The 57,671-nt window shown below is 43.5% G+C and carries 37 protein-coding genes and 2 pseudogenes; 8 read left to right on the top strand and 31 right to left on the bottom strand.

The features are described from left to right. The first annotated feature begins 305 nt into the window (after positions 1-305). From BM195_RS07205 to BM195_RS07200, 3 genes are all read left to right on the top strand, one after another. Positions 306-2,213, top strand: coding sequence for a Xaa-Pro dipeptidyl-peptidase (locus BM195_RS07205; protein ID WP_244535696.1), 1,908 nt, complete (start codon positions 306-308; stop codon positions 2,211-2,213). A gap of 417 nt (positions 2,214-2,630) precedes the next feature. Continuing rightward, complete coding sequence (locus tag BM195_RS18285; RefSeq protein ID WP_170848186.1) at positions 2,631-2,792, top strand: hypothetical protein; 162 nt, start codon at positions 2,631-2,633, stop codon at positions 2,790-2,792. A gap of 1 nt (position 2,793) precedes the next feature. Then, positions 2,794-3,618 carry a zinc ribbon domain-containing protein gene (locus BM195_RS07200; protein ID WP_090235838.1) on the top strand — a complete coding sequence of 275 codons (825 nt, stop codon included), beginning with the start codon at positions 2,794-2,796 and terminating at the stop codon, positions 3,616-3,618. Positions 3,619-3,760: 142 nt separating this feature from the next. Here the strand turns inward: BM195_RS07200 and BM195_RS07195 are convergent, their stop codons facing one another. The 18 genes from BM195_RS07195 to BM195_RS07110 form a co-directional block, all read right to left on the bottom strand. Continuing rightward, positions 3,761-5,986, bottom strand: a complete 2,226-nt coding sequence (locus BM195_RS07195) for a M14 family metallopeptidase (RefSeq protein WP_090235835.1) — start codon at positions 5,984-5,986, stop codon at positions 3,761-3,763. Between the two features lie 265 nt (positions 5,987-6,251). Next, complete coding sequence (locus tag BM195_RS07190; RefSeq protein WP_244535695.1) at positions 6,252-7,658, bottom strand: FIMAH domain-containing protein; 1,407 nt, start codon at positions 7,656-7,658, stop codon at positions 6,252-6,254. Between the two features lie 215 nt (positions 7,659-7,873). Then, the gene (locus BM195_RS07185) at positions 7,874-9,910 is read right to left on the bottom strand and encodes a serine hydrolase (RefSeq protein WP_170848185.1); all 2,037 of its coding nucleotides are present in this window, start codon (positions 9,908-9,910) and stop codon (positions 7,874-7,876) included. Positions 9,911-10,015: 105 nt separating this feature from the next. Then, positions 10,016-12,697 carry a M14 family zinc carboxypeptidase gene (locus BM195_RS07180; RefSeq protein ID WP_170848184.1) on the bottom strand — a complete coding sequence of 894 codons (2,682 nt, stop codon included), beginning with the start codon at positions 12,695-12,697 and terminating at the stop codon, positions 10,016-10,018. 72 nt (positions 12,698-12,769) lie between these two features. Further along, positions 12,770-15,577, bottom strand: a complete 2,808-nt coding sequence (locus BM195_RS07175; RefSeq protein ID WP_090235825.1) for a gamma-glutamyltransferase — start codon at positions 15,575-15,577, stop codon at positions 12,770-12,772. Between the two features lie 119 nt (positions 15,578-15,696). Next, positions 15,697-18,567, bottom strand: a complete 2,871-nt coding sequence (locus tag BM195_RS07170) for an N-acyl-D-amino-acid deacylase family protein (RefSeq protein WP_170848183.1) — start codon at positions 18,565-18,567, stop codon at positions 15,697-15,699. 125 nt (positions 18,568-18,692) lie between these two features. Further along, positions 18,693-20,654 (bottom strand): gamma-glutamyltransferase, encoded by a 1,962-nt coding sequence (gene ggt, locus BM195_RS07165; RefSeq protein ID WP_425283900.1) that lies wholly within the window; start codon positions 20,652-20,654, stop codon positions 18,693-18,695. Between the two features lie 205 nt (positions 20,655-20,859). Beyond that, the gene (locus BM195_RS07160) at positions 20,860-23,391 is read right to left on the bottom strand and encodes an FIMAH domain-containing protein (RefSeq protein ID WP_090235820.1); all 2,532 of its coding nucleotides are present in this window, start codon (positions 23,389-23,391) and stop codon (positions 20,860-20,862) included. A gap of 195 nt (positions 23,392-23,586) precedes the next feature. Next, complete coding sequence (locus BM195_RS07155; protein WP_090235816.1) at positions 23,587-26,487, bottom strand: glycoside hydrolase family 3 N-terminal domain-containing protein; 2,901 nt, start codon at positions 26,485-26,487, stop codon at positions 23,587-23,589. Between the two features lie 387 nt (positions 26,488-26,874). Beyond that, complete coding sequence (locus BM195_RS07150; RefSeq protein WP_090235812.1) at positions 26,875-27,462, bottom strand: CalY family protein; 588 nt, start codon at positions 27,460-27,462, stop codon at positions 26,875-26,877. Between the two features lie 92 nt (positions 27,463-27,554). Beyond that, positions 27,555-28,121, bottom strand: a complete 567-nt coding sequence (gene sipW / locus BM195_RS07145; protein WP_090235810.1) for a signal peptidase I SipW — start codon at positions 28,119-28,121, stop codon at positions 27,555-27,557. Next, entirely contained in the window at positions 28,090-28,623 is a 534-nt protein-coding gene (locus BM195_RS07140) for a SipW-dependent-type signal peptide-containing protein (RefSeq protein WP_090235807.1), read from the bottom strand. Before BM195_RS07140 ends, sipW begins: the two co-directional genes overlap by 32 nt. Before the next feature lie 523 nt (positions 28,624-29,146). After that, complete coding sequence (locus BM195_RS07135) at positions 29,147-30,910, bottom strand: L-lactate permease (protein ID WP_090235804.1); 1,764 nt, start codon at positions 30,908-30,910, stop codon at positions 29,147-29,149. Positions 30,911-30,995: 85 nt separating this feature from the next. After that, complete coding sequence (locus BM195_RS07130; RefSeq protein ID WP_244535693.1) at positions 30,996-31,778, bottom strand: fumarylacetoacetate hydrolase family protein; 783 nt, start codon at positions 31,776-31,778, stop codon at positions 30,996-30,998. 58 nt (positions 31,779-31,836) lie between these two features. After that, positions 31,837-33,294, bottom strand: a complete 1,458-nt coding sequence (locus BM195_RS07125) for an FAD-linked oxidase C-terminal domain-containing protein (RefSeq protein ID WP_170848182.1) — start codon at positions 33,292-33,294, stop codon at positions 31,837-31,839. Positions 33,295-33,321: 27 nt separating this feature from the next. Then, entirely contained in the window at positions 33,322-34,692 is a 1,371-nt protein-coding gene (locus BM195_RS07120) for a (Fe-S)-binding protein (RefSeq protein WP_425283899.1), read from the bottom strand. A 1-nt stretch (position 34,693) separates the two neighbouring features. Beyond that, positions 34,694-36,145 (bottom strand): FAD-binding oxidoreductase, encoded by a 1,452-nt coding sequence (locus tag BM195_RS18515; protein ID WP_244535692.1) that lies wholly within the window; start codon positions 36,143-36,145, stop codon positions 34,694-34,696. Positions 36,146-36,662: 517 nt separating this feature from the next. Then, positions 36,663-38,858, bottom strand: coding sequence for a malate synthase G (locus tag BM195_RS07110; protein ID WP_090235803.1), 2,196 nt, complete (start codon positions 38,856-38,858; stop codon positions 36,663-36,665). 343 nt (positions 38,859-39,201) lie between these two features. Here BM195_RS07110 and BM195_RS07105 point away from each other — a divergent pair, with 343 nt between their 5' ends. After that, a complete protein-coding gene (locus BM195_RS07105) occupies positions 39,202-40,086 on the top strand; it encodes a LysR family transcriptional regulator (RefSeq protein WP_090235800.1) in 885 nt (294 codons plus the stop codon). A gap of 49 nt (positions 40,087-40,135) precedes the next feature. Here BM195_RS07105 and BM195_RS07100 read toward each other — a convergent pair whose 3' ends face one another. From BM195_RS07100 to BM195_RS07090, 3 genes are all read right to left on the bottom strand, one after another. Continuing rightward, positions 40,136-40,351 carry a DUF2922 domain-containing protein gene (locus BM195_RS07100; RefSeq protein ID WP_090235794.1) on the bottom strand — a complete coding sequence of 72 codons (216 nt, stop codon included), beginning with the start codon at positions 40,349-40,351 and terminating at the stop codon, positions 40,136-40,138. Positions 40,352-40,462: 111 nt separating this feature from the next. After that, entirely contained in the window at positions 40,463-40,693 is a 231-nt protein-coding gene (locus tag BM195_RS07095) for a DUF1659 domain-containing protein (RefSeq protein ID WP_090235791.1), read from the bottom strand. Positions 40,694-41,140: 447 nt separating this feature from the next. Further along, a complete protein-coding gene (locus BM195_RS07090) occupies positions 41,141-42,454 on the bottom strand; it encodes a nucleotide sugar dehydrogenase (protein WP_090235788.1) in 1,314 nt (437 codons plus the stop codon). Positions 42,455-42,646: 192 nt separating this feature from the next. On the opposite strand from BM195_RS07090, the gene BM195_RS07085 reads away from it, so the two are divergent. From BM195_RS07085 to BM195_RS07075, 3 genes are all read left to right on the top strand, one after another. Then, positions 42,647-43,645 (top strand): LCP family protein, encoded by a 999-nt coding sequence (locus tag BM195_RS07085; protein WP_090235784.1) that lies wholly within the window; start codon positions 42,647-42,649, stop codon positions 43,643-43,645. 123 nt (positions 43,646-43,768) lie between these two features. Continuing rightward, positions 43,769-44,158, top strand: coding sequence for a glycerol-3-phosphate cytidylyltransferase (gene tagD / locus BM195_RS07080; protein ID WP_090235777.1), 390 nt, complete (start codon positions 43,769-43,771; stop codon positions 44,156-44,158). Positions 44,159-44,309: 151 nt separating this feature from the next. Further along, complete coding sequence (locus BM195_RS07075) at positions 44,310-45,323, top strand: LCP family protein (RefSeq protein WP_090235769.1); 1,014 nt, start codon at positions 44,310-44,312, stop codon at positions 45,321-45,323. A gap of 55 nt (positions 45,324-45,378) precedes the next feature. Here BM195_RS07075 and BM195_RS07070 read toward each other — a convergent pair whose 3' ends face one another. Then, complete coding sequence (locus tag BM195_RS07070) at positions 45,379-46,455, bottom strand: glycosyltransferase family 4 protein (protein WP_090235765.1); 1,077 nt, start codon at positions 46,453-46,455, stop codon at positions 45,379-45,381. A gap of 167 nt (positions 46,456-46,622) precedes the next feature. On the opposite strand from BM195_RS07070, the gene BM195_RS07065 reads away from it, so the two are divergent. Further along, a complete protein-coding gene (locus BM195_RS07065) occupies positions 46,623-47,342 on the top strand; it encodes a GntR family transcriptional regulator (protein ID WP_090235761.1) in 720 nt (239 codons plus the stop codon). A gap of 81 nt (positions 47,343-47,423) precedes the next feature. Here BM195_RS07065 and BM195_RS07060 read toward each other — a convergent pair whose 3' ends face one another. The 9 genes and pseudogenes from BM195_RS07060 to BM195_RS07020 form a co-directional block, all read right to left on the bottom strand. After that, positions 47,424-48,485 carry an Ldh family oxidoreductase gene (locus BM195_RS07060; RefSeq protein WP_090235760.1) on the bottom strand — a complete coding sequence of 354 codons (1,062 nt, stop codon included), beginning with the start codon at positions 48,483-48,485 and terminating at the stop codon, positions 47,424-47,426. Between the two features lie 68 nt (positions 48,486-48,553). Next, complete coding sequence (locus BM195_RS07055) at positions 48,554-49,507, bottom strand: hydroxyacid dehydrogenase (RefSeq protein WP_090235758.1); 954 nt, start codon at positions 49,505-49,507, stop codon at positions 48,554-48,556. Positions 49,508-49,624: 117 nt separating this feature from the next. Next, positions 49,625-50,083: a tripartite tricarboxylate transporter TctB family protein gene (locus BM195_RS07050; protein ID WP_090235755.1), complete on the bottom strand. Its 459-nt coding sequence runs from the start codon at positions 50,081-50,083 to the stop codon at positions 49,625-49,627. 2 nt (positions 50,084-50,085) lie between these two features. After that, positions 50,086-51,603, bottom strand: a complete 1,518-nt coding sequence (locus BM195_RS07045; RefSeq protein WP_090235752.1) for a tripartite tricarboxylate transporter permease — start codon at positions 51,601-51,603, stop codon at positions 50,086-50,088. Positions 51,604-51,743: 140 nt separating this feature from the next. Further along, entirely contained in the window at positions 51,744-52,721 is a 978-nt protein-coding gene (locus BM195_RS07040; RefSeq protein ID WP_090235748.1) for a tripartite tricarboxylate transporter substrate binding protein, read from the bottom strand. Positions 52,722-52,808: 87 nt separating this feature from the next. Further along, positions 52,809-53,201, bottom strand: a complete 393-nt coding sequence (gene panD, locus BM195_RS07035; protein ID WP_090235746.1) for an aspartate 1-decarboxylase — start codon at positions 53,199-53,201, stop codon at positions 52,809-52,811. A 431-nt stretch (positions 53,202-53,632) separates the two neighbouring features. Then, positions 53,633-53,935: pseudogene (locus BM195_RS07030) on the bottom strand (ATP-binding protein). Positions 53,936-54,335: 400 nt separating this feature from the next. Further along, a pseudogene (locus BM195_RS19120) lies at positions 54,336-55,574 on the bottom strand (IS110 family RNA-guided transposase). 768 nt (positions 55,575-56,342) lie between these two features. Then, positions 56,343-57,671: peptidoglycan-binding protein (locus tag BM195_RS07020; RefSeq protein WP_170848181.1), on the bottom strand; the 1,329-nt coding region annotated here is incomplete at its 5' end.

Here is a 57,671-nt window from a genome sequence, read left to right as displayed (position 1 = left end):
ATATTGTAAACAGTTTTTATCAAGAGGAATTTCTCCATTCTTATAATGTTAAGTATTTATATGATGGCAGACCTTATAGAAAATATAGAAACATATGCTTTTACACTATATTCCCCAGACCTATCCAACCTATCCAAAAAAGCGTCGCCAAGGACACTTCTCATATCATCCCTTTCAAAGTTCAAACTTATTACTTTTTTACTAATATAACTTCTTTTTATTCAGAAAATTAGTGCAAAAATCTCTTTCTATTTTCTCTAGTACACGTTACGATAAACCTAGATTGATAGATTAGGAGGGATTATTTGTTTAAAAAAGGCACATACAGAATATTGCCGATTATGGTGATGCTTTTGCTGTCAATGATATTTGCCGGACCGTCGCTGGCCGAAGCCAATTCAGCAGCAGACTCTTCTGTATTGAACACTGGCTATCAGCTGGACAGCGGTGTGACAGAGCCAATCTATTCCTATGAAGATGCGATTAAAGAAACGATTTATGTTGAATCTTCACTGGACAGCGATAATGATGGTGAACCTGATCGCATTGCAGCTGACATCATTCGCCCCGAGGAAACAGAAGGCGATCTCCAGGTTCCTGTCATCATGGATGCAAGCCCCTATTATGAAAGTATTGGACGGGGCAACGAATCTGAGTTAAAAGACCCCGATGGTGATGGCATCAATGAAAAATTCCCGCTATTCTACGATAACTATTTTGTACCAAGGGGCTATGCCGTTGTACTAGTCGAGATGGTTGGTACTAACAACTCCGACGGATGCCCAACAACCGGTGGCTACGAAGAAACGGAAAGTGCCAAAACTGTTATCGAATGGCTGAACGGTAAAGGAACAGCCTGGAACGAAAACGGTGAAGAGATTGAAGCTGACTGGACGACAGGTAAAACAGGCATGATTGGAAAATCATATGACGGCACGATCGCCAATGGTGTTGCCGCCACAGGGGTAGAGGGTCTGGAAACAATCGTCCCAATCGGCGCCATTAGCAGCTGGTATGACTATTATCGTTATGGCGGCATACCATTTTATCCAAATGGACCGAGTGGATTGTCCCGCACTGTAACAAGCAGTGACAGCATTGATGCGTGTACATTTGTCAGAGAAGAAATCAAAGCAGAAGCTGATGATGAGACTGGTGATTACAACCAATTTTGGGACGAGCGCAATTTTGTGAAAGATGCCAATAATGTCAAGGCCAGTGTATTCGTTATTCATGGATTAAACGACTATAATGTCAAGGCCAATCACTTTTCTAATTGGTGGACGAAACTGGACAAAAACGATGTTCCGCGAAAACTGTGGCTGACACAGACCGGACACGTTGACCCATTTGATTTTAGACGGGCAGAATGGGTCAACACCCTTCATAAATGGTTTGACTATTGGTTGCTTGATATCGACAACGGGATTATGGACGAGCCAATGGTTGATATCGAGCGCTCAGCAAATGAATGGGAAACCTATTCCTCATGGCCACTTGAGGAATCTGAATCAATCAAAGTAAAACTTGGGCCCGCAACGGACGAATTGCCTGGAACATTAACAACTCGAGCTATCAAGGGCAACTTCAGCCAGACGTTCACCGACGATCCTGATCAGACAGAACAGGAAATGGTTGAAGATGAATTGACAGCAAAAGAGAACAGATTAATGTTTTTGTCTCCTGAATTAAAAGAGGATGTTACATTAAGCGGTGTCCCTGCGTTTGATATTCGGGCAGCGGTCGATCAGGAAAATACAAATCTGACAGCCATGATTGTTGATTATGGCACGGATGAGCGCGTGAACCATCGTGACAGAGGTGAAGGTGTCCGTACGTTGGATATTGAATCCTGCTGGGGCGAAAGCACTGATGTGGACGACGCCTGCTATAAAGAAACGGAAAAGACAACGCATACAGCACCATACGAAATCGTTACACACGGATGGCTCGATGCCCAAAACTGGAAAGCATTGGACCGCACTGACATTTTAAAACCAGGCAAAAGCTATCGTTTCCAATGGGATACACTGCCTGAAGACTATGTTTTCCAAAAAGGTCATCGCATTGGCATCGTGCTTGCGGGAAGTGACGACAGATGGCTTATGCCGGATGATAATCAGGCAACCTTTGATGTCTCCCTGGGCCAAAGCAATGTGAAACTACCGATTGTTGGAGGCAAAAAGGCCTTTGAACAGGCATTGGGATGGTAAGGATAAAAACCGGGCAGTCTCGCTGTCCGGTTTTTATCTGTATTCCACGATACATATCCCCATCATTTTCTTACCAAAAGGTTTTTGTGAAGAACCGTTTAACATTTAAAACGGCTTACCGATATAAATAACCAGCCAATGAATGGTACGAAACATCCCGTCCTAAACCATTCTGTTACAAGGTATATTTCCTAGAATAGAACAGTTCACCTGAAATCCCTTCAAATTTTAGTAAAATTTGCTACAATATTAAGGCATTAGTCTGTTGACCTATTCTTTAACTTAAACGGAGAAAGGAGAAAAATGAGATACTGTACAGAATGCGGAAATCCGGATACGGATTATCATTATGATTTTACATCACATGGAGTATTGAATGTGGAGGAAGCTGACGAAGAAACGGTTAAGAGATAACCAATGAACGGTTTACCTTTTATGAATCACCGTGATGAACAAACGGACTATGACAGGGTAAAAATCTATACCATGACATTGGAAGATGGCAATTATAAAATCAGCTTAATCGAATATGACGAAATCACTCGGGATGTGCCATCAAATCATAAGGGGGAATATTGAGATGTTAGTATGTCCAGAATGTAACAATGAACAGGAATCGGGAAATTTTTGCAGTGTCTGCGGAGCCGCACTTGAATCCGTAGACGGCGATAACAATACCGACACAAGCACTGCCCAGGAAAACCCGGTCAACACTGACGGCTATCAGCAAACGGCAGCTGCTGAAACAACCGAACAATCACAGCAAAAGGCAAACCAAACAGTAGAAAATATCAAAAATGGATTAATAAATTATTGGAATTATTTCTTAAACTTATTAAAAAATCCGACGACAGCATTCCATACAACTGGAAAGCAACTGCTGAACGCGGTCATCACGCTTCTGATTTTCGCCTTAGCATCTTCACTCAGTTTATACTTTTTAGCTAATTCTACGGTCGTAAGCTGGGTGTCATTACCATTCTTTTCATTGACGTTCCAGCTTTTGTTTGTTGCTATTGTCTTTTTGGCATTAGCATTTTCCAGTATTTTACTGATGACAAAAGCAGCAAAGAATCAGGATTCAGCCAAGACACTCCTCACGCAATACGGCAGCTTGGGGGTTCCATTTGCAGCCATTAATGTTGTTGCTATCGTAGCAGGACTTGCCGGATCTCCATTTTTAACGATGGTGTTACTGGCTGCGTCATACGGATTGTTTTTATATTTTATTCCTGTGTTATTCGTATATGAAAAGGCAAACCTGATCAGCGAAACAGGCCATAAAGTTTATGTCAGCCTTGCCACATCCCTGATCATGTCAGTTTTAACTTTTTTTGTAACAGGTATTATACTCTCAGATATGATGAGCAATCTTGAAGACATGATTAGATTTTCGCCTTTTTAAAGCAGTTGCTATAGGGCCTGAACCCATTGGATGTCTCCAATTATAGAGCCCAAAAAATCCCGTATCACCATAAAGAGTGGTACGGGATTACTTACGTTATCATGATTTCAAAACATTAAACCAATGATAGATTGAGAGATCCCTAATTATTAATCGATTGATCCAGATCATCAACAATAATCTCGTCGAAGTTGAAAATATTGCTGCTATCGTAATCAAAGTTAATGACACTTAAAAGCGCTCTGCCAGAATGATTTGGCAAGTATTCATCAGGCGAAAGCGTGTGAACCATATCCCAATCATCAGGTTCTTCCATATCGTCTTTCCATAGGCGAACCTTCAGCTCATCATCCTGTTTACGCAACCGTACCCAATGCCATTCGTCCGACATATTTGCATCAATTCGATCAAAATTAGTGGAGCTGCTGTCATATCTACCTCTGAGAATCAGCTCATCCGTGTTGAGATTCATTTCAATACCATAGCCATTCACTGGCATTGAACTGCCGGACGAAAACGCATCAGACTGAAGCCACAACCGCAAACGTTGATTATTACCTGTTTCATCTGCCTTGAAACGGACCAGCAACTCACTGTTTTCCGTTTCTTCCATATCAGGTGTTATACGACCAAAAGCACTGCCGTTGCCCTGTTGACGATTATCAAGGTCAACCTGCCCTGTGTTGTCCTGGATCGTGTATGTCGCACCATCCGGGTTTGTCGGCCAGGAATGAAGATTCACAAAATCTGATGAATCCCAGCTATTGCCATCTTCTTCAACGAAACCCTGATAAAACGCATACTGCAGATCTTTCATGTAACTGTCGGCCTGTGGCTCAATTAGGTTATAAGCCTCCTCAGAAAGCAGTTCATTTTCCCTTTGATGCTCCAGCAAATCCAATAAGCCATCCAGGTGTTTGACGACCTTTTCTGTCTCACCCTGTTCTTCAAATTGGCTTACTGCCGTCAAATGAAGGTTTACGGCACGAGCAGCTTCATCATTCGCAAATTCCCCATCTGCTTCAAAACGATCGGCGAGAATCTTCAAATTCGCCAAACTTGGTACTCCAAGCGGCGGCTCCACTTCACCCGGATTCAAGCAATTACCCAGCGGCAAACCATTCACTTCGTTATAGTTCGCCTGTTCATCAAGCAAGAACGGCACCACCGTCATCATTGGCTGATTCATCGCAACAAATACGCCGTTTTCACTGACCTGTTCCGTCTGCAGTGAGAACAAGTCGATATGACGGTTTATCTCCTTAGCTTGGGAACTGTTGATGAGGTAGCCGCAAGCTTTTGGATCGAGTACAATTGTCGGATCCCAGTTATCTGCACCATCGAGATAGAATGGCTCTGATGGATCTGATCCTACTTCTGCCTGACGCTCTGGTGCTTCGTCGACGAGTTCGGTTACATCATCAAACCGCTCACGGTAGAATCGTAGTATCGAATCAGCGGCTTCCCTTTGCATATCCACCCTGTCCAGTGGTTCTTGACTGCCGGCGCTTTCCGTTAAAATTCCAAGGCCATTCCGAAGGCCCAGCATGTTCCGCAAAATCCGTTCATCGCCGCCGCCAGCTCCTCCAGGGGAACCATACAACCCCGTTGAGAATCCAGCTTCCTCAACATCCGGACGCATATAGTCCTGAACCAGCTCTTTATTCAGCTCGCGCAATTCCTCATCCACATTCAGATTGCGCGGCCAGAGCATTTCAATATCCGGATTTCCTGTTGCACTGGGCCGCTCATGGGCATCTACCGTAATATCCGGCTGAAATTCATTCAAAATATCTGCAACCGTCTCCATTTCCGGCGTATCCAAATTGAGGTGGTCACGGTTATTGTCAACACCCCAAGCATTTCCGCGTGTGTTCGCACCTCTGCCGTCCGGGTTTGGTGTTGGAACAAACAATATGGTCGCCTCACGCAGCTGCCCTATCAGTTCATCATTTTCTGTGAATGCCAAATCCCTCATCAGCTCCAGTGTCATCTCACGTCCTGCAGGCTCATTTCCATGCGGCGTTCCCATAATCAAAATGTTGTTTCCTGCCGCAATGTCTTCATCAGAGGGCGGTTCCGGGAATCCTACCCGCACTAAGCGGATTGGGCGTCCCTCGACCGATGTTCCGACTTGGGTGTAAGAAACCCGATCGGACATCTCTGCCAGTTCTTCCAAAAATGCTGCTTCCTCCTCAAGCGTCGTCCATCCGTCACCATCCCGGTCCTCAAACCCTGTCGTCAATGTTTCTTCAGGCATATCTAAGGTTTTACTGCCGATCTCAGCAGACACACTTAATGGACTTAAAGCTAAGAGAAATGACATTACCATAATAAAAGGTATCAAACCCTTTTTTATAATGGTCATGAGTAATCGTCCCTCCTATTAATTTTTAGGCGATAGAAGTTATAAACTTTCTTAAGGATAAGATTCACTCCCCTTCTAGTAAGTGCATGATTCTACTAAAAGGGGAGGACAAATTTATTAGCGTCCCGCCATTTCAGCAGGTCATCAGTATGTGTCGTAAGCACAGTAACCGCTTCTTTAATAATGGTTAGGTACCATCTTGATAGTTTCATATTCTAAGCTCCTGGGATAGGTTATCAGCCCGCATCAGAGGAGCTTATACTATTTAGGATTCCTGCCATTTACCAATTAGATAGTCAGCATCATCCGCGAGTCTGTCATACGCCTTTTCAGAAATCAATTCTTCTTCTTTCTGATGATCAAGCAGAGATTTAAGACTCTTCGTGTGTTTAACTACTTTGTTAGCTTCTTCTTTTTCTGCGTAATGACTTATAGCGGTCAATTGCATTGTTAAGGACTGAACGGCATCATCACTCTCAAACTCACCCTCATTTGCAAAACGTTCAACAAGTGTTTCCACATCAGATATGTTTGAAGTCCAATATTTAGGCAATTTTAAGAAATCATCGCCGTTAAGGTTATCAATAGAATTATCCGCCATACGGGAAGCAATACCCCAGAGGCCATTCTCTACACGATCTATCAATTCTTGATCATAACCATATTCAGGTTGTTGCCCAGGCATTTCAAACAGGACTGTCGCGGTTCCATTTAAAGCAAATGAAGACCTAGCCTGGCCAGGTAAATCACGCTCCTCTGGGTGTAAATAGCGAGCTACACCAGGTTCTTCATTATCCGAGAATTCTTTCACACCAAGGGCAGCAGCCAATGCATAACGCCGGGACTCTTCTTGGTCCAGATTTGGCCATTCATCATACTTCGTGCTGTCTTCAGGTCCTAACGGAGGGTAGTCAATCGCTATCGTAACATCTTCACCAGTTTCATTGAGATTAGGGGTGCCCATGTGGTGAAGATCCACAAAGGCTTCCACGTTACCAAACTCGTTCTTCAAATCCAGGTACAAGTCCCTGAGCATGCGTGACTCGTTTGTCAAGAAAAATCCTGGGTCAGCCCCTGTTCCAGGCAGATCTTCCAGTACTGGTTCGTAGCTTAAATCGGGATTAAAGTCTCGGTTGATGTCAAAGCCATCGTTTCGCTCACTATAGTACCAAGCCGAATCAGAACCTTCGAGATTTGGGTAAGTTGAAATAACGTCGTCCCACGGGAAGATATTTTGCCGTTGTGTTATCTCTGCACCGTCAACGTTAAGTCGCGGGATCGCAACTATTGTAACTCCTTCTCGAACTTGTTGAGCTAAAGTGCTATCGCTAGTTCCTAGCGTATTGAGCATCTGCAGCAATGCCTCGGGACCGCTCTTCTCGTTACCGTGTATATTTCCATTAATCAACAACACTTCATCTCCCGAGCCTACACGGGCAGAATAGACTTCACGGTCCTGGCGTGATTGTCCTATGACGTCAACTTCAACTTCACCTGAACTTTCAGCCTCAATTTGGTTTAGGTTTTCAACCAGTTCCTCATAGGTCATAAAACGATCATCCGTGGCAGCTCCATCTTGACCTGCCAGGACAGTATGCGGACTTATGATCAACAACATTAATAACGTCGCCAGAAAAGGCAGAACTTTTCTCAATAAATTTTTTTCCATCATAACCTCGTCCTCCTCCTTATTACTTGGAATTCTACTGATACATACTTCCATTCATATAATGATAGATTCATCATGAAAGTATTCAATTCATAAAAAGCCCCCCTTTCAAGTTTTATGAAAATGAAATTTCTTCAATTGTATGCGCTTAAATAACGAATCTTTAGGAATATCTCCTATAAAGGGGACATCCCTTAATGGCTTAGTAGCATTTCTAGTTACTGGTCCAGATTTTTTTGCCAGTTCTCAATTAACGATTCCGCATCTGAATAAAGCGTATTATATGCTTCCTCAGAAACTATTTCATTTTCTTTTTGATAGTTTAGCAGCTGCTTAAATCCTTCCATGTGTTTAATAACTTTTTCTACTTGCTCGTTTTCTTCGTAGCGACTCACTGTTGTCAAATGCGTTATTAATGACCTCGCAGTACTGTTATCCTCAAATGAACCCTCCTCTGCGAAGCTCTCAACACTAGTAATCATACTGCTCGTGTTGGACGGCTCTGCTTCTTCCAGCGCATCACGCACTTCATTCAATACTGCCAATGCCTCATCGACATCTGATTGTGTTACATCAGAATCGTTCAGTACATTTTCAGCCGCTTCCAACGCATCTTGCAGGGTTTGCCAGCTAGCTTCTGTATAGTTTGCTTCATTCAAATTCTCATCAATGATCTCATCCACTCGGTTCTGCAGTGCTGTTTTGTCAACTTCTGGATCTTCCGGGTCTAACAGATCCTCTGGTGCGCGCGGTGCGGACTCACCACCGGTACCTACACTGACATACGCCCAGTCATTAATTGTACCTGAGTTGAAATGACCAACTCCAACACGACCCCAATAGAAGGACTCGTCAGTAACTTCCACCTGCCAATCACTGGGCTCGTACTCACCATAAGGCCACACTTTAGCTCGTATCGTGTCATCCTCACGCTGCATCACAATCTGGTACCAGGTGTTCTCGGTTACCGTGAATGGCAAATTCGCACTGTCTAGCAGTTCAAATTTGCCGGAATCCCAGCTATTGATTCGTACATGGTTTGCAGACGAACTCGCATCTGGACTTCGCACATCAAGATAGTAGCCAACCTCATTGCCCGCTGTACCTCCCATGTGGAACCCGAGTTGGAACATCGTGTTATTGACACCACTTGCACGAGCTACACTGGCCACTTCAACATCGCCACGAACTTCGCCAACCTTATCCCACGTCAATGCCCGGCGCCCGCCATCAGGCAAATGCTCCAGCCGACGCGGATCATCCAAAACTGTCCAGCTGCTGTCCCTCCATAGAATTGACCAATCGTCCGGCTGCTCACCAGCTTCATATTCAGTAAAATCAGTCGCATATTGTGCCGATTCCGACGGCGGTGGCGGTGCGACTAAATAATCTGCCATTTTTTCACCAATCTTGTTCATAGCTTTTCTGGCAGTCGGTTTAGATAACCCGCTAGTCAATACAGCTACATATGCTGTTTCATTCCCATCTGTAACGTGTGCCACATCATGCCTTATCTGAGGTGGTCCTGACAATGATCCGCCTTTACTGGCGAAAGTTACTTCAGTTGCATGACCAGGCAGTCCCGCCGTCAATTTTTGCTCCCTCATTATTCTTAAAATTTCGTTCCGCCCTTCCTGAGAAACGATATTTGCTTCGTCTATTGCTTTTAATATCCTCGCCATATCCTTTGCATTTGTTAAATTGTCAACTGGTGAACTGAAATCCATCATATATCTTTGCAGTTTTGTTTGCTCGCAGCCCATTTCCATACAAGTCTCATTTACTGAGTCCATCCCTATCCTGTCTATCACCATGTTTGTTGCTGAGTTATCAGAAACAATAATCATTAACGTCAATAGATCTCTCAGGGTCATAGACTGATTTTCCGATAGGTCATTTAAAATCCCTCCGCCGCCAACAATATCTGATGAATCAATCTCAATTTTTTCATCCAAATTCAGGTTACCTTGTTCTGCTTGTCTGATCGCTTCAACAAGAATAGGCACCTTTATCGTGCTTGCAGCAGAATAAACTTCCGTTTCATTAACTCCAATTTCACCCTCACTTGTATCAATAAAGATGGAAACATCGCCTTCTTCAGAGACCTCTTCTACTATGCTTAGAACTTCTTCTTCTAACGTTTCAAATCGTGAACCTTCCGTTTGACCATTTAACCATTGCCCCGAAAAACCCAACAGCATTACACACGCAATAACTGCCCCTGCCATTGCCATTTGCTTCATCAACTTTGCCACCATATGCCCTCCTTTGCTCAAATAAGATTATATTGATGACATGATAGATTGGGAGAGCCCCTCTATCAAAAAGAGGCATTACCAGGAACTTGCTCCCTACCCTAGTTACTGATCCAAATCGCTCACAATAATCTCGTCGAAGTTGAATCTATTGCTGCTGTCGTAATCAAAGTTAATGACGCTTAAAAGCGTTTTGCCAGATTGATTTGGCAATTGTTCATCTGCAGAGAGTGTATGAACCATATCCCATTCTGCGGGCTCATCACTATCATCATGCCAGAGGCGCACCATCAGCTCGTCATCCTGTTTACGCAAACGTACCCAATGCCATTCATCTGACATATTCGCATCAATCCGGTCAAAATTAGTGGAACTGCTGTCATATCTGCCCCGAAGAATCAGTTCATTTGTGTTGAGATTCAGCTCAACACCATAGCCGTTAACAGGCATTGAACTACCCGGTGAAAAGGCATCCGATTGCAGCCACAATCTCATCCGCTGATTATTACCTATCTCATTAGCCTTGAAACGTACCAGCAGCTCGCTGTTTTCCGTATCTTCCATGTACGGCGTTACACGTCCATAAGCACTGCCATTGCCCTGCTGACGGTTATCAAGATCAATCTGACCGGTGTTGTCCTGGATCGTATATACTGCACCGTCCGGATTTGTCGGCCAGGAATCAAGATTCACAAAATCTGATGAATCCCAGCTGTTGCCGTCGTCGCCAACGAACCCTTGATAAAAAGCATATTGCAGCTCTTTCATATAACTATCTGCCTGTGGTTCAATCAGGTGATAAGCCTCCTCAGTAATCAATTCATTTTCTCTTTGGTGCTGAAGCAATTCCAATAAGCCATCCAGGTGTTTGACGACCTTTTCTGTCTCGCCCTGTTCCTCAAATTGGCTCACTGCAGTCAAATGAAGGGTCACAGCTCGAGCGGCTTCATCATTGGCAAATTCCCCATCTGATGCAAAACGGTCAGCCAGTATCCTCAAATTCGCTAAACTTGGCGCTCCTAGCGGCGGTTCCAGTTCTCCTGGGTTTGAACAGTCTTCCAGTGCCAGGCCGCTGAGCTCGTTATATCTTGCCTGTTCATCAAGCAATAATGGAATGACCGTCATCATAGACTGGTTCATCGTAACGAATACCCCATTCCCACTTACCTCTTCCGTCCGTAAAGAGAATAAGTCAATATGCCGGCTTATCTCCTCCTCCTGCGAACTGTTTATGAGGTAGCCGCATGAAGCAGGGTCTAATACTGCCCACTCTGGTGGCTCCCGGTTATCTGCCCCATCGAGATAGAATGGTTCCCGATTTGCGCCATCAGCTGCCTTCCGCTCTGGAGCTTCCGTCACAGCTTGTACTACATCATCGAAACGCTCGCGATAAAACCGCATGACTGATAATGCTGTTTCCATCTGCATCTCTACTCGGTCTTCAGGTTTTGCTCTGCCTGCTGATTCCGTAATCAAGCCTATCCCGTGCCGTAAACCGAGCATATTTGACAGTACGCGCTCGTTGCCGTTCGTGCTCGAATTTGGGGATCCATATATACCTGTCGTAAAACCTGCTTCCTCAACATCAGGCATCAAGTAATCCTGCACCATTTCTTTACTAAGTTCCCGTAATGGTCCATCAATATTAAGGTTGCGCGGCCATACCATCTCCATTTCCGGACTGGCACCACTTGGCCGCTCATGCGCATCAATCGTAATCTCTGGACTAAATTTATTCATGACTTTAGCTAATGTCTGTATTTCAGGTGTATCCAGGTTAAGATGGTCACGATTGTTATCGACACCCCAGCTGTTTCCTCTTTGATTGGCTTCCCTTCCATCTGGATTTGGTGTTGGCATAAACAGGATTGTTGTTTCGCTCAACTGTTCCAGCAACTCCGAATCATCAGTAAAAGCCAAATCCCGCAGTAATTGCAATGCCATTTCCTGCCCTGCAGGTTCATTACCGTGTGGTGTGCCTTGTATCAATATATTTCGTCCATTTGCAATTTCTTCATCCGATGGCGGCACAGGGTATCCTACACGTACTAAGTGTATGGGACGCCCCTCCACCGAAGTCCCAGCTTCAGTGTAAGTGACCCTTTCCGATTCTTCCGCAACTGTCTCCAGAAATGCCGCTTCCTCGGAAGGTACTGTCCAGCCATTTCCATTACGTTGTTCAAAACCTGTTTCAGTTGAATTTGGGTCAAACTCGTTTAGGATGAATACTTTCTCACCAACAGTTCCAACCGCTGATTCCGTCTCGGGGCCATCCGGGCATGGCACTGGTTCTGATCCGGTTTCACCCAGCAACTGCAACCCGACTGTACGAGAAATCGCTAACATCGGAATTGATGCAGAGGTGGACATGGATGACGGAAAAGCATCACAACCATCGTCATCCGTACGCTGATCATTAAATAGCAGTACCGCTGAGTAACCGTTTCCTTCTATATTGTCTATTTTCTCAACAAAAAGGCAGTCACCACGTTCTACTAAAGCTACATCGTCCTCATCCATCGCTTCAGGTACCTGATCGCTGTCATCACACGCTTTACCGACGTAAATAACTTCACCGTCAATTGGACCGGCATCAGTGATGCGTGTTGAGTGTTCTGACCAAAAATAGTCAAAAGATTTACCAGCTAATGGACCGCTTGCAATTTCAGATACATATCCCTCCCTTTCATCATTCGATGCGGCCATTCCGGTTAACAGATTCATAGGCGCAAACAGTGATAAAATCAACAGGAAAGGAATAATCCTTTTCCAATTGTGCTTTTGCATTAGCATTCCTCCTTGTATAAAATCCCCGTGGTGGCAAACTATTGCTTGCCACTACGGTGCAAATCTAACCATCTATTGCCACTGCTCAAGCAAATTATCGGCATGTCCTTTCAATTCATCACCAGCCCGTTCGGAAATGAGGTTATTTTCTTCCTGATGATTCAGCATCGATTGAAAACCCTCCATATGCTTGATAGCCTTACCTATTTTTTCCTCTTGTTCATAATGCTCAATAGAAATCAAGTGGGTACTGAGAAATCGGGCTACTTTATGATTTTCAATCTCTCCGCTTCTTTCATAATCTTCAACCAGTTCTATCATGAATTCCACACTGGATTCTTCAGGAGGCGGATCTTCTATTTCATCCCTATCTATTGCCATCGCACTTCCGCCGCCTCTTCTCTCTGGTTCAGCAGCGGCCCGGACATTCCCATCATCCAAAAATTCCAAACCAGTTGCAGCGCTTATTCCCTGTATAGCTGTATCCGCGGTGAATGTATGACCCATTTCTTTCAGTTCATCTAAAAGTGACCCATATTCATCAAGATAAATTTCTTCGTATTGCGTGCTTGCATGGCTTAGATTTCGCTGAGATAAACGTGGTTCATTTATGGCTTCCGGCAATGTCATGCTAAAATCAAGCTGGCCAATGATGATTTGCACAATGGTTGTTATAATCCGGTTACTCGATGGTGCCCCGACTGTCATCACAGGCTCCCCATCTTTTGTCACAATGGCAGGAGACATCGCGCTCAGCATCCGGAGTCCGGGACGCGGTGCATTTGGGTGATCCGGGTCCTGCATTGGTGTCCGGCCTGAAAATCCGTTGTTTAGGATAAACCCATATCCCGGAACGACCATCCCATTTCCTGCAATACTGTTGATTGTCTTCGTATAGCTGACAATATTGCCTTCACTGTCACTTACGGATAAATGAATGGTCTCTGTAGGTATTTCTTCTTCGGCTTCCTGTGAATTTGCTGCATTTTGTTCCAGTGTCGTCATTTGGGTGTCATCAGACAGATCATTTACTGTTATCTCATCAAATTCAACCGTATTTCCGCTATTGTAATCAAAATTGATAATGCTCAGAAGTGCTCTGCCTAAAGCATTATTTGCTTTTTCTTCTTTTGACAGTTCATGAACGAGATCCCAGTCATCAGGTTCATCCATCTCGTCATTCCAAAGACGGACGCTAAGCTGGTTGCCTTCAGTTCTCAGCCGCAACGAATGCCACTCGGTGGATAAATCCGTATCCATACTGCCATAAGTTGTTGAACTGCCATCTTCTCTTCCTCGTAAAATTAACCTTTGATCATCAGCTCTCAATTCAATCCCATAACCATTTTCCGCCATGGAACTTCCGGAGCTGAATCGGTCCGCCTGAATCCACAATCGTAAACGCTGGTTATTCCCCAGCTCATTAAATCTGAACTTCACTAACAATTCACTCTCATTCAAGGAACCCATGTCCGGCGTAATCAGTCCATAAGCACTTCCGTTGCCTTGGAGCCGTTCATCAATATCAACATGCCCGGTATTTTCCTGTATGGTGAAAGTAGCGCCAGCTGGTGTGCCAGGCCATGAGTGGAGATCCGCAAAGATGAGCGGGTCCCATTGTTCCCCGTCATTTCCTTCAAAATTATGATGGAAAGCAACCCCATCATCTTCCGGTGGCTCAGGTTCTTTATCCGGATCTTCTTCATATGGCCATGGATTCCCTGGAGCAACCTGTCCAATCGTAGCGAAGTCATCCGATATTCTTTGCCTGCGCTCAGCTGCATAGCCTTTTGACATTAAACCTTTTACCGGAACCATTGTATGTGCCGGATCGCCCATATACATGCTGCGGTCAGCAAATGCATACCTGGAAGCTTCAAGAAAGTAATGATATGCCTGTGTTTTGGACATATTTTCAAGGCCATAACCCTCTAAAATATTCATTATTTCACTGATCGTTACACCGCTGGATGAAGGCGGGACACTGTAAATATTGTAATCGCGATAGTTCGTAAGGGTCGGATCCTTATGAATCACTTCATAGTTTCTGAGATCATCCATCGACATATTTCCTTCCAAAACTTCCCTGTGCGGATTATCGACTACTGGGGGGTTATGGATCGTATCTATAATGGCCTCCGCGATTTCACCTTCATAAAAAATTTCACTCCCATGTTCAGCAATTAGACGATATGTGTCAGCAAGATCCGGATTTTTCATAATTGTACCTGGCTCCGGGACCTCTCCATTTTCCTCAAGGTAAAGCTCTGAAGTGCTTTCGAAAAGCCTGAATTTATCAGCGTTTTCCCTTGTTTCCCGAATGAAGTTAGGGTCAGCAGCGAATCCCTCTTCGGCAACTTCTATTGCTGGCTCCAGCACTTCACTTAAAGACATTGACCCATGTTCTTCCAATGCCTGCTCCCAAGCTTTTACCATGCCGGGGATACCTGTTGCCATTCCGCTTGAACTGCGGACAGCAGCAGGATAGAGCTCTCCTGTCTCCGGATCAATAAAAGCGTCAGGCCCAAAATTCTCGCTCGTTTCGGTTACATGGTCCAGAACCAGGGAACGGTCTTCTTCAGCCAGGTAAATATTCATAAAACCCCCGCCGCCAATACCGCCTGAAAAGGGACGTGTTACGCCTTGTGCTGCCGCCGCTGCCACAGCTGCATCAATCGCATTACCGCCTTTTTTCAAAATTTCTATCGCTGCCTTTGAGGCTTCTACATGCTCAGTTGCAACTGCTCCGCCGTCACCAACAGCGGTCGGGTTTTGTCTGGGATCTCCTGGATCTCCTGCAGACACGGTTACGGGAGCGGTTATGACCAGAAGCATGATTAGAAACACAGACGTTAATTGTCTCAACCATTTGTTTGACATGAAATACCCCCTTTTTTTAAAAAAATCTCCCTGTGACAAATCGTTTCTGTCACAGGGAGTTACCCTTGCATCTGAGTTGTATTCTGCTATTAACTTGGTAAGTGATAACCTTTACCTATCTACTCCCACGCTTCCAGCAGGTTATCTGCGTGTGTTATAAGCGCATTGGACGCTTCCTCAGAAATCCCGCCTTCAGCTTCCTGATAATCAAGCAATTGTTTAAAGCTGTTCATGTGCTTCACAGCCTTGTCCATATTTCCTGATTCCTCGTAATGTCCCACAGTAGTCAAATGGGTGTGCAGCAATCGTGCCGTATCCTCATTTTCTACTTCACCTTCATCTGTGAAACGATCAACCAATTCTTTCATCGCTTCAATACTGGAAGGTTCTGCATCACCCAGAAATCCTCTAATTTCATCTTCTCCCTCAATCTGAATCGTAACGGTTGGACGATCATCTGTTATCCCAGTCTCGTTTTTGTCGATGATGACCGAGAAAGTGCGTTCAATATCGCCATTCAGAAGACCGCGGCCGGTAAAGCTCGTCCAGCCATCTGTCACTTGAATTTTTCCAAATCCGGTTGCTTCAAAGTCTATTCCTGAACGATCATCCTGAACAACGAATGACCCATCGGCCTGTACATCCGTTTCACCCTGTTGAAGAGAAAAGTCTATTCCTGCTCCTGATACTGCATTCGGTTCATCAATGTCATATAATTCTCCTTCATTCTCTAAGTCAACAGCTTCCGTTGTCATCGGACGGGTTGGCATGTTGGCATCACGCTGCAGTGCCTTACCGGCTTGGATACCGGTTAATTCGCCATTTTCAAGCGCAAATTCGCCATTGACCAAAACATGCTCGATGCCATCTGCATACTGTTTCGGCTGGTCAAATGTCGCATTATCAATGACGGTATTCGGGTCAAAAATCGTGATATCCGCGGTCATGCCTTCAGCAATAAACCCGCGATCTGTCATGCCAATAATGGTTGCCGGCAATCCTGTCATTTTTTGAACCATTGTTTCCCAATCCGCAAGCCCTTCTTCTCTTATATACATGCCAAGTGCTCGGGGCTGTGTTCCGTATCTCCTTGGATGCGTACTGTTTGATGTCGTCGCACCGCCATCAGATGCAATGGCCGTCGTCGGGTTGTCAAGTATCCGTTCGAAATCATCTTCATGGCCAAAGTTATAAATGGATCTTAAGCTGCCTTCTGTTTCCAAAATTCGCATGGTTGTTTCACCCGGTGTCAGTTCTTCCTCCTCATTATCTTGTGGTGCTGGGATTTCCGCTGTCATACTCCACTCTTCCGGCTCTTCGTTTACGTCGTTCCAGAGACGGACCATGAGCTGATCGTCTTCGACACGTACTCTCAATGAATGCCACTCGGTTGTCATATCAGCATCCACACTGCCGTAATTCGTTGAGCTTCCGTCTTCTCTGCCATATAAGACGAGTTCGTCATTTCCAAGATGTAACTCAATGCCATAACCATTTACAGGAAATGAACTTCCGGAGCTAAAGTCATCAGCCTGCAGCCAGAATCGAATTCGCTGGTTGTTTCCGACGTCACTGACTTTAAAACGCATGTACGCTTCACTATTGCTCTCCAGCTCATCCATGACAGGCGTTGTTTTGCCATAAGCACTGGCGTTTCCTTGCATGCGTTCATCGATTTCAACCTTCCCGATATTGTCTTCTACAAGGTAGTTTACCGCGTCAGATGGATAGGAAAATAACTGCTGGAATGATTCAGATTCCCATTCATCACTCTCAGTGAAATCATATTCAAACGCAGTGTTTCCATCCAAATCCCGGACATTTATTTCATCAATATCAAAGGTAATGTCACTGTCATAGTCAAAATTGAGAAACCCTAAAAGTGCCTGTCCATCTCTGGTATAGTTGAAACCCTGTTCCATATAATCGGCAAGGGTCATTCGTTTTGTAGGAAAATAGACATCTCCCGGTCCTTCCACCCGGCTATGCATAATGTCTTCAATTTCTTCGGCTATTTGTGGACGAAGCTCTGGGTCAGCGAAACGTTCGAGCATCTCATCCCATCCGCCGTCCTCTACCCATGGCGGCACAATTGCTGTCAGACCTGTCTGACTGCGGAGATATGGATAAACGTCCGCTGTAGCATAGGTCCCACGGGCATTTGCTTCTTCGATCAGACCAACCGTATCTTCAGATTTACCCCAGTTATCCGGCCCCATCACCTTCATATGCGTGATATGAGGTACAAGACCTGCTTCTTCACCGATTTCAATTGTTTCAGCGGTTGCATCTATCACGTTATTGTTCTCATTGCGGATATGATGCTGAAAATATGTCCGCCATTCATCTGCTGCACTGACAACGTCAATAACTTCCTCTGTCGTTGCATAATAAGCCGGTCGATAGAACAATCCGGCGGAAACACCAAAAGCACCATCTTCCATACCTTTTGTTATCAGTTCTTGCATCTCATTGATTTCTTCCGCTGTTGCCTGCCGGTCTTCTTCACCGACAACTTCTTCCCAGACGGAATTGAATCCAATATGGGCACCGATGTTTATGCCTAAACCTTCTTCTTCAAGGGCAAAACGCTCCTGAAGGTCTGTTGGGCCGCCGCCATCAACATTTAAAATTTCTGTCGTAACACCTTGTGTAAGGGAACTTCTTGCTTCCTGAAGTGCTGACGTTGATGCGTGGCTGTGAATTTCAATAAACCCTGGTGTTACAAACTGTCCCCTCGCATCCACTTCCTTTTCTGCCGTATCATTTTCCAAATTGCCGATACGGGCGATAACTCCATCTCGTATTCCAATATCTGCATCATATTGCGGCAGACCGGATCCGTCGATGATTGTTCCATTCCTGATGATGGTGTCATAAGCCGGTTCATCCTGTGTTTGTGCAGCATTTCCAACTGACGTTTGTAAAAATGTTCCGATCAGCAGCACGAAAATCACTGCCATCATCGATATTCGACGCAACTTAAACATGTTCATCCCTCCTTGTTAATGAGTCTGAATCAGTGTTTTGTTTTTTAACGAGCAGGGCAGGGCGGTGATTCACCTGCCCCGCCTTGAAAAAAGCCCTTTCAATTGATTTCTATCAATCTTAAAATCTACTCCCATTCATCCAGCAGATTATCGGATGCTGACATCAATTCCTCATAAGCCGCCTCCGAAATCAAATCATTATTCAACTGATACGCAAGCAGTGTCTTAAATCCATTCAGATGTTTAATCGCTTTTTCCATATCTTCGCTGTTTTCATAGTGAGCAACAGCTGATAAATGGGTGTTAACTTGACGAATGGCATTTCCATCATTGAACTCACCTTCATCTGCCAATTCATCAGAAAGATATTGCAAATATGCAACCGTTGACTCATCCGGCGGTAATTCATCAGCCGAAATGCCGATTGCTTTGCCTTCCCGTGTTGAATCTGCAGCACCAAAGTACAGACCAGTTTCAGAGTCGATCAATAAACTGTTGACATTACCAATTTCACCTGGCGACGACCGCCATTCATGCCCCATTAATGCCAGCTGCTCCCGTACATCTGACGGGATGCCGGACTCCCAGCGAATACTTGGATAGGAACTGCTAAAGATTCTCGGCTCTTCAATGGCATCCTTCAGTGCCATATCATACCCGATCACATTGACAATTGTCTGCATGACTGACGTAATAATGGTTGTACCGCCCGGTGAACCGACTGTCATGAACGGTTCTCCGTCCTGTAATACAATCGTTGGTGTCATGCTGCTTAACGGCCGCTTATTTGGCTCAACTTCATTCGCCCCGCCTGGTACAGCATCAAAGTCCGTCAGTTCATTGTTCAGCATAATGCCGTAACCCGGCACCATGATCCCCGATCCGAATACTTGCTCAATCGTTGTCGTATATGAGACAAGGTTGCCTTCACGATCGGCAACGGTAAAGTGTGTCGTTTCACCATTTGTTTTGTCACCGGCCTTTTCACTTAATTCAGAAGGCTCACCTTCCTGATAATCCCATGGGTTCCCTGGCTGAACGTTATCATTTGCCTGGTCCGGATCGATTAATCCAACCCTTTCATCAATATAGTCCGGGTGGAGCAATCCTTCAGCAGGTACATCCACAAATTCCGGATCACCCATATAAGCGCCCCTGTCTGCATAGGCAAGGTGCATCACTTCGGCCATATGGTGATACTTTTCAGCTGATCTGATACCATATTGTGTCAGATCCATCTCTTCAAACATTTCCAGCATTTGCAGCATCGTCAGCCCACCTGAACTTGGTGGTGCCATTGATGCAATATCATATCCCCTATAATCGCCCCATACCGGTTCCTCATGGGTCACATCATAGCGGCTGAGATCTTCCGATGTCATACTGCTGTCACGCTTTTGGACTTCCTCAGCAAGTGCTTCGCCAATTTCACCACCATAGAACACATCTGTGCCCTGCTCGGCGATTAATCTGAACGTTTCAGCCAAGTCTTCCTGTACGAGCAAATCGCCTTCTTCCAGCGGTTCACCATCAGGAAGGAAAACCTCTTTTGCTGCTGTATTTGACAGTTTTTCCTCATTGCTGGCAATGGCGTTGGCAAGCACCCAATTTACTTCCACCCCCTCTTCAGCCATTTCGATCGAAGATTCAAGCAGTTCTTCCATTGAACGGGTGCCCCATTGGTCAAGGGCAGTTTCGAGGCCTTTCAAGGTTCCGGGCACGCCTACTGACTTACCGCTGCGGACCCTTTCCTGAAAAGGTATAACATTACCGTCTTCGTCAAGAAACATGTCAGGTGTTGCGCCTGCCGGTGCCCGCTCCCTGCTGTTAATGACTGAAACTTCTTCTGTCTCGGCATCATAGTACATTAAAAAACCACCGCCGCCGATACCAGACATCATGGGTTCATTAACATTCAGAGCAAATTGAATCGCTACAGCGGCATCAATCGCATTGCCGCCCTTTTTTAACACATCCGCTCCAACCTCAGAGGCTAATGGGTGTGCGGTCACAACCATACCGTAATCGCCCTCTGCCGTTTGGTCATCTTGTATCCCCTGTGCATTGGCAACGAATCCAGTTGGCATAAAGATATGGAGTAAAAGTAACAGCGACATGAAGATCGATAACCTTGTGAATGTTTTATGCTTCACAATAATCCTCCTTTCACAATCATAGAACTGTGAAAATTTTGTCTACCCTGCACAATTTATCAAATCTGTGTATAAGGTCCCCTGTGACAGGCTGTTGTCCTATCAAAGGGAGAACTTTTGATCCTTCAAAGCTTTGAAGCTATTGCCACTTCTCAATTAGCGCATCAGCATCATGTTTGAGGACATTATAAGCCTTTTCAGAAATCAAATTGTTCGTCTGCTGATGATCGAGTAAATCTTGGAACCCTTCGACATGTTTGATGACCTTTTCCGCTGCTTCCTGTTCTTCAAAATGGCTGACAGCAGTCAAATGAGCATTTAATGCGCGAGCAGCGCCACTATTCTCAAACTCTCCGTCATTTTCATACCGTTCAACCCGTTCCTTCATGCCTGATGCAGTTGTCAGAATCGTCTCTTCTCCCGGATAAATCGCATTGGAAAGCATTCTGTACAAATATTCCGGATGAGCTCTGAATCCAATCTCCAGTCCCAGCAACGTGACGCCTTGATGATTCCCTTTTATCATGACAGACTGGCCTTGTGCAGCTTCTGAATTCTTCCAAAATCCGGCTTTAAAAAAGTCTTGATCTGCAAAAGATGCTATCACGCGATCATCTGCTACATTCCTATACCAGACGGGATTGTAAACAAAACCGATATCCTGTTCATTGTATCCAGCGGTTAACGATGTATCCTTGTAATCCACGTTGACAACGCCGTTACTATTCCACTGGCCGGTATGAATACCAGCATCTGTTAATCCGAGTTCAGCGGCCCTGCTGGAAGCACTCGCACCAATAGCAATATATTTTCCGCCGTCAGCTAAAAACGCCTGGATGTTTTGCTTATACGCTTCGCTGTCACCCACACCGGATCCGTTCACCACCAGCACGTCGTAACCACCTAACCCGTTTTCTGAGATCTGTGGAGGCTCCATCTCCTCCACTTCAAATCCGAGTTGTTCAAGTGCCGTCCTGATGCCATGCTGACCGCCATCTTTTAACACGGCAACATTAACATTATCCAGCTCTTTTGCATCTTCAGGTATTGATGCTGTTTTCACAGTGATGCCGGATTCTTCTACAACCTGATGCAGTGTGTTCTCATGACCGCTATCTATATAAAAATGTCCATTTTTCCCTTTATAAACCGAAAAATTGTCCTGGATCAGCTCATTGACCAGTGCCATAGCTGCAACTGAACTGTTTGTCACCTCATATGGTCCTTCGCCAATTAATTCACCTTCTATATCAAGCTCCTCTGCGCCTTCAGCCGGCACATCAATAGATGAATCTGTCGGGATCGCATCAAATCCCCACAATTCCGGTAAATTCCAAGCTGAAATATCGTACATGGCACTTGCCTGATCACTAATATCTTCACCGTCCCAAAGAAGTGTATTGGCTAGGCTTGCCTTTGCCTGGTCCAATGGAACAATATACGTCCCTTCATCATATTGTTCGCCGTCAGCCATAAATGTCTCGTCGGCTTTCATAACCTCAACATCGTGCATGAGAAGGTTGTTTACAGCCTTTTCTGTTGTGGTAGGATCTGTTTCGTCAACAGGCAGCACATATGCTTTCGGGAAAAATCCATCCTCATGCTCAGGATGGTCAAATTGGATCCCTCGTCTAAAAATTTCCAGCTGATTTTTAGTCATGTCGATTTTGTTGTCAGATGCAAATTCCAGCGCACCCATCACCGCATCATAATGCCACTTGGCACCATCCACACTGTTCGTCGGTGTTTCGAGCGTATGACCATATACACCGTGAAGCATTGCATACATAGGTGTGAAAATCGGCGGGTAATCATCCCATCCGTCCTCGGCATCCCGATATGGAATATGGGTGCCTTTCATATTTTGATACAGGTCGGTTTCATAATCTTGTTTATTTTCGACGAGTTCTGCTTCCATCGCTTTAGCCTGATCCAAAGCGTATTCCAGATATAAGTCGTGTTCATAGTTGGGATTGTGTGGTCCAGTCGTCGGTTCGATAAGGCCTGGATAGTCATCTGATCGATTCACGAAACCGTGCAAATCAAGCTGAACCATCGGATTCCATTCTGTAATTAGCTCGATATTTGCCGCCGCTTCCGGTTGTGATAGCGTCACGTGGTCACGGTTTAGATCAAATCCTTCCCCATTTTGCCTTGTCCCTAAAATACGGCCATCCGGATTGACAACGACATTGAAAACAAGAATGTTATGGTCAAGAATGTGCTCTGTCGTATCGTCATGTTCGTGGGCAAACCGGTCAATGAGCTGCAGCACAGCATCAGTACCGGGATATTCATTACCATGTATTGATCCGTTAATCATAAACGGGACTTTAAAATCAGGATTGTCTTCGATAAAATCTGCAGCCTCCTCAGGGTTATCAATCATTTCTTGCCGCATCGCTTTAATTTGCTCCAGATCGTCATCAGGCTCAGAAATAACCACACTGTACAGATCATGACCCATCGAGGACTGGCCGATTACTTCAATCGACACACGGTCACTCTCCGCTTCATGCTGTTCAAGAATAGGATAGATTTCATCATACGGAACCGGATTGTATGGTGTTTCATCCGCCTGAACCGTTCCGGACAAAGGCATAAAAGCAATTATAGCCATCATGAGTACAAAGAACAGCGTATATAAAAATGGCTTTTTCATTGGATACATTTTCTTTCTCCTTTCTCTTTAAAAATGAAGCAATCGGACGCCCGGTAAGATCGATTGCCATAACCGGGGAAAGAGCATTATAGCTTGATAGAATCTTAATCTGCGAGTTTGATGAAAAATAGCTCTCAGCTTCCCATCATGATGGTTAAAAAGCAGCCGCTCTAGGGAGATGAAAAAAACGGCTGCCGTTTTTTATCAGCTGGCTAAAGCCTCTGTCTCCTGCTCATGATTAACATTCAAATCAGAAATGGCGGAATCTATTAAATCGCCAACCATTTGAATTTTTTCAGGACTGACGCGATCAATAGTATCTTCAGGAGAATGGTACCAAGGTTCAACACCTGCTTGACCCGGTTCTGTTCCCGGTTCCATCCAGATGAAGAGGGCTGAATCAATACCCGCCTGATGGAACCAAACATGATCAGATCTGCCTAATTGATGAAGCGTCAATCTATCATCATCCAATTCCAATCTTTCGGCGGCTAAATCTGCAGATTCCCATACCATGTTTGATTCGCCGTCAACGGTACTGACATGAAGCTGGGATGCCTGTTCCCAATTCGTTCCAACCATATCCAAGTTAAAGTTGGCAGCACTTCTATTAATCTCTTCCTCGGACAACTGATTGACATAGTGTTGAGAACCTACCAAACCGGCTTCTTCTGCACCAAAGGCAACAAAACGAATCTCTTTATCTGCCGGCTTGTCCTTCATCACGCTGGCTAATTCAAGGAGGGCCGCCGTTCCCGATCCATTATCGTTTGCTCCTGGAGAACCTGACAAACTGTCATAGTGGGCGGTGACATACACAATTTCAGGATTCTCAATGTCCTGAGCTTCTTTAACTGCCATGACGTTCTGAGATTGCTCATTGTCGCGAATATCAAACGTTTGGGTGGAAACATTGTATCCAAGCTTTTCAAATTCCTCTTTTATATACTCAGAAGCTGCCTTTTCTTCCTCGGTGCCGGCAACCCGTGCTCCAATGTCTTCACTTAAATGCTGGAGATGGGCCATTGCCCTTTCTGAATCAAAGTTAGCTGTTTCCCATTTTTCAATTAATGCATCAGTTTGAGACTGAAGAAGATTGAAAGCTTCATCTGAAATCAGATCATTGTTTTGCTGATGGTCCAGCAATTCTTTAAAACCTTGCATGTGTTTGATTACTTTTTCAGCTGCTTCTTGATCTTCATAATGGCTTACAGCTGTCAAATGACGCTTTAACGCACGCGGAGCCGTATCGCTTGCAAATGCACCTTCATCCTCCAACTGTTCAACAACCGATTTGATATCTTCTGCACTTTCAGGCGACGCAGGCTCGTAATGTTCCCCGTGGCCAAATTCATAGTGGCCTTCAATGGTTACCGGAAGTTTGCCGCCCGGGTTTGCGCCGTAGATGACATCAACCGCGGCTTTCCAGGAAACCGGAACTGCCGAGCCCCATCTTTCAATCGCATAAGTCGCGATGTGGGCATCCACATCAGGGTATTCTTTAATGTCATATGGAAGGCCTAAAGATATGGATGCAATTGGAGTATCTATTCCCTCAAGGGCATTAACCAATTGGCTTTGACCTTCAGCGAGTTCGCTGGCAGAAAATGTTGGTACGATGACGCGATCTGCCTGTTCGGCTTGCTGGACAGCTTCATCAATTTCACTGTCGGATGGATTTTCAGACGTGACGAAACGTTCGACTGCCCCGTTTGTTTTCTCCTGAACGGCATCAGCTATATCTTCAATGTAATAACTTTGGTTGTATATTTCAGGACCAACGACAAAAGTCGATTCATTGGATTCAGCATCAAAAGGCAGCGTATTGTCATTTTTCACAAGTGTCATCGAGTCCTGCGCCATGCTTTCTGCCAGTTCTTTGTGGGATTCCGTATTCACGACATCTGTTGCTTCCTGAGGATCAACATAGCGATGATTAAATAGCCCATACATGACTTTTTTGGCTAAAATCCGCTCAATGGATTCGTCAACGCGCTCCTGTGAAAGTTCGCCGGATTCATAGGCTGCTAACAGGGCTTCAAACGTTTCTTTTTGATCATTAATCGACCCTGTCGCCATGATGATATCGGCTCCTGCCTGAACAGCCATTACAGCAGCTTCTCCTGCGCCCCACTGCTCATCAATGGCATCCATGGACATAGCATCCGTTACGATGATCCCGTCAAAACCCATCTCATTTCGAAGCAAGCCGGTCAAAACATCTTCTGACAATGTTGCCGGAAGCTCTGGATCAATGGCTTCAATGATGACATGAGAGGTCATAATCGAGTCAGCGCCAGCATCGATAGCAGCTTGAAAGGGCGGAAGATGGACTTCTTCCAATGTTTGCCGGTCATACGTAACGGCAGGAAGATCATGATGCGAGTCTTCACTCGTATCGCCATGTCCCGGAAAATGCTTTGGTGTGGAAAGTACACCGTTTTCCTGATACCCTTCCACTTGCGCAACGGTCATGTTCGAAACAAGTTCTGTGTTTTCTCCAAATGATCTTACGCCTATAACCGGATTGTTAGGATTGGTATTCACATCAGCAAGCGGGGAGTAATTCCAGTTAAATCCTGTCGCTTTCATTTCCTGCGCCGTGACGCTTGCCATCTCCTCGGCCGCTTCTAAATCTCTTGTCGCAGCGATCCCCATTTGGCGTGGAAATGCGGTAGCATCTGTGACATGCTGATTGACACCGTATTCAAGATCAGCCGTTGAAAATAACGGGATATTCATACGTGTTTCCGACGCCCATTCCTGGAGTTGGTTATTATATTGAGCCGTAGTACTGGCGTCGCGGTTTCCGTAAATAATCACAGATCCTGCTTTATATTCTTGAATCAGCTCTCTTGTGTCTTCATTCGGCATGTTCTGGTCGTTATCGTGAGTGGATGGCATCACGAGCTGTCCAATTTTTTCTTCAGGATCCATTTGGGTAACCATTTGCTGAACCATCTCCTGATCAACATTGCCATCCTGATCATCAGAAGGTTTCATACCTTGTTGGGCCAATGATGACTGTCCAAAGGCCGAGACCGGTGCTGTAAGAAGCAGAACAAGCATCAGCAAGCAACTTAGAATCGGAACCAATCTCTTCATTTTTTACGCTCTCCTCTCATTATGATTTTTTTATGCCACGCGTCTTAAAATGTAAATTTCTGCAAAATACTAACGATCGTTTATGATCAATTGAACGTAAGGACGAAAAGATTTTTGACGATCATGTGAAATGAGCAGTATCCCTGTAACACGCTTCACTACAAGGTCAAGGTCTATCAATCTAACGGCCATTTTTCAATCAAATAATGAGCATAAGTGGCAAAAAATAATCGTCCGCAAACAAGTGCTCATCCCTACAAATGAATACGAAAAGGAGACGGCATTTGTCAGGATTACGATATCGTTTCCACTGGATAACCGTCCGTATTTTTATCCTTTACAAGAAAGAGACAGGTTTGTCCTGTCTCCTCTTGTCCAAGTCAGATGTCAGCTTTCATCTTCTGCTGCTTGTTGTGCATTAAATGTCCACTCCAGATTTAGAGAATCGCCCTGGAATTGGTTTTGATCTTCTCCGTTATCGATAAAATTAAACTTGACGACGAGGTCATCGAGCGTATCAGGCTCAAGTCCATCCTCGCCAAGCAATGGATCGAAAACATGCTCATTGACTGCTTCGGGTGTCAAGTCTTTCAGCTCAGCTAACGTTGTTTGATAAATCACTTCATCCAGTTTATCAGCGTTGTATAAAAACTCGACCTCAATATGATTTCCAAAGTCATCTGTGTTGTCACCTTCCGCATCTATTACCGAATAATCCGTTTCCAACAATACCTTGTCGATCGCCAGTGAACCGTTATTTTGCAGTTCAAAATCGCGGGTCATGGACTCACCAGGTTGTATATTGTCGACGTCAATCACTTGCGTCGGTTCTACAGCCAGATCAAGGGTTCCGGCTGCAAATGTGTTGTTTGTTGTCTCACTGTCGCTGAAATACGCATATGTCCCTCCCCCGATTAATGATAATCCGAGCGCTGCTGACATCACGCCCATGCCTAATTGTTTTTTAATACCCATTTGTATACCTCCTTCATATTTTTCCCCATGATACAGGGATGTTTATTTGAACGCCTCATAGAATGGGTATCTATGGGCATTGCAACCTGTTTTTAGTGCTTTTCCGCTGCTCCTTTGTTTTTTGAACCTTCGACTTGCCCCAACACGCGCCAGATGGTAACGACCGAATAACCTACCAGAAAAAGGCCGGGTAAGATGAGTAGCAGTGCTGCACCTTGTGGTGTATTTGCAAAATTCATCACATAACCGACATACGGTACAGTGAATCCTGTATATTTTCCGACAACATTTTGAGCAAGCACCGGCTCTGAATCAGCTTCTTCGTTATTGTCCCCTTTGGTCATATATTGCTGACCGTCTTCCATCTCTTGAACGACTCTATGCGTAATGAGCATATGATCCTGGGTTCTATAAGTAATCACATCCCCTTCTTCAAAACGTGTCATATCACCGCCCAATTCGATGGATATAATGGAACCTGTTTGTATCTCAGGTTCCATCGAGCCTGACAAGACCGATTTGAACTGATAACCAAAAAGGTCTGCTTCTCCTCCCGACGCTCTGAACGAAATCACCATAAACACGGTTACTATGAACAAAACAAATAATAGATACGTGGTGATGCGGCTAATTACTTTCAGGATTTTCTGCCTGCTCATTGACATCACTCCGATCCTGTTTTGATGCCGACGTTTTTTCGACATTGGTTTCGGAAGTTTTCGATTGTTCCTCGCTATTTGCCATTTCCTCTGATTCCTCACGGTCAGCTTTTGAAGAAGGATCTGACTCTTCTGTCTCCTCAGTTTCTTTTGTTGTGTCCTGCTCAGATTGTTCAGCGGATTTGGCATCGTTATGATGATCTTCCTTCTTTTTTTGCTCGGCGCTTATATCTTTTGGCTGTTCTTCCTGTTGTACAGATGTTTGAATACTGTCTGAATCGCCATCAGAGGATTCAGTTTCTTTCGTGCTTTCACGAAAGTTATCAGCAGCCGAAATGGTATAGGAAGCGTTTTCAAAACTATTAAAATAGGCAGTAGTTGGTGAAGTAAGCAGCAAAGCGATGCAAAATAATAAGTATATCAGGGCGAACATTTTAAAGATTATGTTGGAATAGCTTTTTTTCATGCTTTGGTTCTGTTTTGCTGAACGGTGGATTTTCATGCTATTAACACCTTCCCACAAGTAATGTGATACGATAAATGGACCGTCATTAACCAGATTCATAGACGCGTTAATAGATTAAAATGGATGATTGGATGATAGAAACGGCATCAAAAACAGCTTGGATAAAAGAGAGGGATTAAACTAATAATATTGTTAAACTAAGACTACCAATTTAAAATATAGTCGTCTATACAACTTTGGTTTCATTATTCTTAATTTTCTATATTTTACCTAACCTTTGTACTAGTACTTTTTTCGTTTTTTATCGAAATAACGATTTTTTTATCTAAAAAATACCCGATCTTGTCGATACAAGACTAGGTTACATGTCGATGACGTTATGATAATTAAAAGTTTTTCCGTCAATTCGGTGATGTTTTTGAACATAAAATAACATCAGGTTATCCTTGACCAAAAAAACACGTGAATCCGGTTGATCCACGTGTCCATGCTAATTAAGTCATACGGTATCGTTTACCCGCGAGAAATGCTCGCAGCTGACAATGATTGTTTACCTTCCCTAAGCAATATTCTTCTTATCAAGCGCTGCCAAACGCTTATTATTCGTTGCAATGAAGTAAATCGCAATTCCCCAAATAATGATTGCCAAAATCGATCCGATGTTGAAAATACCTTTATCCGCCGTCCACATAATCGAATAGCCGATTGAGCCTGCCAGCAGTGCATAATAAACAAACGGAATCAACGTTTTGCGTATGACGTGTCCTTCTTTTCCGACAAGGCCGACAACAGCTGATGCGGCAACCACATTGTGCACGCAAATCATATTCCCGGCTGCACCGCCAACCGCCTGCAGGGCAACCATCCACGTCGGGTCACCGCCAATCCGTTCACCGACACCGAATTGAAAGAGGGAAAACATCATATTGCTAATCGTGTTGCTGCCGGCCACAAATGCTCCGAGTCCTCCAATAAAGGTTGCAAAGATTGGATATACGGAGCCTGCCAAATCAGCAACAGCTTCGGCGAGTACAAGCGGCATTTCCTGAAATCCAGCTGCACCGCCGTCAGTGTTCAAAAAGACTTGCACCATTGGAACCGTAAAGACAAGTGCTGTACTGGCCGAAATCATTGTTTTCCCGGAGTCTTTCCAGGCGCTGGCAAATTCATAACCTTTCATGCCATGCATGAAGTATGTCAATACGGCAACAACGATGAAAATAAAGCCCGGCGAAAACAGGATTTCCCATTCAGCTGTGATATCCGTTCCAAAAATATGCGGCAGTGTCAGATTAACAGACTGGAGCCAGTCCCCCACGACTGTCAACCTTGAAACAAGCAAAAGGACGGCAATCAGCACATATGGTGTCCATGCCCGCCACATGCTGATTTTTCCTGCATTAATATCACTTTGTTTCAATTCCACCTTGCCATTCCAAAGCGGGTCCCAGCGGTCTTTAGGCTCGAAATCCCAATACTGATCCTTTTTTGGCATCAGGAAACCTTTTTTCGCAGCCGGAACGACAATGAGTAACCCGATTAAGCCGCCGATCAATGCCGGAAATTCAGGACCCAGCAAATAAGCCACCAAAACATACGGTAACGTCATGGCCAATGATGCAAAAATGGCGAACTTCCACACCTGCAGCCCTTCACTGAACGATTTATTTTTCCCGAAAAACCGTGTCAGGATTCCTACTAAAAATAGCGGAATTAAGATACCCGCAATGGCATGAACCAACGCAATCTTTCCGGCAACCCCAAAGACAAAACCTGAAACATCCGAGATCTGGGTCAGCGGCTCAACACCTGAACCTACCCCTACGATGATTGGCGTTCCAACTGCCCCGAATGATACGGGCGTGCTCTGAATCACCATACCGGAGACAACGGCCGCCATAGCCGGAAAACCGAGCCCTACCATTAATGGCACAGCAACAGCGGCCGGTGTTCCAAATCCTGCTGATCCTTCAATAAAAGAACCGAACAGCCATGCAATAATAATGACTTGAATGCGGCGATCCGGTGTAATATCTGTAAAGCCGCGCCGAATGGTATGGAGTCCGCCGCTTTCCTGCAGGGTATTCAATAGCAGTATCGCACCAAAAATAATAAATAAAAGCGTGACAGCAACGATCAGACCGTTGACAGAAGCAGCGGCGACCTGCGGAAATGCGACGTCCCAGACAAAGAGAGCCAACAGAACTGCCACAATGAAGGAAATCGGCATAGCTTTACTTGCCGGCCATTTTAAACCGACAAGAAACACAGCAACAACGATAATCGGAAGCAAAGCGAGAAAAGCTAAGATTCCATTCCCCAATGTAAATTCCTCCCTTTTTCATATTGAATCTATCGCTAACGGCAAGATAACGTCTGTACGAGATCATCGTGGACAGACAGTCAGCCTACCGTAAACGCACATTCGCTTTTTGTTCGACAGGGTTAGGAAGTTCTCCGATGCCGTCAATTTGACAGACGATTTCATCCCCGGCCCGCATCATTTCTGCACCAAGCGGACTTCCAGTCAAGATAACATCACCAGGTTCCAGTGTCATCACACTAGATAAGTAAGCGATCATTTTTCGCATCGGAACAATCATATGCGTTGTTGGACTTTCCTGCTTTTTATCACCATTCAAATACGCTTCAACCCTGATACTATCCGGGTCAATTTCTGTTTCGATACAGGGACCAAGTGGGGTGAACGTATCAAATGACTTGCCGATCATCCAGTGCCCATCTTCATGGAAAAATTGCGGCGCCGTCACATCATTGGCCACCGTATAGCCAAAAATATAATCAGCTGCTTCTATCTCTGTAATTTGACTAGCCGTTTTCCCAATAACAGCTGCCAGTTCCGATTCGAATTTCACCTCGTCTATTCCTTGTGGTATGACAATTGACGTTCCACTTCCAATAACAGACGAAACCGGTTTATAGAAAAACACCGGCAGTTCAGGCACATCAGTGGGTAAATCCTCCCATTTACCGACATAGTTTGCCCCGATGCCAATCACATGTCTCGGCGTAAGCGGTTCCAAAATTTCAATCTCTTCCGGATTATAGAGCTCACCTGCTATTTTCCAATCAGCATACATATCACCTTCAATTGGCTTAATGCCGATATCTGTTATAATCCCCTGTATAATGGTTGGTTCATTCTTATGTTTGAATCTGATAAACTTCAATGCATTCACTCCCTGTTTCGAAATATTGAGATGGGTAAAGCCCCATCTCAGTCAGTCATTAAACACTCGCTGTTTTCATATCCTGTTTTACTTCAGCGCAACGGCCGGGCTCAGGGAACAGTTTCCCGGGATTCAGCATGTCATGTGGATTGAAAACATGCCGGATGGCCGTTTGTGCTGCCATTTCCTCGTCACTGAAAATAAAATGCATTTCAGCTGATTTTTCAATGCCAACACCATGTTCACCGGTAATCGAGCCGCCAACATCTGCACATACCTGCAAACACTCCGATCCCGCTTTTGCAGCTCGCTCACTTTCGCCGGGAATATTGGCATCAAACAATATAAGCGGATGTAGATTGCCATCGCCCGCATGAAAAATATTCGCAATCCGCAGTTCGTACTTCCGGCTGATGGCATTAATTCGTGCAAGCACTTCTGGCAGGCGTGTTCTTGGAATAACCCCATCCTGAACAAGGTAGTCGGGTGAAATCGCCCCCATCGCCCCAAAACCCATTTTGCGGTTCGCCCACCAGAGGCTCCGCTCTGCCTCATCTTTGGCCACTTTCACTTTACGGACATGATTGCTTTTGCACACGGTCAAAATATCGTCAATCTGGGCATCAATCCCGGCTGCGATCCCATCGACTTCAATCAGTAAAAATGCCGCAATATCGCGTGGATGCCCGACCGGATAGGCGGCTGATTCGACTCCTTCAATCGCGATCTCATCCATCATTTCCAGTGCTGCCGGGATGATACCTCCCGCAATAATATCCGACACTGCCTGACTCGCATCATCAATGTCGTCAAAATAAGCAAGGACCGTTTTCTTTCCTTCAGGATTTTTCAATATGTTCACGGTAATTTGGGTCACAATGCCAAGTGTCCCTTCAGATCCGGTGAGGAGGCCAAGCAAATCGTACCCGGGCTGATCCGGAATACCTTCTTTTCCGATTTCAATTATCTCCCCATTCGGCAGTACGACTTCAAGCCCCAAAATATGATTGGTCGTAACACCATATTTCAGACAATGGGCGCCGCCGGAGTTTTCGGCGACATTGCCGCCAATCGTGCACGCATTCTGACTTGACGGATCGGGTGCGTAATAGTAGCCTTTATCGGAAATCGACTGGGTCAGTTTCAGGTTAATATAGCCCGGTTCGACAACGGCCTTGCGATTTTCCAGATCTAGGTGGAGCAGCCGTTTCATGCGGACAAGACTGATGATCACCTCACCGCCCAATGGTGTCGCACCGCCACTTAAACCCGTTCCCGCTCCACGTGCAATGTAAGGGACTCCGAGTTCATTTAATCGCTTCACAACATCTGACACGTGCTGTGTATTCCGCACAAACACAACCGCCCGCGGCATACCTCTCTCCATTGTATAGCCATCACACTCGTAGGAAATGAGATCCTCCTTCAAATAAAGGACGTTTTCTTCCCCGACAATGTCCATTAACAGCTGTGCAGCGGCATCCGGCCTTTGCTTGGTTTGTTTTTTTCGAAACATCCTGTTCACCCGCTTTCCATTTGATGATTACAACTCGTATTCATGTGCTTTCTGTTTATCTTTTTCATACGCCCAGTCAAGAAGCTGGACGGTATGGACGACTTGCGCACTTCGCCCATATTTTTGCACACCCATCGCAATCTGTAGCATACAGCCGGGGTTACCCATGGAAATCATGTCGATATTGTCCGGCACGTCCTCAATTTTGCGGTCAAGCAATTTGCCGGCCATTTCAGGGTGTGTCAGGTTATAAATACCCGCACTGCCGCAGCATCTGTCCGCATCAGGCAGATCCACCATCTCCACACCCGGGATGTCATTCAAAATCTGTCTTGGTTCCGAGAGCACGCCCTGCCCATGCGCCAAATGACAGGCATCATGATAGGTAACGGTTGTGTTGACTTCAGATTGGGGACGCTTGAAATCGATGTCATACAGAAATTTGGTAATATCTTCAACCTTCCCGGAAAATTCCTTCGCCAGCGGCATCATCTCCGGATCATTCCTGAACAGCTCATCATACTCCCGGAGCGCACATCCGCATCCCGCCGCATTCACCAGAATTTTATCGTAGTCTTTGAACGCTTCAATGTTCTGCTTAGCTAATTGTTTTCCGGTATTCCGCTCACCGGCGTGAACGTGAAGTGCGCCGCAGCAGCCCTGATCCGGCGGAAGCGCGACTTCATAGCTATTATGGGTAAGAACGCGGATGGTTGCTTCGTTGACGTCATTAAACATTTCATCCATGATACAGCCCGTCAGGATAGCAACACGTCCTTTTGTCTCCCCTTCTGCCGGAACGATATCCGGGTACCTGCCCAGGACCGGTTTTCCAGTTTCCGGCAGAATGGCTTCCATGTCCTTTACATGATCCGGCATTACGTTGAGAACTCCTGTTTTTCGGGCCACTTTCTGCAGACCGCTTTTCTGGTAAAATCGCATCAAGCCGCCGAGCTTATTCATCCGCTTCTGATGTGGGAAAAACTTGTTCAGAACCGTCTTTTTAAACGTACCGGTAACACCTGATGCCGGCATCGCCTGATTGATTTGCCCGCGTGCTTCTTCAATCAGCCCGCCGACCTGAACGTTTGCCGGACAAGCTGTTTCACAAGCTCGACAGTCAAGGCAGCTAAAAATCGGATCGGCAAACGCTTCATCAACACTGATTTTGCCTTCTGCCACAGACTTAATTAAGTAAACACGGCCCCGTGGCGAGTTCTGTTCTTCACCGGTTTCCTGATAGGTCGGACAGGCTTCCAGGCACAAGCCGCAGTGAACGCAATCAGCCCATTTCGTTGCATCAGGAACATCATCCCAAAGATAGTTTCCCAACGTGTTCGTCTGGCAAGGCGGGTCGGTCTTTTCTTTGTTCAGCATATCCGCTAGACCTATACCCATATTAAATACCTCCTACAAACCGATGACGGTTCAATATTTTCTTCGGATCGTTCGTTTGTTTAATCCCTTCCAATAATGCGAAGTAAGCAGGCTTATCACCCCATACATCAAATATCTTTCTCAGGTTGAAAGGCAAATGGGTGCCAACAGCATACCCGTGTCTATTTTCTGCCTCTGAACGAAGCGCTTTCATATAAGCGATGACGTCATCGGCCCGACCATAAACATAAACACGCGAAATCCCATGTCCGGCGCCGCCATGTGCATCAATTGAAATATGATGGACGACAGCAAGTTGTTCGGCTTTTTGCAGAATGCCGAGCACATCGGAAGGCTGGCTGCCAATTTTCACAGTAGCTTGTATGCTGGCTGCAGTGGATTCATTGTTGTAGCCGTCCGGGTACAAATCGTCCGTAGTATTGTTGGAATCGTTGAGGCTCAAGTTTTCCGTGCTGGCGTTGGGGTCCGTGTCGTACATGCCTCCCTTATAGCCATTTAAACCCAAGCTGTGTACGCTATCGTTGTAACCATTCGGACCTAATTGGCGAAATTGACCCCACCACTTTCTTGCTTCGTCCTCAAACAGCACGGTCTGTCGGGCACCTGCTGGCAAATGTTCCGTCACCCATTTTTCCTGTACACGGACGGCATTTTCCTGGTCTTCAAATGCGATCGCCAATGTATGAAGTTTTTTTCCGGTTAATTTCTCAGCCGTTGATGGCGTCAATACTTCAAGTGATACGGGCTCCATCATCGAGTCCAGCATACGTTTTGCAACATCATGAATCTTCTTTTCATCGCCTTCAGGAAAATGCAGCAGTGACAGCGCCTCATATTTCGGCAACGGTCGCAGCTTCAGCGTAATTTCACTCATGACTCCAAGTGTACCCATTGCCCCGATGAACAGTTTATTCATGTCATAACCAGCTACGTTTTTAACGACTTTGCCACCCATACGAATCACACGTCCATCCGGGTAGACAATCCTTGTTCCGATGACCAGATCTCTGGCAGATCCGTAAAGCAGCCGTTTGGCACCACTGTCATTTGCAGCGACAATCCCGCCAATCGTTGCGAGTTCCGGCCAGGATGGATCAAGGGCGATACACTGACCTTTTTCCGCCAGTTGATCTGAAATTTCCTTTAATGTCGTTCCAGGTCTTACGGTTAATGTCAAATCACCGACCGAATGCTCCACAATGCCTTTATAACCGGCAAGCGACAGCAAAATATCTGCTTGCTTCATTGTGCCGCCATAACCCTGCTTCGTTCCGCCCGATATAACATTGACAGTTTTATCATGGTCGTTCGCATAAGCAAGCACATTTGAAATATCTTCCTCGGAACAAGCTTCTATGATATGCATTCCGCTATTACCCAAAGGATGATGCGTTTCATTATTTTGTTTAATTTGCTCTCTGGGCACAACCGATTCAATAGCCGGCGTGATCATTGGGAATCCCCCTTTCCCTTAAGTACGACTGAAGACTTGTTATATAACAAAACTGTAATGCATTTTCTCCCCTGCTATCGTCTTATGTGAGATGTGACCACTTACATATCACATCCACCAGGTTTGTCTCTAGTAAACCAGTGTCATATAACAAAGTCAATGTTATTTTTTTAAATAATCCAAAAATTTTTGTGATTTGATGATCATCTATAACGTTCGACAATAATCGCTACTGTTGTTCCTGTCTGGAATTTGCCAATCGTATGACATGCACTTAAATCCATTGTTTGATCGGCTTATGAAGATTCTCAATCGACTTTAATCCATGCTCGATCAGCTTAGGTATTATTCGATCGAATTCGTGTGCCTTTTGATCGTTTTTAAGGTCAGCTCGATCGACCTAAGGTGGTCCCGATCGATTGGGCACGATTCGATCGATCCTCGCTGAATAAATAGAAGCAACAGGAAAAAGAGGGAAATCCGCTTCTTACAGCGGAACTCCCTCTCACATAAATTGTCAGCTGCCACCTTGTTTAACCGTGTTGAGTGTATCCTTTTCTTTTGCCTCAAGACGGCGCTGATGCAAAATCGGTTCGGTATAGCCGCTTGGCTGCTCTTTTCCCTTAAATACAAGGTCACATGCTGCCTGGAACGCGACCGAGTCATCATAATCGGGCGCCATTGGTCGGTATGCCGAATCACCAGCATTTTGTCTGTCAACAACTTTTGCCATCCGCTTCAACGTGTTCATCATCTGTTCTTCGGTACAAACACCATGGTAAACCCAGTTTGCGAGCATTTGACTGGAAATGCGCAATGTTGCACGATCCTCCATAAGCGCAATATCGTTAATATCAGGGACTTTCGAACAGCCGATTCCTTGCTCAACCCAGCGCACAACATAGCCCAGCAACGTCTGAGCACTGTTATCAAGCTCCTCCTGAACCTCATCATCAGACCAGTCCCCATCACATGCAACCGGAATCTGCAAAATATTATCCCGGTATGTTTCACTTTGCTGTTCAATCCCACCCTGAACCTTCCGCACATCAATTTGATGATAATGAAGGGCATGTAATGTCGCGGCCGTTGGTGACGGAACCCAGGCAGTATTGCCGCCTGCTTTCAGGTGACCGCTCTTTTGCTCGAGCATGTCGGCCATTAAATCCGGCATCGCCCACATGCCCTTGCCGATTTGTGCTCTCCCTTTCAATCCGGCATCAAGGCCGACGCTGACATTATTCTTTTCATAACCATTCAGCCAGATGGATGCTTTCATCTCACCTTTCCGGATCATGGGACCAGCTTCCATGGATGTATGGATTTCATCACCGGTCCGATCCAGAAAACCGGTGTTAATGAAAACAACACGCTCGCGCACTTCATGAATGCAATTTTTCAGGTTCAGACTTGTGCGGCGTTCTTCATCCATCAAGCCGATTTTCAGCGTGTTGCGCTGCATATCAAGCATATCTTCAATCCGATCAAATAATTCATTGGCAAAAGCCGCTTCTTTTGAGCCGTGCATTTTCGGTTTGACAATATAAACGGAGCCTGCCCGCGAATTCTGATGAGAGCCATTGCCCAATAGACTGTGCTTTGCCATTAAGCTCGTGAACACACCGTCCATAATCCCCTCATAAATTTCTTTCCCATTTTCATCGAGAATTGCATTGTTCGTCATCAAATGACCGACATTGCGGACAAACATGAGCACGCGGCCGCTCAGCTTTACCTCCTCACCGTCCGGACCTGTATAAATACGGTCAGGATTTAATTCGCGGGTCACTTCCTTTCCATTTTTCATGAACGTGGCCGACAAATCTCCTTTGTTCAAACCGAGCCAATTACGGTACACAAGCGTTTTATCCTCGGCATCGACTGCTGTCACCGAATCTTCGCAGTCCATAATGCTTGTTGTTGCTGACTCCAGACAAATGTCTTTAACTCCTGCCTGGTCCGTTTTGCCAATCGGATGATCAGGATCGATTTGAATCTCGACGTGCAGTCCATTATTCCTGAGCAAAATTGTCTCGGGATTATTGGCAGGACCTTGATATCCGGTAAATTGGTCTTCATCTTTAAGTCTGGTTGTCTGGCCATTTTGAAGTGTAACATCGAGTTTTCCGTCATTGATCGTGTAGCTGATGGCATCTTTATGAGAGGCTGTATGAAGTGGTATATGTTCATCAAGGAACTGTTTGGCGAATGTGATGACCTTTTCTCCGCGGACAGGATTATAAGAACCAGTCTTCTCAGCACCACCATCCTCACTGATCACATCTGTTCCGTATAGCGCATCATAAAGGGATCCCCAGCGTGCGTTGGCGGCATTGAGGGCATAGCGTGCGTTATCAATCGGTACAACAAGCTGTGGCCCCGCTTGTTTTGTAATGACCTCATCAACATCTTCGGTCGTTATTTGAAAATCATCCACCTCAGGCTCCAAATAACCAATGTCTTCCAGAAAAGCTTTGTACGTATTAAAGTCTATCACATCGTTTTCCTTGTACCATTGATCTATCTGCTTTTGCATCGTACCACGTTCAGCCAGCAATGCTTTATTTTTCGGCGTCAATTCAGCCACTAGTTCTCCTAAATCCTTCCAAAACATTTTTCGGTCTAACCCTGCCCCCGGAAGCGCCTCCGAATTGACAAAATCATAAAGTTCTTTGGCCACTTGAAGATTGCCCGTTTTGATATATTCTCTCATTCGTATTCCTCCCCTTTGATCTTCTTTGGGTAAACATAAAAATAAGTATCCTATAATATCACAGCCACGCCCAGTTTCGCTTACAGGACGCACTACTGCAAATGCTGCAGCAGAACCAAGAAAATTACGAAAACGATGCAGCTGACGAAGAAAAAGTACTGTCTTTTTTTCGAGGTCATCACGCAAGTTCCCTTACGCTTTTGTATTATTCATCTATCATTCTAATGTAAGCGCATCAAAAACTAAAATACATGTTTTGCATAAACACTATTCCTTTTGGCTATACCTTGACGTATAATAAGCATAACCATACATATTATGATATTGAAGGGGTGCCTATTTAATGGACATTAGGCAAATCACATGTTTTGCAGAAGTAGCACGGCAGCTGAATGTTACAAGGGCAGCTGAAACGCTTCATATATCCCAGCCGTCATTGAGCAAAACGATCAAAAACCTTGAACATGAGCTTGATGCACCGCTTTTTTACCGGGGAGCACATCAGCTGGAACTGACCGATGCAGGGCAGGCATTTCTGGTCAATGCCAAAAAAGTCCTTGATGCATTTGACAATCTGACGTCCGAACTCAATGATGTCATTGATTTAAAAAAAGGAGAAATCAAAATCGGCATCCCCCCCATAATTGGTGCCGCGTTTTTTTCAACCTTAATCAGTCGCTACAAAGAAACCTATCCATCGATCGATCTTTTGTTAAATGAAGTCGGCAGCAACAAAATCAGTCAAGGCGTCAGTGAGGGCGAGCTTGATATTGGATTGATCTGCAATCTCCCGGCACAAAAGGAAAACCTTGAAACCATTCAACTATTAAAAGACCCCTTAAAGCTTATGGTGAACAAAAATAACCCATTAGCCGGCAAAACAGCCATTGACTTTTCCCAGATTGAATACGAACCACTTATTTTATACCGGCATGACTTTTCGCTTCACGACAAGATTATGGAAGCATGCACACATTACGGTTTTGAACCGAAAGTCGTCTGTGAAAGCTCACAAAAAGATTTCATGATTGAAATGGTGGAAGCCAAACTGGGTGTTGCGTTATTGCCAGGCCGGATCTGCAGTCAAATTGACAATGAACAGCTGAAAGCCATCCCGTTCACAAAGCCTGTGGTCAATCTGGAACTCGGCATGATCTGGAACAAGGATAAATACTTGCCATATGCGGTGCGTGAATTTATTGCGATGTCAGGGGCATTCAGTATTTGAGCGGGATAAACAGACAGACCAGCGCCCCCCACGCTGGCCTGTTACCTCATTAATCCAATTCAATTTCCTCAACAGTTCGCTCGACGATCCGTGCTTCTTTAATGGATACGACATCACCGCCTGATGATGTGAATGCATTTTGGGAGATAATTTCATCCATCGCAGCTTTAATGGCTGCCGGATCTGCTGGCTCAACCGGTTTTTCCAATGAGTAAGTGACCGTCTTCCCCTCTTCATTTAAAAATTTTAATTCAAGCTTTTTCATTTTATCACCTCCTCCCTTTTTAATGCGGACAACGGCTGCCTTGGTAATTGGAACGTCTTAAACAGATGCAGATCACCGGATTAGCTAGCCGTTGCCCGTTGAAATGAAAGCTTATGCTTCCTCCTCGCTGATTTCGGAACTATCATTTCGTTCGACGTTCACCAGCGGGCGCTCCTGCAATGCTGTTACAGCTGTCGCAATCGAATATAGCTGATCGGCTGTCGCTGTCGTCTTCACATTGTTGAAGCCTTTCGTTCTATAAAGCTGCTCCCCAGTCTCCTCATTAACGCCATCATCCAGGATAAGGCGCAGCCGTGAATCAACCATTTGTTGTTCTGCCATTCCGCTCACCTCCTTTCACCCCTACAATCGAAACAAGAGACACAAAAGGGGCATGAAAAACTAAATTTTTTTGGATTTTACATGCCACTTTTTCTGCGTTGGATACGATTGTAGGGGAAAGAGGTGGATTTTTTTAATTTAGGCTAAAATAGTAAAATCGAGTTAAAACATACAAGGTGGATACAAATATCAACAAAAGTCAGGATTTATTTGATAAAGAATGACAAGAAATCATGAAAAGTTAAATAAAACAGGCATTCATACCAAAAAGGTAAAATAGGGCCAGGAAATGGGAGGTATTCAGGTTTGGTAGGACGGGAACCGCTGGATATGCCAATCGAACAGATCCTGTAAAGCACAGTCCAACAAACAAAAAAGCCCCCATAACAGAAGGAAGCACTCTGTACTCCTTCTTATTACAGGGGGTCAACGAATAGCATTATTCCATTACAAACTCCAGTAATGATAACCTTGAGCTTCACATTCTTTTCGGTCTAAAATACTTTTCACATCAATTAATACCTTATGATCGTTTTTATACAGACGATCAAGCATATCCAGGTCATATTGCTCTTTAAATTCATGGTGACCTACAGCAAGCACAACACAATCCAAATCATTCAATTGACCTTTTCCGACTAAATCTATCCCAAACTCATCATAAACGGCAGCTTGATCAGCAATTGGGTCATGGACAACAACTTCAACGCCATAGTCTTTTAATTCATGAATGATATCGATGACTTTTGTATTACGTACGTCTGGACAATCTTCTTTGAACGTAATGCCCAGAATACCAACTCTGGCACCACTCATTTCCTGTCTGGCATGGATCATCTTTTTAATAATATTAGAGCCTATATATTTACCCATATCATCATTAATTTTGCGTCCGGACAAGATAATTTGCGAATGGTGTCCAAGTTGTTCTGCTTTATAGGTAAAATAATAAGGATCGACACCAATACAGTGCCCGCCAACCAAACCGGGGGTGAAATTCAGGAAGTTCCATTTCGTACCGGCCGCTTCCAATACAGCATTTGTATTGATGTCCATTTTATTGAAAACCATAGAAAGCTCGTTCATAAATGCAATATTGATATCCCGCTGGGAATTCTCGATTACTTTGGCAGCTTCAGCTACTTTAATGGACTCTGCTTCATGGACACCGGCTTCAATAATGGAATCGTATACGTCTGAAATTTCGCTCAGCGCTTCATTATCTGAACCTGATACAATTTTAATGATGCTCGTCAGCCGGTTCACATTGTCACCCGGGTTAATCCGTTCAGGGGAATAGCCAACCTTAAATTCAGTACCAATTACCAGGCCAGATTTCTCTTCCAGAATTGGGATGCAGACTTCTTCAGTTGTACCCGGATATACAGTTGATTCGTATACAACAATCGAACCTTTTGTTAAATTACGTCCGACTGTTTCACTTGCATCGATAACCGGGTTCAGATTCGGGGTCTTGTCCGTATTAATTGGAGTTGGAACGGCAACGATATGAAATTTACATGTCTTTAAATCTTCCTCATCATTCGTAAATGTCATAGTGGTATTTTGGACTGCTTCATCACCGACTTCTTGTGTCACATCCACGCCGGTTAAGTATTTGTCCAATTTATTTTTATTTACATCAAAACCGACTACATCATACTTTTTGGCAAGCTCAATCGCCAATGGAAGCCCGACATACCCTAAACCAATAACAGCAATTTTCTCTTCTTTGGATTTCAATTGTTCGAACAGATTCATGATTGATGCCTTCCTTTATAAAATCAAATTTATACTTATTTATACTTTACCATATAACCAAACTATACAGCTATATCTTGTATTTGTATAGTATTTTAATCCGATGTCCACAATTTTCTTCCATCGCTTCATTGTTATTTTATGCAGAATTCTGTAAAATAGATGCTACGAAACTACTAAGGAGAAAATCCCATGTCGAAAAGGAAAAAATGGACACTAATTATTGCCATACCGTTATTGTTAATGATCATTATTGGCGCAATTTACGTTAACTACTTATATAACAAAACAGAAAACATGGTAACTGATTCGCAGGAAAAAGTCGGTCGCGAAAATGAAACATCTGAACTCAGGAGTAAATCCGTAGATCCTGTTGAAGATAATGTCTCTGTTCTGTTCATAGGTGTTGATAACAGCGAGTTCCGTGACGAGGAAGAAAGCCGTTCCGATGCGCTCATATTGGCATCATTCAACAAACAAGACAGTTCTGTCAAGCTTTTAAGTATTCCAAGAGACTCGTATGTTTACGTTCCAGAAGTGGACCGGTATACAAAAATTAATCATGCACACTTTTTCGGTGGACCCAGAGCAACGATTGAAACAGTTGAGAACTTTCTCCATGTCCCCGTGGATTATTACGCCAAAATGAATTTCGAGGGTTTTATTGAAGTTGTTGATTCGCTTGGCGGCATCACCTATGATGTCCCTTACGAAATATGGGAATCCGACTCGAACGATGACAAAAATAGCATCCATTTAACGCCCGGTGAACAGCAATTAAATGGCGAAGAAGCCCTGGCACTGGCCAGAACTCGAAAATATGACAATGACGTAGAACGTGGAAAACGGCAGCAGGAAATTCTTAAGACGATTGCCAATAAAGCTATATCTGCTTCTTCTGTCTTTAAGGTGGGGGAAACAATAGACGCCATTGGTAATAATATGACGACCAACCTGTCATTTGAGAATATGAAGAACTTCTTATCTTATGGGCTTGACGAAAACATTACCATTGAAACCATGAATCTCAGTGGAGACGGCGGCTACATGGAAGACGGTCTTTGGTACTTTCATGTTAATGAAGAAAGCAAACATGATATTCGTGCTGAATTGCGCAATCATTTGGATTTAGAGGAAAATGTTGAAACAAGTGACTTCGCCAACGATGAAGAAAACAATAACACGTATTGATCCCGAGACTGTCACGAACAGTCTCTTAATTTTTTCATATATCCGATCAATCCCTGATATTTTATTTACGATAGGCAACATTAATAGTACAATAAAAAAGAGTTCGCGATATAGGGAGATATTATGAAAAAAATCATTACGTACGGGACTTTTGATTTGCTGCACCCCGGCCATATCACTCTTTTACGCCGTGCAAAAGAAATGGGTGACTATTTAATTGTCGGTGTATCAACCGATGAATTTAACCGCAAAAAAAACAAGGAAGCATATCACCATTTTGATAATCGTAAAGTAATTGTGGAAGCGATTCGGTATGTGGACAAAGTCATCCCGGAAACAAATTGGGATCAAAAAATCGATGACATTATACAATATGACATTGATTTATTTGTAATGGGTAATGATTGGGATGGTGAATTTGATTTTTTAAAACGTTATTGTGACGTTATTTACCTCCCCCGGACAAAAGGTATCTCTTCATCGAAAATCAAAAAAGACAGATTATTAGATTAACATCATTAAAATGTAACATTTTCTTAATCGGAATCGTCTATAATATGTGGTATTCTGAAAATCGCATTGCATTTTTCGACAATGCCGATTATAATTAACAGGTTGATATCATAGATTTATAGAATTGAAGATTTGAAGGAGAATTAAAATTATGCAGCAACGTATAGATATGCGAAAGCAAAAAAAGAAAAAACGCCGACGCCGGATTCTTTATCCCATATTAGCCTTCTTTTTATTGCTGGCGTGTGGTGTTGGATATATGCTCGTCCAGACTTACACAGCAGCAAGTGAATCATATGATGATCTGGACCGTGAAAAATCTGAATTACGTGAAGAAGAGGTATCGATAAGTGATGACCCGATATCCATTCTGCTGCTAGGAGTTGAGGATTACTCAACAAATGGTGATAACGGCAGAACGGACACAATGATAGTTGCAACATTCAATCCGGAAGATGAAAAGTTAAAATTATTAAGTTTACCACGTGATACGCTGGTTGATATAGCTGGTCGCGGTACAAAGGAAAAAATAGCGCATGCTCATGCATATGGTGGTAAGGAAATGGCTATTAAAACAGTTGAACAATTCCTGGATATACCGATCGATTACTTTGCCGCTGTAAACTTTGATGCGTTCATAAACATAGTTGATATCCTTAACGGTGTCCAAGTTGATGTACCATTTGATTTTGAACAAAGAACGATCAGGGAATCTGGCAATGAAGATCTGCAATTCAAAGAAGGACCGATGGAACTCGATGGTGAAAAAGCCTTGGCATTTGCCAGAATGCGGAAACAGGATCCACGTGGGGACATTGGCAGAAATGAACGGCAACAGCAGGTTATAGAGGCGATTATTGACAAAGCAACTTCACTCAGTACTGTTACAAAAGTTGATGACTTAGCTAACGAGGTAGGTGCCAACGTCAAAACCAATATGAAAATTAGTGAAGGCCTCGGATTTTACCGTGAATATTCCGATTTTAGCACCAGTAACATTGACAAACTTGCATATGAAACATATACGCAAACAATTGACAGAATAGATTATGAAATCCCGGATGAACAATCGCTTGCTGAGGTAAAAGCAACATTAAAACAGCATCTCGAACTGGAAACTTCGGATAGCCAAGCCGAAACGTATAATACAACCGATCAACCATAAAAACCACTTTTAGGCTATTTAAATGGCCTAAAAGTGGTTTTTTTTACATCGTATGCTATTTCACTCTCTCTGTCCCAAAAATTCTTTTGATCCGATTTAATAAAGGCTGCTGACCATGCATGACAATACCTGCCAATTCAGCAATCACCTGCATGCCAACAATAATTATTCCAAATATGATGAAGGACGTCAGCATCGTTCCACTGTTAAACACGATCGCCATTCCGCCGAAAAAAGCACTGAATCCATAAATGATTAATACCGCAGTACGATGGCTATAGCCCATTTTCATTAATTGATAATGAATATGCTTTTTATCCGCAGTAGCAATTCCCTGCTTATTAATTGTTCGTCGTATAATCGCCAGAATCGTGTCAAATACAGGGATGGCAATGACAATGATCGGAATGATAAAACTGAACAAGGCAACATTTTTAAAGAGCCCGAGCATTGATACAACTGCAATGGAATACCCAAGAAATAAAGCTCCGGTATCCCCCATAAATATTTTTGCCGGGTGAAAATTATGATAAAGAAACCCGATACAGCCTCCTATCAATATCACACACAAATAAGCCACAACGATTCGATAGTCCATCATTGCCATCACGAGAATGCTGGATAACCCAATCGCTGAAACACCTGCCGCAAGTCCGTCCAATCCATCTATCAAATTGATAGCGTTAGAAGCTGCAAGGATCCAAATAATTGTAATAATGTATGCTAAACCATCCAAATAGACAGTACCCAAAAACGGGATAGTAAGCTTTTCAATGACCAAACCGGAAGAAACGACTGCCAGAGCCGTCGCCAGCTGTCCAGTCAGTTTATAGTATGGTTTCAGATCAAAAACATCATCCAAAACGCCCGTCAGTATCATGATACAGGCACCAATGATTATAGCTGTCATTTGCGGGTGTACCGGCTGTAAATAGAGAAAACCAGCAACTGTACCGCTAAAGATAGCTAGTCCGCCCAAACTCGCCTTGATGCCATTATGATTTTTTCGGTTGTTATCCGGTTTATCAGCCACATTCAGTTTTAAAGCAAGTCTTTTAATCAATGGTGTTACGAAGAATGCCGTCAAAGCTGAAATAACAAATGCGATGACTAAATCGGCTGTATCAAACATGGAAACACCTGCTTCATTTCTAATTGGTTAGACTTCTTTCTTTATTGATTCTATCATATTTCAAGCATTTAGGCACTGTTAATTTTGTAACGTCCGACTTTTTTTATGTTAAACTATGAACATACGAATCGTGACATACGTTAATCCAAGAATACTAGGTGATGATAATGGCATTGGACTACACAAATTCCATCCCGCTGTACATTCAGTTAAAAACAAAAATTGAACAGAAAATATTGGAAGGAGATTATACCGGTAAAATCCCGAGCGAACGTGAGCTTATCGATGAATATTATGTCAGTCGCAGTACTGTCAGACAAGCGATCGATGCACTGACAAGAGAAGGAACACTTGAGAAAAAACCTGGAAAAGGAACATTTGTTACGCTGAAGCCTATTAATGATTGGCTTGGCAGCTTAAGCAGCACCTCAGAAAGTATCCAGCGAATGGGAATGCAGCCCGGAGCAAAACTAATCAAAGCAGAACTTATTCAATTGTCCGATCACATGAAAAAATTAACCGGCTTGACAGAAGCTGTTCATATTAAACGGATCCGATTCGCAGACAACATACCAATGGGAGTGGAAAATAACTTTTATCCCACTGAACTGGGAAAAAAGATTAAAGCATATGACCTGGATGAAGTTTCATTATATGACTTGCTTGAGAAGGAATTAGGAGTACGCTCAATAGAGGCAGATCAGGTTATCAAGTCAGAACGCATTACCAGGGAAGATGCCAGACTATTGAACGTTCCAACTGTCACAAGTATGCTCATAGCTGAAAGAAAGCTAGTGGATGTAAATAACGACTTTGTAGAATATGAACTTGCATCATACCGATCAGATATGTATTCATTTAAGATTAAACTTTCCCGGAAAAAATAAGTATTCCTGTACCGTTTGAGGTATGACAAAATTGTTGTTGGATCAGGTTATTTAGCAATAACCTGATGGGTCAACACGTTTTTATTGAAACACTGCTTCCTTCAAGTGAATCGAAATACCATATGACCGACCGATAGCATGCAGTTCATCAATTACTTGTTCTGTTAGGGGAATTCCACTCCTGTTTCGTTCGTTGGCCGTTTCATTCTCGATTTCACCCGGGAGGTAAATTTTATCGTATCCTTTGGCTGCAGGTATTTGTTTAATTTCACTTGCCATGCTGTCCATCCGATTTTTAAAAGTATTCAACTCCTCAAATATGTCGGCACGGATCACAAAGAAAAATTGTCCAACTTCCTGAACTTCGTTTAAATCCTCCGGCCTGCCAATACCAGGCCCGAATGCTGCACCTGTAAGCAGTCCTGATAAAACATCCGCCAATAATGCAAGCCCGTAACCTTTTGGTCCGCCAACCGGCAAAACCAGTCCATCCATCGCTTCCTGAGCATCTGTTGTTGGTTCCCCCTCCTTCGTAATTGCCCAGCCTACAGGAATATCCTCATGATTTTGAATGGCTAATTTTATTTTTCCTCTTGCAACAATACTCGTTGCCATATCAAACACGATGTTGCCTTCTTCTCCGCCGGGTATGCCATAGGAGATGGGATTTGTTCCAAAGTATCTTTCTTTTCCTCCCCAGGGAGCCATATAGGATGGTGCATTCGTTGTGGCTAAACAAACACAATCATGTTCGGCTGCATATCCTGTGTAATCGGCCAGCATACCGCAATGATTGGAATGATTGATACCCGCGATAGCGACCCCCATATCTTTTGCCTTCTCAACAGCCAGCCTTATCCCTTCTGTAGCAGGTATAATACCCAATTCATTCGCGCCATCGATCAAAATGGATGCAGGCGTTTCTTTCGTGATCTTCATATTATGTTCACGATTAACGACCCCTCTTTCCAATCGATCGATATAGCTTTTTACACGGGTTACACCATGTGAGTCCACGCCTCTTAAATTGGCCAGAACAAGATGTCTTGCGATTGTTGCACTGTGATCATCCCGTATTCCTGCCTTTTGAAAAATGGCTGTAACATAGTTTTCGAGATTTGTTCTATTTATATAAGTTGTCATTTTTCTCTCCTTTCCTGCATAGTTACTTTAAAAACCTTTATTAATACTGTTTAAAGAAGATTATCTTCTCATAGGACCGCACAAAGTGACTCCCCGCCATTGAGAACCTTGGTCACCTCACGGGCAATTAACATGGCCGTCCGAGATTGCGATTCATCAGTCAATCCAGCAATATGCGGGGAAAGACGAATGGATTCAACTTGTAAAAGTGGTGAACCTTGTTGAACAGGCTCGTTTTCAAGTACATCAAGGTATGCACCTGCAATTTTTTCTGATTGAACTGCTTCAACCAGATCCAGTTCATGTACGATACCACCCCGGGCCGTATTAATGACATAAGCATGTGACTTCATTCGTGAAAAACTCTCTTTATTGATCATGTGTTTCGTTGCTTTCGTCAACGGAACGTGTACAGATATAAAATCCGACTCAGGAAAAAGTTCATCAAGGGTTGTCACCGGATAAACCCCTGTTTCTGCCAATACATGATCATACGATGTGACAAAGGGATCATAGCCGATGACTCGTATACCAAAAGCACTTGCTCTTCTGGCAACACGATGAGCAATTTCACCTAGCCCGACAAGTCCTAGTGTTTTCTGATTCAACTCATATCCTGTAAAAAATTTGCGATCCCAATTTCCCAAGCGAACATCGGCATCAGCATCAGCCAGTGGACGATAGGCATCCAGCATCGCCGCCATTACATATTCTACAACAGATGTGGCATTGGCATGTTTAGCAGCAATGACTGGTATATTCCGTGCTTTTGTCGCTTCCAGATCGATATTATCCAGCCCAACGCCGAGTCGGCCGATAACTTTGACATTTTTAGCAACATCAAGCAACTCAGGATCAACCCGTGTTTCATTCCGGACAATAAGTGCATCATACTTAGGAGCCAATTTAAGCAGATCATCTCTTTTTCGACACAATTCCATATCATAATCAACCGTATGTCCTGTCTGCTTGAGTTCTTCAATCCCGTCTTCCCACATTAATTCAGTCACGAGCACCTTCATAAGCTTTCCCTCCCTATACCAGTGGTTAAATTGCTAATATACATGAATCCTGATTTTCCACGACGTGCATAATCACTTCATTACTATTACGCGCAAACCCTGAAGTCTTCAATGAAATCAGCCAAACAAGAGACCTGACGGAAGAGGAACAACAAAGACATATCGGAATAACACGAAGAAAAAGATACTGATACTGATGGAACTTATACTAGCATGTACTATTTTCGCTTTGTTGCTTTTATCTGTATTATGCTGCTGTAAATACCACGTCATCCAACCGATAAACAGCATACTCGCCATTAAAAATCCAAACAGACTAATCAGGATGACATAGCCTATCATCGACAGGCTCATGATAACGACTTTTCGCTTATTGATACCTTCAAATAATTTGCTGGATGAAGATTTAATCATACTTTTAATATAATATGCTATGCTCAGGATCAAAAGGATTAAACCGATTGTACGGGGAAAAACATAACTCATTTCTGATAACCCCTTCGTTTCCCATATCGCCAAGCATGCAACAATGATTAATATAACCGAAGATATTGTATTATAGTTGACTTTCTGCATGATTATGCCCCCAACTTCTCTTGACTGTCATCATATTTAGATCCTAAAAGTTTACTTAAAAGCGGCAAAAATATCGACAGGACACACAGCAGCATTAATACGATCGAAATCGGACGAGAAAAGAATAAGGCTAATACGTTTCCAGATGCTTCCCCCAAAAGCATGGATTGAGCAAGCCCCCTTTCTGCAATTGGTCCGAGAATGAGCCCCAGCACGATCGGCGCAGGATTGAACCCGGCATTTTTCATCACATATGCCAGCAGGCCAAAACCAATCAGCAGTGCTACATCCAAGAAATTATTCCGAATCGCATAAGACCCGATAATCGTTAAAAAGACAATCGAAGGTGCCAGATAGGATACCGGTATGGAAAGAACCTTTCCGATATATTTGGAGCCCATGAGCCCAAACATAATCATAACGACATTCGCAATAACAAATGCAATTAAAAACGTGTAGACCAGCCCAGGCTGCTGACTCATGAGATCTGGCCCAGGTGTGATCCCCTGCATCATTAATGCCCCAAGAATAATGGCGGCTGGCGGTGCCCCAGGGATCCCGAGAGACAAAAGGGGAACGAGAGAACCACCAACTTCTGCATTATTTGATGTTTCCGAAGCTACGACACCATCAACTTTTCCTTGTCCAAATGACTTTTTATCGTTTGAAAAACGGACAGCAGCATCATATGACAATAGTGACGCGACATTCCCCCCTGCTCCGGGAATAATGCCCGTTATAATACCAATCACAGATGAACGAATGATGAAAAATGGTTTTTTAATGATATAGAAAAAGAGCGTTTTCACGATCCCCTTCTCTCTTTTCACACCTTCTTGTGACTTAACATTGTTCTCAATCATAGAAATTACTTCCGGAATACAAAAGAAGGCAATTAAAATAACAATTAATTCCAGCCCAGATTGCAACTGGGAAAAACCGAATGTATACCGCGATTCGCCACCGACCGGTGATATGCCAACAGTCCCCAGCAGCAAACCGATACATCCGCCAATCAATCCCTTCAACATAGAACCGGATGATAACGTTGCAATCATCGTCAATCCCAATATGGCAACCCAGAAATATTCCGGCGGCCCGAAATTCAACGCCCAATCCGCCAGAACTGGTGTAAGAAACAAAAGCGCGAGGCCGCCAATTATTCCGCCAATTCCAGAACTGATGGCTGCCGCAGCCAGTGCCTGTGAAGCTTTTCCTTTTTTAGTCATGGGATAGCCGTCAAACGTTGTCGCGATGGCTGATGGTGTACCGGGCGTATTGATAAGAATGGCTGATATACATCCACCGTAAATACCACCGATATATAATCCACCCATCGTAATTAGTGATGTATCCGAATCCATTGTGAATGTAAATGGCAGCAATAAAGCAAGCGCCATTGTCGCCGTTAACCCAGGCAGGGCACCCACAACGATTCCAATTAACACACCGACGCACAGCAGCAACATGTTCAATGGTTGTGTTAATGAACTCAGGACGTCCGGTAAAAACTCAAGCATTCCCCTACCCTCCAGGTAAGAAGCCCTTTTTGAAATCCCAAAAAGAAGTCATCCTTTGTCTTTTGGTGTTTCTATTCTGCAGTACTTTCGTGCTATAAACCTAAGCCAATAGACTCTGTCATAGAGCAAGAACATTTGCATCAATTCTCCTCTACATTTTCGAGAATTTTGCTATATTCCGATTGTTTTTGTTCAATATATTCCAGCGACTCCTCATGCCCCATTCGTTTAGGTTCGAATCCTTCATCATACATGTCATCCTCGACTCCATCTTCATCCAGGATATCCAAAAATGCCTTTTCCAGCGTTTCAATTATTTCCTGGCTTGTTTCGGGAGGCACCGCTACACCACGGTCAATACCTGCTGTCATATCGTATCCTAATTCCTTGAATGTTGGAACATCCGGTAATGGTTTAAATGTCTCCTCTGAACCAATAGCCAGTATTTTCATATCATCCTGATATTTAATCAGGTCACTGGAGTTTCCAAAAATAACTTCTGCGTTTCCACCAAGAAATGCCTGAATAGAAGGCGCAGCCCCATCAAATGGAACGTATTGCATTTCGATACCAGCCAAATCCTGAAGCTGCAGCAATGCAATGTGATGGCCGGAATACGTACCGGAACCAGCTGCAGTTATGGATCCCGGCGATTCTTTTGCTTTCTTCACAAGATCTTCAAGTGATTCAATATCACTATCTTTTGAAACCGCTATACCAATTGGAGTAGCCTGAAAAATAGCTACAGGCACGATGTCCTCCGTCTGATAGCCTGTATCATCATTCGCAAGTGGCTGAAGGATGATATGTGGAATATTGATACCTGAGATGAAATGCCCATCCGGATCTTTATTAATCAGCTCACTCCATCCCACCGAGCCGCCTCCCCCAGGTTTGTACTGCATGACAACATCTTGATCCAAGGACTCTTCCAAATAAGGTTGCTGTCTTCTGGCTTCTACATCCGATTGGCCACCCGGATCAAATGGTATGCTATATGTAATAGACTCTGATGGATAATTTTCTGTACTCTCCGACCCATCAGCATTCGCTCCGCATGCGGGCAATATAAATAATACACAAGCCGTACTAAACAATATGAGAAACTTTCTTTTCATGCTTTACCTCCACAATTTAGATTCATAGAACCTGATCATTTAAATGACTTTAAAAACCATTCGAAACTGTTGGGTTTAGCTCTTTTTTTAAACATTAACACCTTCAGGCCAATGCAGATCGTGTTCCTCTATACTTGTTATTTCATTATTTTCATCAAAAAACACAACTTTTGGCTTTAAATTTTCTATTTCTTCTTCTGTCATTTGTGCCATGCTTAAAATAATGACAATGTCCCCCGGTGAAAATAAATGAGCAGGCGGACCATTCAAGCAAATGCGTTTCGAACCCTCCGGCGCGGGTATAGCATATGTTTTCCACCTTGTTGCATTTTTCAGACTTGTTATTTGTACCATTTCATATGGTTTAATATCCGCTTCTTTCATAAATTTTGAATCTATTGTCACACTGCCCACATAATCAAGCTCTGCTTCTGTGACTCTTACTCTGTGCAGTTTTCCTTTGCACATTAATTGTTGCATAAAAAATTCCTCCTCTGCAGAAATGAATCCTCTCCACAGTATAAGTAGTAGAGAAATATGGATTCAATGAGGTAGGAATGTTCGTACCAGTGAATAAGTATTTATTTATTTTCCAGGAATTACTTTTATCTTTCTTAGAGCAAGAGCAAGAAGGTAATACATTTGAGGGCTAAATATAGATAAGTTCAAACCATGGCACTTACACAACATGACAGTTTAATAAGCTAATTTACTATTTTATTTGGAAATTCTAATAGAATCTAATAGTTATTATTTACCTCATTTATTGTTCCGAGTTTCTATATTACATGGCATTTAAATTGTCAAATAATTATTCTTTACTTTACCCGTTTTATTTTGCAAGTAAAAAATATAAAAGAATGCAATAAAAACTGCAGAATCTTGCCAGCCTTCTCTTAGAATTAAAAGTTTTAGCGTGAAAGCGCATGAGTTACTCGGTAACTGTCACCTGTAAAACTAATTATATGTGCGTGATGAATTACTCGGTCTACTAATGCTGCTGTTAATCTGGAATCAACAAAAATACGGTTCCACTGGCTAAACCCAGGTTTTAAGTGATATGATACTCTTCTATTCCTACCAGTCAAATATCAATTGAAATAATACTCAGCTCTTTCTTTACTAAATGGTATATAACCCATTTCATCTAAAATGATCAGATCAACTTTTTTAAACCTGTTGCGGAACTGTTGGAACTTTCCCTCTCTCCATATCCTCCCTCAATAAATTAAGGTTTTCTTAGAATTACTTCGTTTTTCTCCCAATTTCTTTTAATTTATTGAAGCCCATAGTATCTGTTTTTAATCCATTTAATGACAATAAAGGATATATATGAAATTAGCGGATTAAACAGTATACGCTTTAACGGATAATTTCCATTAAATGGATGATTAAACTTATGATCGCACCTTGGATATCCACTTTAACATGGCGGTGGACCCTCCCATGTCTCTCGGCGTCTATCTGCGCAAATTCCTTCTTTCGACCTGACCATGGTGGATGCCGGAACTGCTTTCTTAGTGAGCCTCAATGCCCTAATGGAGATAATATCGACCGGCTAATCCATGCTTCAATTGTCAAAAGATGATTCAAAACGATAACTGTAAGTCTTGCCTAAACGACTTTCTGTAATGTCGAAATCATTGGGATGTCACGAATCATGCGCTCTTCACTGACGTACACTTCCTTGTACCTAATACATAAAAGATCTTGATGCTTAATGCGATAAACGACTGTTTTCCTGTCAGCGGATTATCGGATCGATGACGATAATAATGATCCAGCTGCTTAAAACCTTCATTGTGCAGGGGTAATGGGCGCTCGACTTGATACAGTATGCTTCGCAATCGCCTTCGTCCTCGTTTAGTGATGGTTGTTTGGCCTTTGAACAGGCCTGACTGATTCATCTTAAGATTGAGTCCCGCTAATTTAATGATTTAGCGTGGATCCCGGTAATTCGATAAACACCAAATTCGGCGAAGAAGCCGGCCACTGTTATGGTACTGACGCCTTTAAACGCTATCATCTGATCAGCTCCGGGGATATGAAGGACAAGTTCTTCCTATTGTGTTTCAAGAGCGATAAGACGTTCTTCAAGAGCCTTATACTGATCAATCAAATAACGAATTTCCTGACGTGCCATACGTAATCCCACTGTAAGGCCGACACTGTCTTCAGCGCCTGTTTCAATGCCTGAATGCGCTTGATTCCCACACCACGTTTGGCCACCTGTTTGACGTCTGAAAGTAAATCGTCTTCCGACGTTTTACGAATATCTTTCGGCAAATAGCCACTTTCCAATAGATGGAGGGCAGCCTTTCCGGTCCAATCTTTAAAGAGATTGAGAAACTCCGGGAAGTATCGATCAAGCGCATTATGTATTTGGGCTTTGATCGATATATATTCTCCTGAATCATACACATCCACAGGTAATGTAGGCTCATGATAACGACCGTCACGTATGACCTCGGCGATGACTTTGGCATTATTCGTATCGTTTTTCATTGGTGAATCGTCATCCAGTTTTTTGGATCGTTTTACCTTCATCGGATTAACGACAACCACTTGAATGCCTTGAGCTTTCAAGTGATAAGCTAAATTGAGCCAGTAATGACCAGTCGTTTCATCCCAATCATGAAGTTGGAACGATTATAAGCTTCAGATAGATTCCCAGCCCCATTCGATAAGATCTGAAAACCACTGCAGTGAATTGGTGAACACCATCCGTTTGACAAGGTCCCGCCCTCGATCATCTATCGCTCAAGCCGCGTGTTGGCTTTTCGCTATATCAACCCCGATAATAGTGTTTGTTCGGTAATTTGCGCTAAGCGATTATTTTTGTGTAAAATCCATGGTAGAAGTCCTCCTTCGGTAATAAATTCGAAGTCATGCATGACACTCTCAATGGTACCAAGGGGATTTTTTTATGCACTTGTCGTTTTCTCTGATTTCCCTTCAAATTTTTTCATCATAGGAATGCTTACCTTTTGATAATTAATTTGATGCGGGATTTGATCATGATCCGCATACTTCTTAGCAATTCGCCAATTCCCTAATGTAGTAGAATTTCATTGATAGAAAGTGATTCTGATTGCGTAAAACTTTGATACAATTAATTTCAGGCATTGCTAGCATCCCTTTCAACCTCCACTATTTGGATTGGACACCTAATAACAGTAGAGAAAATTTGGAAGGCTGGCAAAGCCGTTTTTAATAAAGTGAAAGGTTATGTTTTTTTTATTTCATAACTCTGAACTTTTTTGCATTACACACCCGCTTTATTCAGGATATGTATATATACATGGGAAATTAAACAAACATCTGTTGAAATAGAGCTGGATATTTAAACTCAGCTTGGATAAATAAAAGGTTCTCTTTCAAATGATCTCCCACCATCTCTTTTTTGTGACAATTAAGCCTTCTAAACCAGGTAAATTCATGTTATGATGCATATACACGCAACCCCCTCGCCCTTTGTTTTGTTTCTAGTCAACTCAAGGATAAAGGGGGTTGCGTGTTTTCTTATGGCCAAATTTTTGCGAAACCCCAACAAATATTATAGAGCCAAATAAAAGTTGACCCATACATCAAAAATGACGTATGAGTCAGCAATATACATTTCTATTTATATTCAGGAATTAAAAATCGCAAATCATAGTTTCCTTTGGAATAAAATTGAGTATAATTAGATACTTGTTTACTTGCCCATCCTATATCAGTGGCATACTGGTGTGAAGCATAACCATTCACGTCCATTGATAATGGGTTCCAACGCATTGCATATAAGGTATTTTGGCCTGCATAAATATACTTGTTTTTAGCATATTCAGCACCGCCAATTATGGCATCTTTAACAGAAAACCAACCTTCATCATAAGCTTTTTTAGCACCACATTCTACAGGACAATCATCTGTTGCACCTATTCCAAAGAAATTATAAACAGTTTTATCATTGTATTGAACACCTTTAGATAAAGCTGATCCTCCATGACCTGTTTCTAGTATTGCATGAGAAATGAGGTATATTTCATTTATTTGAGCTTTTTTTGCTGCATCTCTAAAAATAATTTCGGTACCATCTAGCTTTCCTTTACCTTCTAATAATACGCTTAACTCTGAAGAAGAGATTCCAGTAAAGTACCTCAAATCTAAAAATTGAAATCTTTGATTATAATCATCTTTGAAGTTGGATGGGTCTAAGTAATGCGTTAAATCATTCGGGATAGCAGTAACCCATTGCCGATTATCATTATTATGCGCGATAACATACCATTCATCTACTTCGTCAAGTATGTTCACATTCCTACCATTAGGTAAAGTTCCAATTTTATCATAATTTATACCAGGTCCAGTGCGCACGTTTAAAGTATTAGCAGTGACCTTACCATTTTCTACATAATCCTTAGAGACATAGGCATAATTTTGATCCGTTTGCGGATTTGCTTTCATTTGGATATCTAGTGCTTCGTATAATGTCAGATCATATTTTTCTGTACTCATTTGCTGTATTGCTTGATCCAGTACTGCTAAAGTATTTTTACCTGCTATCCCATCTACTATCAGACCATGAGCTGCTTGAAAATCTTCTACAACACCAGCGGTCACATTGCCATAAAATGGACTTGGATTCGACCAGTTCGCAAAACCTAATTCCGTTAGTTTTTCTTTAAGTTCTACTACTGGGGCTCCTCTATCCCCTGTTCGATAAGGCGGGGCCAGAACTTCTGAAATTCTACTCCGGGTCATTTCATCGGCTATACCTGTGACCTCCAGGTCATAATATTCCTGGAAATCCTTCACCACTCCAGCCGTTATAGAACCATAATATGGTGTTGGGGATGACCAATTCGCAAAACCTAAACGTGTCAAGTCTTCTTTTAAGTCCACGATATGGTCACCGCTTTCTCCTTCTTGATATTGCGGATCATCTTTTAGTGCTTCTTCTATTGC

Source organism: Lentibacillus halodurans (genome assembly GCF_900112045.1).
GTDB classification, from domain to species: domain Bacteria; phylum Bacillota; class Bacilli; order Bacillales; family Amphibacillaceae; genus Lentibacillus; species Lentibacillus halodurans.
Note: the sequence above shows the minus strand (reverse complement) of the source record. Positions and strands in the feature narration are given on the sequence as shown.

Coding starts and splice junctions, on each gene's coding strand:
- BM195_RS07105 (WP_090235800.1), top strand. CDS start 39,202: ATGGACATTAGGCAAATCACATGTTTTGCAGAAGTAGCACGGCAGCTG.
- BM195_RS07045 (WP_090235752.1), bottom strand. CDS start 51,603: ATGCTTGAGTTTTTACCGGACGTCCTGAGTTCATTAACACAACCATTG.
- BM195_RS07065 (WP_090235761.1), top strand. CDS start 46,623: ATGGCATTGGACTACACAAATTCCATCCCGCTGTACATTCAGTTAAAA.
- BM195_RS07155 (WP_090235816.1), bottom strand. CDS start 26,487: ATGAAGAGATTGGTTCCGATTCTAAGTTGCTTGCTGATGCTTGTTCTG.
- BM195_RS07200 (WP_090235838.1), top strand. CDS start 2,794: ATGTTAGTATGTCCAGAATGTAACAATGAACAGGAATCGGGAAATTTT.
- sipW (WP_090235810.1), bottom strand. CDS start 28,121: ATGAGCAGGCAGAAAATCCTGAAAGTAATTAGCCGCATCACCACGTAT.
- BM195_RS07075 (WP_090235769.1), top strand. CDS start 44,310: ATGCAGCAACGTATAGATATGCGAAAGCAAAAAAAGAAAAAACGCCGA.
- BM195_RS07040 (WP_090235748.1), bottom strand. CDS start 52,721: ATGAAAAGAAAGTTTCTCATATTGTTTAGTACGGCTTGTGTATTATTT.
- BM195_RS07180 (WP_170848184.1), bottom strand. CDS start 12,697: ATGCAAAAGCACAATTGGAAAAGGATTATTCCTTTCCTGTTGATTTTA.
- BM195_RS07055 (WP_090235758.1), bottom strand. CDS start 49,507: ATGAAGGTGCTCGTGACTGAATTAATGTGGGAAGACGGGATTGAAGAA.
- BM195_RS18285 (WP_170848186.1), top strand. CDS start 2,631: ATGAACGGTTTACCTTTTATGAATCACCGTGATGAACAAACGGACTAT.
- BM195_RS07085 (WP_090235784.1), top strand. CDS start 42,647: ATGTCGAAAAGGAAAAAATGGACACTAATTATTGCCATACCGTTATTG.
- BM195_RS07070 (WP_090235765.1), bottom strand. CDS start 46,455: ATGTTTGATACAGCCGATTTAGTCATCGCATTTGTTATTTCAGCTTTG.
- BM195_RS07110 (WP_090235803.1), bottom strand. CDS start 38,858: ATGAGAGAATATATCAAAACGGGCAATCTTCAAGTGGCCAAAGAACTT.
- BM195_RS07175 (WP_090235825.1), bottom strand. CDS start 15,577: ATGTCAAACAAATGGTTGAGACAATTAACGTCTGTGTTTCTAATCATG.
- tagD (WP_090235777.1), top strand. CDS start 43,769: ATGAAAAAAATCATTACGTACGGGACTTTTGATTTGCTGCACCCCGGC.
- BM195_RS07095 (WP_090235791.1), bottom strand. CDS start 40,693: ATGGCAGAACAACAAATGGTTGATTCACGGCTGCGCCTTATCCTGGAT.
- BM195_RS07090 (WP_090235788.1), bottom strand. CDS start 42,454: ATGAATCTGTTCGAACAATTGAAATCCAAAGAAGAGAAAATTGCTGTT.
- BM195_RS07160 (WP_090235820.1), bottom strand. CDS start 23,391: ATGTATCCAATGAAAAAGCCATTTTTATATACGCTGTTCTTTGTACTC.
- panD (WP_090235746.1), bottom strand. CDS start 53,201: ATGCAACAATTAATGTGCAAAGGAAAACTGCACAGAGTAAGAGTCACA.
- BM195_RS07120 (WP_425283899.1), bottom strand. CDS start 34,692: ATGGGTATAGGTCTAGCGGATATGCTGAACAAAGAAAAGACCGACCCG.
- BM195_RS07170 (WP_170848183.1), bottom strand. CDS start 18,567: ATGTTTAAGTTGCGTCGAATATCGATGATGGCAGTGATTTTCGTGCTG.
- BM195_RS07125 (WP_170848182.1), bottom strand. CDS start 33,294: ATGTTTCGAAAAAAACAAACCAAGCAAAGGCCGGATGCCGCTGCACAG.
- BM195_RS07060 (WP_090235760.1), bottom strand. CDS start 48,485: ATGACAACTTATATAAATAGAACAAATCTCGAAAACTATGTTACAGCC.
- BM195_RS07050 (WP_090235755.1), bottom strand. CDS start 50,083: ATGCAGAAAGTCAACTATAATACAATATCTTCGGTTATATTAATCATT.
- BM195_RS07195 (WP_090235835.1), bottom strand. CDS start 5,986: ATGACCATTATAAAAAAGGGTTTGATACCTTTTATTATGGTAATGTCA.
- BM195_RS07150 (WP_090235812.1), bottom strand. CDS start 27,462: ATGGGTATTAAAAAACAATTAGGCATGGGCGTGATGTCAGCAGCGCTC.
- BM195_RS07190 (WP_244535695.1), bottom strand. CDS start 7,658: ATGATGGAAAAAAATTTATTGAGAAAAGTTCTGCCTTTTCTGGCGACG.
- BM195_RS07100 (WP_090235794.1), bottom strand. CDS start 40,351: ATGAAAAAGCTTGAATTAAAATTTTTAAATGAAGAGGGGAAGACGGTC.
- BM195_RS07140 (WP_090235807.1), bottom strand. CDS start 28,623: ATGAAAATCCACCGTTCAGCAAAACAGAACCAAAGCATGAAAAAAAGC.
- BM195_RS18515 (WP_244535692.1), bottom strand. CDS start 36,145: ATGATCACGCCGGCTATTGAATCGGTTGTGCCCAGAGAGCAAATTAAA.
- ggt (WP_425283900.1), bottom strand. CDS start 20,654: ATGCCAACTGGATTCGTTGCCAATGCACAGGGGATACAAGATGACCAA.